Origin of the sequence: Methylobacterium sp. J-059 (assembly GCF_022829485.1) — a bacterium.
Lineage (GTDB): Bacteria > Pseudomonadota > Alphaproteobacteria > Rhizobiales > Beijerinckiaceae > Methylobacterium.
On record NZ_JAKSYA010000055.1, the window covers coordinates 55,342 to 113,012 of the forward strand.

Here is a 57,671-nt window from a genome sequence, read left to right on the forward strand (position 1 = left end):
CCGCATCGATGGTGCCGCGCGCCCGCCCCGCGGCGATGGCCAGGCACAGCAGCACCGTGAGCTGGCACGAGAACGCCTTGGTCGAGGCCACGCCGATCTCGGGGCCGGCGAGCGTCGGCAGCACCACGGAGGATTCCCGCGCGATGGTCGAGGTCGGCACGTTGACGACACAGACGCTGTGCTGGCCCTGGGACTTCGCGTAGCGCAAGGAGGCCAGGGTATCGGCGGTCTCGCCCGATTGCGAGATGACGAGGGTCAGCCCGTCCCGCTCCAGCGGCGCCTCGCGGTAGCGCGCCTCGGAGGCCACGTCGATCTCGACCGGCAGCCGCGCGATCTGCTCGAACCAGTAGCGGGCGACGAGCCCGGCATAGAAGGCGGTGCCGCAGGCGGTGATGTTGAGGCGGGACAGCTTGGAGAAGTCGAACGGCAGCGGCTCGGGCAGCGCGACGCGGCCCTGGGCGAGGTCGACGTAGTGGGAGAGCGTGCGGCCGACGACTTCCGGCTGCTCGTGAATCTCCTTGGCCATGAAGTGGCGATGGTTGCCCTTGTCGATCCGGTATGCCTGGGTCGCGATGGTCTGGCGCGGGCGCTGGACCACCGTGCCGTGGATGTCGCGGATCTCGGCGCCGGCGCGCGACAGGATCGCCCAGTCGCCCTCCTCCAGGTAGGTGAGCGCGTCGGTGAACGGCGCCAAAGCCAGCGCGTCCGAGCCGAGATAGGTCTCGCCCTGGCCGAAGCCGATGGCGAGCGGCGCGCCGTGGCGGGCGCCGATCAGCAGGTCGTCGTGGCCGGAGAACAGGAAGCCGAGCGCGAAGGCGCCGCGCAGGCGCGGCAGGCAGGCGGCGACCGCCTCGACCGGCCCGAGGCCCTGGTCCATGGCGTGGCTGACGAGCTGGGCCACCACCTCGGTGTCGGTCTCGCTCTCGAAGCGGACGCCCGTGGCCTCGAGCTCCTGCTTAAGCGCGCGGAAGTTCTCGATGATGCCGTTGTGCACGACCGCGAGCCGCGCGGTGGCGTGGGGGTGGGCGTTGGTCTCGTTCGGCCGCCCGTGCGTCGCCCAGCGGGTGTGGCCGATGCCGATCGCGCCCGCCAGCGGCTCCTCGCGCAGGCGCGCCTCGAGGTTGACGAGCTTGCCCGACGCCCGCCTGCGCGCCAGGCGGCCCTGCTCCAGCGTGGCGATGCCGGCCGAGTCGTAGCCGCGGTATTCCAGGCGCCGCAACGCCTCGATCAGCGGACCGGCCACTGCCCCGTTACCGACGATGCCGACGATGCCGCACATGCTGGTTTGTCTTTCGTATCGCCCGGTGGACCGGCAGCTTGTACCGGATCGACGCGGCGCGAGGCCAGCCCTTGGTCGCTACGCAGGGCGGGCATCAGGAATCGGGCCGGTGCCAGCCGAGAGATGAGGGACCGGCGCGGCGTTTTGAAGAGGATCAGGATTTTCCCGCGCGCGCCGCCTTCTCCGCCCGCAACGCCGCCCGCTTCGTCTCGGCCCAGCCCGGCTTCGTCGCCTGGCGCCCGCGGGCGACGGCGAGCGCCCCCTCGGGCACGTCGTCGGTGATCACCGAGCCGGAGGCGACGAAGGCGCCGGCCCCGACCGTGACGGGGGCGACGAGGGCCGAGTTCGATCCGATGAAGGCGCCCGCCCCAATCGTGGTGCGGTGCTTCGAGACCCCGTCGTAGTTGCAGGTGATGGTGCCGGCGCCGACGTTGGCGCGGGCACCGACCTCGGCGTCGCCGAGATAGGTCAGGTGCGCGGCCTTGGCGCCCGGCCCGAGGCGGGCGTTCTTCAGCTCCACGAAGTTGCCGATGGTGGCGCCGGCCTCCAGAACCGCGCCGCCGCGCAGGCGGGCGAACGGGCCGACGCTGGCGCCGGCCTCCAGGCGCACGTCCTTCAGGTGCGAGAAGGCGTGGATCACGCAAGCGTCGTCGACGCGGACGCCGGTGTCGAACACCACGTTGGGCTCGACCAGCACGTCGCGCCCGAGGATCGTGTCGTGGCTCAGGAACACCGTCTCGGGGGCGACGAGCGTCGCGCCGCCGAGCTGGGCGCTGCGGCGCAGGCGCGCCTGGATCGCGGCCTCGGCGACGCCGAGCTGCACCCGGTCGTTGACCCCTTGCGCCTCCGCCTCCGTCACCGGCACCACCGCGACGGAGAGACCGTCGCCGATCGCCAGCGCCACCGCGTCGGGCAGGTAGTACTCGCCGGCGGCGTTGTCGTTGCCGATCCGCTCGAGCAGCGCCAGCGCGTGGGCGCCCGACAGCGCCATCAGGCCGGCATTGCACAGGCGCACCGCGCGCTCCTCAGGCGTGGCGTCCTTCTCCTCGCGGATCGCGACCACGCGGGTGCCCTCGGTGAGCACCCGTCCGTAGCCGGCGGGCGCCTCGGTCTCGAAGGCCAGCACCGCCACCGCCGCGCCCTCGGCCAGGGGCGCCCGCAGCCGCGCCAGGGTCTCGCCGGTGATCAGCGGCGTGTCGCCGAACGCCACGATGACGTCGTCGCCCTCCCCGCCTTCGCCGTTGCTCAGGACCGCCCGCGCCGCGAGCACCGCATGCGCGGTGCCGAGGCGCTCGACCTGCGGGAAGACCTCGGAGCCCGGCGCCAGAGCCTCGATCTCGCGGGCGACGTCCGCGCGGCCGGGCTCGGCCACCACGGCGATGCGCGCGGCGCCGGCCGCCTGCACCGCGGCGAGCACGTGGCCGAGCATGCTCCGCCCGGCGAGGCGGTGGAGCACCTTCGGCAGGTTGGAGCGCATCCGCGTGCCCTTGCCCGCGGCGAGCACGATCGCGGTGAGGCTTCGCCGTACGGGGGCCGGTGTCGTCATCGCGTTCAGGTTCCCGGGGACGCTCGCTGGTGTCGACCGCCATGATCGGCGGCGACGGGATGAGGGGACCGGATTAGCCGATCGCGCCCGTCTGGCAAAACGGCGCGTCCCGCGCGCATCGTCCGGCCCGCAAGCGCGGCCTCGATCACACAGGGGACGGAATTCGCCATCGTCGGCCGACCTTAACCGAGGGTTCAGGTGCCGGGATGGTACGAGGGGCCGATTGTTGCGAACCGTTTCCAAGGTCTCGCTGTTTCCGATCCTATCGCCGACCCACCCGAACGAAGGGGCACGACGCTGCCGACCGATCCGCGCTCCGACGCCATCCGTGACCCCGTCTCGCGAGACCGTACCCGCCGCGACGTCGTGCGCCTGTCGGCCGTCGCTGCGGTGCTGGCCGGCGCCGGGTTCCGACCCGTTCCGGCCGCCGCGGAGGACGCCCCCGCCCTGCCCGGCGCCGGCGCACCCTTCGACGCGTCGACCGTGCCCGCCCTCGCCCGCGCGCTGGCCAAGGCCGCCTACGCCGCCCCCCGCACCGACGACCTCCCGGCCAGCCTCAAGGGGCTCAGCCGCGAGCAGTACGGCGCCATCCGCACCAAGCCCGCCGCCGCGATCTGGGCCGGCGACGATCTCGGCTTCACGATCGAGCCGCTGCATCGCGGCGCGATCTTCACCGGCCGCGTCGCCCTGTTCCTGGTCGAGGACGGCCGCATCCGGCCGATCGCCTACGATCCGGCGAGCTTCGACACCGGCGGCTTCGCGCTGCCGGAATTCCCGGAGGATCCGGGCTTCTCCGGCTTCCGCCTGCGCGCCCGCTTCCCCGACGGCCCCGACCTGTCGGACTTCGCGGTGTTCCAGGGCGCCTCGTTCTTCCGCCTCGTCGCCAAGGGCCAGGGCTTCGGCATCAACGCCCGCGCGCTGACGCTGCGCCCGGCCGACGCCCGCGGCGAGGAGTTCCCGGTCTTCCGCGCGGTGTTCATCGAGCGCCCGGCCGACGGCGCCCTCGTGCTCCACGCCCTGATCGATTCCGATTCCGCCTCCGGCGCCCTGCGGATGGTGCTGCGGCCCGGCACCGAGGCCTCGACCACCGAGGTCGAGACCACGATCTTCGCCCGCAAGGCGATCGATCACCTGGGCCTGGGCGGCATGCAGGCGAGCTACCTGTTCGGCTCCGAGGATCGCCGCCGCGTCGACGACGCGCGCGCCGCCGCCTTCTCGGCCGCCGGCCTGCAGATCTGCAACGGCGCCGGCGAGGCGATCTGGCGCCCGGTCCACAACCCCGACGCGCTGCAGATCTCGTCCTTCGTCGACGAGAACCCGAAGGGCTTCGGGCTGATGCAGCGGGCGCGGACCTACGAGGACTTCGAGGACGACGTGCAGCACTGGGAGTGGCGGCCCTCGCTCTGGCTGGAGCCGGCCGATGCCTGGGCGGGCGGCGCGGTGACGCTGATCGAGATCCCGAGCGATTCCGAGTTCAACGAGAACGTGCTGGCCTACTGGCGGCCGAAGGAGCCCGTCGTCGCCGGCTCCGAGACGACCTTCCGCTACCGCCAACACTGGTGCTGGCAGCCGCCCGCCGCGCCGCTGGCCACCGTGACCGGCACCCGCAGCGGGCGCGGAAGCGCGGGCGCGCGCCGCCTGTTCCTGGTCGACTTCACCGGGGACGGGCTGTTCTCCGAGGGCGGCCTCGACATCGCCCTGGCGGCGGCCCCGGGCAGCATCGCGCGCCAGCAGTTTTTCAGCTACCCGGAGCGCAGGACCGTCCGGGTCGCCTTCGAGCTCGATTCCGGCAGCGAGCGCGCGAGCGAGCTGCGCCTCGCCCTGGTGCGGGGCGGCCGGGCGGTGACCGAAACCTGGCTCTATCGCTGGACGCCGTAGAAGGCAGCGGCGTTCGAGGGACCGCCGGGCCGCATCGGCCGGCCCCGCGAGACTCCGAAGACGAGGATGGATCAAAGGCCGTGCGCATGGACGATTTCGCCGCCCTCCCCGCGACCGCACGGCGCGACGCCCCGTCGGGCCACCCGGGCGAGCGGTCGTTCCCCGACGCCCTGCCGCCGGAATCGCCCCTGGCGATGCCGGTGCAGAGCCTGTCCGCCTGGGACCCGGCGCTCGGGCATGCGCCGTCGCAGCACCCGGCCCGTCCTCACGCGTCCCGCCTCCTCGTCTTCGGCGGCGCGGTCGCGCTCACCGCCTATGGCGGCTGGCAGATGTACGAGACCGTGTCGGTCTCGGGCTCGCCGACGGCGCTGCAGTACGTGCTGGTCGCGCTGTTCCTCCTGACCTTCTCGTGGATCGCGCTGGCCTTCACGAGCGCGATCCTCGGCTTCGCCGTGCTGCTGCGCCGCCCGCGCCTGCCGCCGGTGCCGGCGGCCCTCGCCACCCGCACCGCCATCCTGATGCCGGTCTACAACGAGGGCACGGCCCGCACCTTCGCGGCGATCGAGGCGATGCGCGAGGCGGTCGACGCCACCGGCCTCGGCACGGCCTTCGACTGGTTCGTGCTGTCGGATTCGACGCAAGCCGACGCCTGGATCGCCGAGGAGCGCGCCTTCCTGGCCTTGCGCGAAGCGCTCGGCCCCGACGCCCGCCTGTACTACCGCCACCGCCGGAGGAACCATCACCGCAAGGCCGGCAACATCGGCGACTTCGTCACCCGCTGGGGCGGGGCCTACGACCACATGCTGGTGCTCGACGCCGACAGCCTGATGACCGGCGACAGCGTCGTCCGGCTCGCCGGCGCGATGGAGGCGGACGCGGATGCCGGCATCATCCAGACGCTGCCGCTCATCATCAACCGCAACACGCTGTTCGCCCGGGTGACCCAGTTCGCCGCCCGCATCTACGGCCCGGTGATCGCCACCGGCCTCGGCCACTGGTCGGGGCGCGACGGCAACTACTGGGGCCACAACGCGATCATCCGCACGAAGGCCTTCGCCGCTGCCTGCGGCCTGCCGGACCTTCCCGGGACGCCGCCCTTCGGCGGGCACGTGCTCAGCCACGACTTCGTGGAGGCCGCCCTGATCCGCCGCGCCGGCTGGGCGGTGTACATGCTGCCGACGCTGCCGGGCTCCTACGAGGAGAGCCCGCCCTCGCTGATCGACGTGGCGGTCCGCGACCGGCGCTGGGCGCAGGGCAACCTCCAGCACGCGCGGATCATCGGGGCGGCGGGGCTGAAGGCGGCCTCGCGCCAGCACTTCGCCACCGGCATCGCCGGCTACGCCGCCTCGCCGTTCTGGCTGTGCCAGCTCGTGGTCGGCATCGCGCTGGTGCTGCAGACGGCCTACGTGAAGCCCGAATACTTCACCACCGAGTTCGGCCTCTACCCGGTCTTCCCGCGCTTCGATCCGGTGCGCGCGCTGCAGCTCTTCGGGCTGACCATGGGCATCCTGCTGGCCCCGAAGTTTTTGGGCCTTCTCCTCGCGCTGATCGACGGCCCGGTGCGCCGGGCCTGCGGCGGCGCGGGCCGGCTGGTCGCGTCCTGCCTCATCGAGATCCTGCTCTCGGCGCTGATCGCGCCGATCGCGATGGTGATCCAGTCGGGCTCGGTGTTCAGCATCCTCGCCGGGCGCGACACCGGCTGGAACCCGCAACGGCGCGACGACGGCTCGATCCCGCTCGGCGACATCGTCCGCCGCCACCGCTGGCACACGGTGCTGGGGCTGGTCTCGGGGATCGCCGCCTTCGCCATCGCCACCTCGCTGTTCCTCTGGATGGCGCCGACCATCCTCGGCCTCGTCCTTGCGATCCCGATCTCCTGGGCGAGCGGGCAGCTGGCGCTCGGCCTCGCCCTGAAGCGGCGCGGCCTGCTGATGACGCCGGAGGAGCGCGACCCGCCGCCGATCGCCACCCGCGCCGGCGCGCTCGCCGCCCGCAACCAGGCCCGCGGCCTCGACGAGGCCGACGCGCTCGCGGCGCTCCACGCCGACCCGGCCCTGGCGGACGCCCACACCCGCATGCTGCCGAGCGCCGAGCCGCGCCCCCGCGGCCGGGTCGACGTCGACCACACCCTCGCTCAGGCCAAGGTCGTCGAGGCCGAGACCCTCGACGAGGCCCGCACCTGGCTCAGCCCCAAGGAGCGCATGGCCCTTCTCCACGACCGCGCCCTGCTCGACCGCCTCGTGCGCCTCGCCCCCTGACCCGATTTTCCCGATGTCCGACGGCCCCGAACTCCGCTACAACCCGATCCGCCGGAAGGGTGGCCGAGTGGTTTAAGGCAGCGGTCTTGAAAACCGCCGTGGGGGCAACTCCACCGTGGGTTCGAATCCCACCCCTTCCGCCAGATTTCTGATCCAGACGGTCATGTGTGGTTCTCTGGGCTGAACGTGACGCCACCCATTAGGTGCCGCTAGCCGAGGCGTTAAATGATCTGTTCGAAAAGCATGGGCTGAAGCGAGTGGCCGACGAACAGCAACGTCTGCGTGGCGGCGCCGCCAGTAGAGCCCGTCGTGGGGGGAACAGAAGCGCCGATCCCGTAACATAGAGTTTGCTACGACTTTCGCGCCACCTTCCGGTGAGCGTAGCCAAGGCTCAAGTTTGGTGTCGTGAAAACCCTCGTTTTCGCGGTCTGCCTACGTCTGCATCGGGGCGAACTGCTCATGTCGGCTTCTGGCGCTCTGCGGACATATCGCCGACTGTCACGGTCGGTGGAATACCGCGGCCACAGCGTTGACTGGAGGCCACTCCGATAGTCCATTTCCTAGGTCCGATGCCGGTTAAGATGGGTGATCAGGACCTAAACCCTTGATGTCGTACCCCTTCGGTTATGGCTGAGAATGCTGGCGCCCCCCTCTACCCATCCTCATTTCTACCCTCCGGTTATCCACCTGCGCGAACGAAAGCGTGAATACCCCATTTGGGCAAATGCTTGGGCACGCCCGATAAAATCGAGAAAAACGCAACAAAATCAAAGTCCGGTATCGGACACTTGTCCGACCGGCGTGCTAGATCGCGTCCACGCCGCCGCGGCGCTTGAGCATCGGCATCGCGCTTCGGCACGGCTACCCCTCAATCGAGGCTGGCGACAGCGCCGTATTGCTGGTGTTCTGCGAGTGCGGGCACTGCGGAGCGATGTCGTTCGACGGCCTGCCCGACGATCTGCCTGTTTCGGACGTCGCGCTGTGGCTGGTGTGCTCGGCTTGCGGGCGGAGGGACCGGGTGTCAGCACCCGGACGGACTTTTCGGGCGCACTCACCCCGGCGCCGGGCTGAAACTGCGGTCACTGGAGTAGCGCAGCCGGCGGCTGACAGCAGCGTTGCACCACTTGGTCTGTGTCTCTATCACCGCCGGCCGACATTCAGTGGGCCCAAAAATCGTCGATCATCAATGAGTCTCATAAGATTAACTTCCTGATTAGCTTAGGTTGATTGTGGCAGAATTTGGCCGCTCGTCATCTGTACTGACCGTCAACTGGAAGTTTATATCGTGCTTTTTTGGAACGGTTTTGAGTCCGCAGATATTACAAGCGAAATTTGTCTTGGGTCCCCAAGAAGGGAACGTGGGCGTACGATGCGCATCGCAAGAGATATCTGCCGTTCGTGTGGTATTGATATACTGATTTTTTTCGGCAGAGATTGCGCAATAACTCAAGTTAAACTGCAGGACCGTCAGCAGCATTGCAACTGCATGGCAGATGAGCACTGCCCTATGGTAACGTTGTCTATGGTGGCGCATGGTTGTGAGCCGATGCCGGCAAATGGTCGCCCTTACAAAAAAGCGTAAGACAGTAGCTCCAGAGCGAAAGGTATTGAAGAATGACCCAGACTGCTCAGCATGATCTGGGCCGCAGAATTCGGCGCCCTGGTATTCAACCCGCGTCGCGTCGAGGCGATCGTCGACTTCTGGATCCGATACGGGAACCAGACCTATTGGCGGGCCGGGCCGGCCCGGGGCGGCCTGTCTGAGTGGCTGTTTGGGATGTCAGGCGGTAAGCCGGAAAACCATCGCGCCGTCGCCAATGTGAGACCCCTCCCATCAGCAACGCCCTCCCCCGACGAGATTCGCCTACGACGCTCGGTGGGTGTGCTTCGTCATCGGCTCTTGGGCGCGCATCGTGGCCGAGGGGCCGTTTGCGTTGATCGTACGAAAAAGCCCGCCGTGGCCGGAGCCGGGCGGCCTCAAGTTTGGCTCGCGTGGAAAAACGTGGGGCGGAAGTGCCTCACACGAGGCGCCTACGCGATCCACGTGCCAACGAGACGACGCTCGTCGATAGCGATTGCATCCGGGTTGCCGGCTCGGTCCCCGTCGCCTTCTGCAGCTCGACGCGGCCCCTCGAGAAGCCGTCCAGCCAGGCAAACCGAAGGCCGAATGCCATATCCACAGGTTGAACCTTGCGAGCACTCAAGAGTTAATAGCCAAGCTGAAACTCGTCCATAATGGTCGGGATTCGCGTCGGGACGGCCATGATGGTGAAGCGAACTGCGACGTTCGGATTGGTTCTGCTCGCCATGGGCGGATGTTCAAGGCTGCCATTGGGATCCAACGCCTACAGCTCTTTGCCTCCGGCTGGAATACACACAGCGGAAACGCCATCCGTCACCGATTCAGCGGCTCCGCTCGGACGAGACGTTGCCCTCGCACCGGTGGTTATTCCCGGCACTCCCCTGACGCTTCGAGCGAACGATGGCCGGCGAGGTGTGAACCCGACTGCGGCGCTCGAAGCCCCTGGACGTGGCCACTTGCTGACCCAGCCGGTGCATTCTGGGGATCACTCACAGGCAGCGCTGGTCAACCGGCCTCGCAAGTTGATCGACGGAGACGTGAAAGCGACTGGATCGACAGTAGCGTCGGCGCCCAGCGAGCGAGATCGCCCGGTTATTAATACGCAGGATTACAACCGTGAGGTCGTGATGGATCGGTTGGTGAAGGGGGGCAGCGCTGCAGCAAAACCTATCTGCTCAGGCTGCTGACCCAACTGGGTCTCAAGCGTGTTTGGTGTCGGCATAGAAACCTGTCCCGGCCGAAGCTGGGCGCGCTGGTCTGCCGATCTCCCCGGTGCTGGTTACGCGCGTCCCTCGGCAAGGGTTAGCCGGATCACAGGCAAGAAAAAGCTCGGCGCAGGGGGGGGCGGCCAGGCCTCGGCTGACAGCCATTCTTAAAGTCTACGTGCTTTCCTGATCTCATCATCGTCTGCGGCGATAAACCCGGCAAGCACCCGAGCTGGCGTTGTGTAGACGATGCGAAATTTCTTCGGCATCGGTCCACATCCGACGCACACAGCATAGTCCCAGCGACGCCATACCCGCTCGTTGCGTGCGTCAGTCGCTTTCTGTCTCGCTTGTCCTTCCTGAATTGCGCGTCGGATTTCCGCAGTCTTTTCATCGCTACTCAAGCTCGAGCTCGGAGGTATGGCTGGCCGTGGCTGCAATTTACCTTGGCTGAAAGCTGGCGTGGATATGCCAAAAACGATGAGTGGAATCGCATGGGTGATACGCATTAAGAATCCTAGATATGTTGACTGATTTTCCTTGTTATAGAGGATACGACCTGAAGCGCTGGAAAGTTTCTCCCTCTAGAAAAATCTCTTTTGCTAATTGAGGAGCGATTTTTGGCTCTGATCAAAGGGCCTGCCACGGACTCCATGAACTGGTTCATATCTTCTGATCGGCAAATCGAGATCGGGGCATCATTTCCCGGATCAGGGATCGTGTGTTGCTGTCAGATCCCGCAGGATCATCGCCGCCACCAACATCAGGACCGCACCACCGAGGCCCGCCATCCAGAGGTAGCCGGCGGTGAACGCACCTTCGGGGCAGGTCTTCATGCTGGTGGCGCTCCCGGCACGACGAGATAGCCCGTGCTAGATCAGGCGCCGATGTAGGGGCGAGCCCGGTCGATGATCGGCCTGATGTCGGGGCGGATGGCGATCAGGAAGACCACCGCGGACACGCCGGATCCGGCGCCGATGCCGAGCGCGATTCGGTTCCGACGCGGCACCGTGCCGTCGACCGCACCTGGCGCCGCCGCGTGCAGCACGGACGCGACCATGGACGGCATCACGATCGGCGCCACCACCTTAGCCGTCAGCAGCCACTCCGGCGCCTTCGCGAGCCGGTAGGCAAGCGAGTAGAGGTTCTGGCACCAGTGCGAGAGTAAGCTGAACCAAAGCCCGACGATGGGGAAATCGGACCGGCGCGGGTCGGCCTTCCAAAGCGCCGACCCTGCGTCCCGCCAGTAGGCGTACAGGACCGGGCTGTTTCAGCGTCGCCGCCACCAGATCGTTCGTCTGCGCCGTGATGCGGCACATTCCCTGGCCACGGTCGCCGAACATCTAAGCTTCGGCGGCCATCCGCTCGACGAACACCAACTCCGCCGCTACCTCTCTCGTTGCGCCAAGCGCTCCGCAAAGAAAGGCCGACTCACCGAGAAGCGCCGGCCGTCCCAGTTCAGCGCAGGCTCGGAGCACCACGATCCGCGGTACCGCCCACGCGCGCGACCACAACCGATCCGTGCCCCATCATTCTGATGGACACTCGTGCAACCAGCGTGCTCAAGCCCGTCCACGTCGCCGACGGCGCCTGAGCATCGGCATCGGTGCTTCGGCACGGCTACCCCTCAGCTCGGGCCGGCGACGGCACCGCGTTCCCAATCCGATTCGTATTGATGGGCGCCGATCAGGCTTCGACATTCATGCAAACCATGAAATCGTGCGACGCCTCGACCAGCAGGTCGAACGGGAACTCGGAGGAGCGGTACACGCGCTATCGCTGTTCCGCCCCCCTTCGTGCGTGGTTCTCAAACCTGGGTTGCCGGTGCGGAACGCTTCGCTCACCCGGATCCCATCGACGCGCCTGAGCCGGGGAGATCAGCACGGCTGCTCACCGTAGATCCGCGCGAACCTCTTCAAGCTTCGCGTTGCCGACGCATCCGACTGCGGGCTCGAACGTCGTCCCGACAGACGAAGCGGTGACGAGAACGGAACGAATTCCGTTTGTCTACGGCGTGAGGGCCACAGGATGACCTTATGACCGGCATGTCACACGTGCCAAAGAATGTCCGTGGCCGTCGTATGGAAGGTCGCGTCGCCGTTCGAGTAGATGCCGGCGACGCCGTTGTTGTTCCATCCCGCCGTGTTGACCGCCGCGTCGCCGGAATAGGCGTGGCCGTCCAGGATCATCTCGTGAACGTAGAGGTTCCGGTCGGTTGCCGTCGTCCCCCCGGAGGCATCGTCGAGGAAGCGGATTGCGATCGCGTGCGCCCCGGGGCCGAAGTTGCCGGTCAGGGTCAGGTCCTCGGTCTGGCCCGCCGCGTGCGAAGCGTTCGTCGTCAGGGTACCACCGACCTGCTGCCCGTCGACGAGCACCGCGAAATGCGGCGTGCCGTTCCAGGCGTCGCCCGACACACGCAGAACAAGTGTGTCGGAGGGCGTCGGGGCATAGTTGATCGTGGTTCCGCCCGCGCCGTCGGACGAAGCCTGAAATGTCTGGCCCGCATAGTCGCCGGTTAGATGGAGGATTGCGAGCGACGCTCCGGTCGCGGCGTCCGTGACCGACAGGGTGCCGGTGGCTTGATCGAACGCCACGGCGGCGTTCTGCCCGACGCTGCGCAGATCGATGGTATCCCCCGCCCCGAAGTTCGCGATGGTGTTCGCCAACCGATGATCCGCATCGAGTGCGGCCCGGTCGACGATGAGGGTCTGGGCGCCGTCCGTGAAGGTGATCGCTCCGCTTCCCGCAGATCCGGCAACGGCCAGCTCGACCGCGCCGGCAAGGAGGATTGTGCCGCCCGAGTAGCTGTTAATATGTCCCAGGATCAACGTCCCGCCGCCGTCCTTCTCGACTTGGCCCGGCGCGGCGCTGGCTTGGTCAACAACGGCGCCCGATAGCGTGACGACGTGACCGCTCTCCACCGCGAAAGTCGGGTCTCCAGCTAACGTGATGGTGCTCTCGACGAGATGATCGCCGCTGAAATGGATCACGCTTCCCGCCGGATACGCCCACGTCGCCGACGGATCGCGGTAGTCCGTGTCGATGGTCAGGGGCGCGGCGCCGAAGGCGCTCAGGTAAGCCGCCGCCGCTCCGGGATGCTGGCCGGAATCGAGCTGCCCGGCGAAACCGGCATCGTTGGAATCCCAGTAATTTCCGTAGACCATGTGGTGGCTGGACATCCAGTCGGCCATCGCCTTGACGAAGGGCGCGGAATCGTCGGTTTGAACGCCCCATTCGGAGATGGCGGTCGGTTTGCCGTGCTCCGCGGCGAAGTCCTGCTGCCATTGAAGGCCGTAGGGTTCCACAACCTTGTCCTGAAAGGCCTTCGCGGGATCCGCCGAATTGTAGGCCTTGTTGTAGTAGGTATCCATGCCGACCACGTCGACGTAATGGTCGCCGGGGTAAGCCTTGGCCGGATCGATCGTGCTGCCGCCTTCGTTCACGTCCCAGACGAACTTGAACTTGTCCGATACGCTGCGGAAGACGTCGACGACGTCCTGGAACGTCTTGATGAACGCCGCCTCGTGCCCCTGCGCAGCCCAAGGCATCCAGGTGCCGTTGAACTCCCATCCGAGACGAACGTAGATGTTGCCGTCCTTGCTCGGGACCGCCTGTGCGAGCGCGTTCGCCGCAGCCTGGAAATAGTTGTCGTACGCTCCGGTCGCGACCTGCTCCAGCGAGGTGCCCCAGACCGTCAGCGGAACCGACCAAATGCTCGCTACGCCGGCGCCCTGCCAGCGCTGGACCTGCCACGGAACCGAACTCGCGAACCCCGACCAGCTGTCGTTGTTGATGTAATTCAGCACGTTGTCGGGCGGCTGTCCGGCCCATTGCGTATAGGTCCCAACCTTGCTCGGGTCCTGGCCCTCGTAGATTCCGATCTGTACCATCTGACCAACTCATGCCCTGCCTCTCAAGAGGTCGCATGAAGATCTGAATACGAAGTTTCCACTTCACGTTTTCTCGCTTGCTACCGCAAGTGTTACTCGGACGGAAAATGAAACGTTACTTGATTCGATTTGATGCGATGGATGTTTGACGGGACCGAGAGCGATCCGGCCCGTACCGCCACGTCGCCGGGACGAAGAGGGGGCCGGACGGATCATGGAACGGCATCCGCGCCGCGGGGCGCGCGGTCAGGCCGTCAGCGTTCGCGCCAAGCCCTCCTCACTTGATCGCTCAGCGGCCGGACGAGGTAGGACAACGCGGACCGGGCGCCGATGAGCAGATACGCCTCGACCGGCATGCCCGGAACGAGGCGCAGGCCGGCGAGGCGTCTGCCCTGGTCGCCGGCGATGGTGATCCGCGCGGTGAAGTAGTTCTGACCGTTGCTCCTGTCCTGACTCACGTCGGCGGAAACCCGCGTCACGATGCCGTCGAGCTCGGGGGTGGTCCGCTGATCGAAGGCCTGCAGTCGCACGCGCGCCGGCTGATTCCTGCGGACGCTGTCGATGTCCTGCGGGCGGATCCGCACTTCAATCACCAGCGCGTCGGCTTCCGGCACGACCAGCATCGCCGGTTCCGTCGCCGAGACCAGGCCGCCGACGGTGTGCAAGCTCATCTGATGGATCACGCCGTCCTGCGGCGCGCGCAGGACGACGCGCTTCATCTGGTCCTCGGCGGAGACGCGCTTCTCGACGAGTTCCGACCATTTCCCGCGTATCTCGGCGAGCTCCTTGCCGGCGTCGGCACGCATGTCGACCACCACCTGCAGAACCTGCAGCGACGTTTCGGCGATCTTGCCCCGTACGCTGGCTATGGAAGCCAGATACTGACCGCGCTCTCCCTCCAGGCGAGCGGCATCGCGATCGAGAGCCGTTACGCGAGAGAGGGGGACCAACCCCTTGTCGTAGAGCGCACGCAGTCCTCCGAGCTCCCTCTGGATCAGGGTCATCTCATGCGCTTTCGCCTGCGCCTGAATGGAAAGGCCGGCGATCTCCTCGCGCAACTGCGCGACGTGTTCGCCGAGCTGAGCCTGCTTGCCTTCGCGGCTAGCCATGCGTGCGGCAAAGAGTCGGCGCTCGCCCTCGAGCAGCGTGGCGATACGCTCGTCGCGGGTCTCACGGCCAAGAAGGTTGGACGGGAAGGTAATCGTGCGCGCGTCGTTGAGCTCGGCCTCGCCGCGCGCGCGACGCGCCTCCATCTCGTCCATCGTCTTCAGGGTGGTGTCGAGGACGGCTCGGGTCTGTGTCTCGTCCAGCCGCACGAGGGCGTCACCGGCACGAACGCGATCCCCGTCTCGCACGAGCAGTTCGGCCACCACGCCGCCTGTGGGATGCTGCACCTTCTTGACGTCCGACTCAACGACGAGTTGCCCTGGAGCGATCACGGCGCCATCGATGTCGGTGAGGCTCGCCCATCCACCAAGGCCGAGGACGACAGCCGCCGACAGCAGCCCTGCCGCCGCGAACTGACGGTGGATCGAGGCGCGCGTCAGCGCAGGTGCGTCCAATCTCGGGAGGCGGCGAGAGATCGCGAAGAGAGGCGCCATCATGCGGCTCCCCGCGACGCGAGGTCCGGCGTCATACGCCCGGCCACCGGCGCCGCATCCGGACGACGATCCGGGGGAACCGGACGGCCGGCGGCGACCAAGGCCGAACGCAGCATGTTCGTCGTCGGGCCGAAGGCCAGCATACGTCCCTCGCCCAGCATCAGCACGAGATCGACGGCTTCGAGGGCCGCCGGACGGTGCGCGACGACGACCACGACGCCGCCACGTGCCCGCACGCCGCGGATCGCGCCCGTCAGCGCTTGCTCTCCGTCCGCATCGAGGTTGGCGTTCGGTTCGTCGAGGACGACGAGGAACGGGTCCGCGTAGAGTGCCCGGGCAAGCCCGATCCTCTGGCGCTGGCCGGCCGAAAGCCCGGCCCCTCCTTCACCGAGCTTCGTGTCGTACCCTTCCGGGAGCCGTAGGATGTGTTCGTGCGCGCCCGCCGCCCGAGCGGCATGGATGATCTGCTCGGCGGTGGCTGCGGGGTCGAAGCGGGCGATGTTCTCGGACAAGGATCCCGGGAAGAGTTCGACCTCCTGGGGCATGTAGCCGATATGCCGGCCCAGAGCGTCCCTCGGCCACTGATCGATCGAGGCGTCGTCGAGCCGAATCCGCCCCCGTGCGGTCGGCCACACGCCGACGAGGGCGCGGACCAGGCACGATTTGCCGGATGCGGAGGCGCCGATCACGCCGAGCGCCTGGCCGGCTTCCAGCTGGAACGTGACCTGCTGGACGATAGCGCTCGTCGTTCCCGGCACGACGACAGCCAGATCTTCGACTTGAAGGATGCGCCGCGGCGGTGGGAGGGCGAGACGTGCCGAAGGGGCGATGTCCCGCGCGAGCGCTCCCGACAGCCGATGCCAACTCTGGCGCGCCTGAACGAAGCCGCGCCACTGTCCGATGACCAACTCGACGGGGGCCAACGCGCGCGAGACCAAGATCGAGGATGCGATCATGACGCCACCGGTCGCCTGGCCGTCGATGACGAGCCAGGCGCCGAGCGCGAGCGCTCCGGATTGGAGAAGCATGCGCGTGACCTTGGATACGGCCCCAAGACCTCCTCCGACATCGGCAACATGCTGTTGCGCAGCGAGGTAATCGCCGTTGATGGCATTCCACCGGGCGGACAGGTGCGGTGTGATGCCCATGGCCGCGACCGCCTCGGCGTTGCGCCGGATGGCTTCCGAGAGCGCGTGCCGACGCGCGGCATACGCGGTGGACCGACGGATGGGGCCCCGTGTCGCGAGTTCGCTCGCCACGGTCACGCAGGCAAGGGCGACCGCGCCGGCGACGGTGGCGAAGCCGATCAGCGGATGGAAGAGAAAGCAGATCGCGACGTAGATCGGCAGCCACGGCAGATCGAGCAGAGCCGCCGGCCCCCCGGCCGCCAGAAACGAGCGCACCACCTCGAGGTCGCGCAACGGCAGGCCGGCTTCTCCCGCCTGCACGCCACGGAGTGGAGCGCGTGCGCACACGGCAAACACGACAGGGTTCAGGGTCCCGTCCAGGATCGCACCGACCCGGACGAAGATCCGCGCCCGCAACGCCTCAAGTCCACCTTGTGCGATGTAGAGCGCCAGCGCGAGCGCCATCAGTCCGACCAACGTCGACAAGGATTGACTCGGCAGAACCCGATCGTAAACTTCGAGCATGAAGATAGAACCGGTCAAACAAAGAACGTTGATCAATCCGCTGATCGCAAAGATTCCGGCCAGCATGGGCCAGCTAACGATTTGAAACAGCTTCGGCATCCGAAGTATCCGATTCCGCAGCGAAGGCATTTTCGACCACGATACGGAAGCATTCCATCGTTAACAACGCATGAAAACATGCTGGCGATATATTATGCAGGCCGTGGCTCGACCCGTGATTGCTCGCCACATCGCCCCTCGGTCTAAAATCTTACTGCAGGATTTAGGACGCATCGCAGGTTTCGCGGCGATGACCGACCATCGCCGAACGATCCGACGATCCTGAGCCCGCCCGGGGGGACGGCACGCGTACGACGACGTTATGGACATCCCGCGACGTACCGATGCCTGCGAGCGTGTTGCGACGCGACGAGTTCGAGATCGACTTCGATCAACTCGCATCGTCGAATGCCGGGCAGCGTGTCGGCGTCAGTCGAACCGGCAGCCCAACATTCGCAACGCCGTCATCCGTAGGTGCCAGCCGTGCCGAGGGACCGGGAACACGCAGATTTCGGACGCGGAGCGGGACCCGATCGCCCGTCGGGTCGCTGCGTGATGGGCGACAGGGTGGCCGTCGAGCGAACGCGATTGGCGTTCCAACCACGACGACGCGTTGCTTCCGTCCGGCGGCGGTACGATCGAACGACAGATTGAAACCATACGGCGCGGCCGACTCGCCGTATGAGCGCAGCGCTGATCCCATCACGGCAAAGTCGCCGCCCGCCGGCTGTCAACGCTGGTCCGTGGATTCTCCCGAATCACGATTCGATTTCGCGCGTTCGGCAGCGATGCGTCGGTCGAGTTCCGAAACGACGCTCGCCCGCGAGGGAGCATTCCGTTGCCCTTGCGGCTTCACCCGTTTCGGAGACCCGACAACGAGGGAGAACGCGCGTCCGAACCAGCCAACCGCAAGCACGGTGGTCCGATACCCCGGATCGTCGATCCCGTTCCACGGGGAGCCGTCCGCTCTGCATCGGGGCTCATAGAAGGCCAGGAGCGGAAGCCACCCCCCGAAGAGGGGCCACTCGGGCAGCGCGCGACTCTGGTTCTCGGCCGCCGCCCGAACCGGATGGCCGATCCGCGGCAGGTCGGCTCGGCGGCTCCGCACCTTCTCGAGGATCCAGCCGGACAGGATATAGCTCAGTTGAAGGGCGACGAGGCCGACCGCCGCTTGACCCACTCCGCCTAGGAATGACGCCCCAGACCAGACCATGGCGCCGACATAGAGCGGCATGACCATGAGGCTCACGAGACTCAGAAAGATCCAGTTCAGGTACAGGCTCGCGATCGCCCCGCAGGCGATCATCAGGATCGGAAACAAACCCACAACCCCTGCCTCTCCCGACCGGTGAGTTTCGGCTCTAGGCCGACCGAGTCCCGCATGTCGCTCGCCGGGTCAGGACCCGATCCGCTACCTTGGCGACCCGATGATTAAGGCTTTCATAACACGAGCGTCGAGCGATTATAGATGTGTTTTTACGACGTCCGCTCGAGATTGTCACCCCGGTTGCAAATCCCATTTCGAACAGCAGCGTTTGAGATTCTAGCGAACGATAAAAATTCACGGACTTACCGTTATGGATATGATCTTGCGGAAAACGACCTCATAGAGATTGTTCACCCGGGTAATATGGTCTTTGTTGTCATCTATAGATCTAGCAAATTCGGATTAAGGTCGACATACACGGAACGCAAGTTAAAACCCCGCCGGCCCGGTCGATGAACGTATGCGGATCACCGCGCCGCCTATGTTCCACCGTTCATCGGTGACGACGCTCGGCTCGATGTCAGTCGTTATCGTTCGGCGTGATCGGGATGCTGGTTCCAAGCAGCGGTACCCAGATTCACAGATCCTCCCCGCAGGTACGGGGAGCGATCCCCGCACCTGCGACAGTGAGCCGAGGCTGGCATACGCAGGCGTTACCGAAGGCCTCCAAAGCCACCCCGACCGCGGGTGCCATGCCGGTTCGGCGGCGCGCAGACCCACAACGCTCCGCAGGCGGCGTGCCTCGACCGGCCCCTGCCCGATCCGGACCGTTCCTGATTTGCTCCGGAGCCAGCGCGCATCGGCGTGGTCGATGGCTCCGTTCTGTATGCAAGATCGGGATCGCGATCAGCAAGGCAGGCCGGTGTCTCTGCGCAGACTCTGATCGAAGCGCAACGCCGGGATGAATGTCTCCCCTGGGCAGCCGCATCGCGGCGGGACGCCGTCAGACTGGATTGCCGCCTTCGCTTGAAGTTTCTGCCGCCCGGATCATGCAGCGGACATCAGTCATCGAACCGTCGCAGGTGGGCCGCTGACCGCCGGTCGACGACGTGCGAGCCGGCGAGCGATCAAGCCGAACCCGATCTGCGCGATGGCCCGCCACAGGCGCAGCCGGGACGCTTCCCTCGCGGTACGTCGCCAATCGCGCCCGCGCAGCGCTGAGCGGAATTCGAGATACGCGAGACCGTCGAGGAGCGAGCGTCGGTACGCGGCAACGGCGGACCGGATCGAGGTCGTCATCGTGACCGACCCCAACGCGGCGTCCTGGGACGCCAACATCGCGTCGACATCCGTACGGGTCAGACGTCGTGACAAAGAGCCGGCGACCATCCGGTACCGGTAGAGCGGCGCGGGAAGCACTGCCAGATCGGTGCCGGCCGCCAGGCAGCGCAGACACAGATCGAAATCTTCGCCGATCCGAAGACGTTCGTCGTATCGGATGCCGCGATCCAACAGGAACGTGCGTCGGAAGATCGGCTTGAGATAGCCGAGGTTGGTGTCGCCTCCCGTCAGGAGGTTTCGCCGCAGATAAGCCGCAACCGCGACGCGGAACGAAGGTCCAAGGGGGAGCATCGGCCAAGCCGTCTGGGGATCCGCATCGAGGAAACGCAAGAGATTGTCGGCGACGACGGCGCAGCCGCTTTGCTCCGCGAAGTCGATCAGAAGGCGGCTACGGTCCGGCTCGATGAGGTCGTCGGCGTCGAGAATGCCGACCCACGTCCCGGCCGCGTGGGCAAGCGCAAGATTGCGAGCGGTCGCCGGCCCGCCGCTCACGCTCCGACGGAGCAGCGTCACCCGCGGATCGCGGAGCGCGAAGGCGGCGACCCGGGCGGCAGTGTCGTCCCGCGACGCGTCGTCAACGACGACGACCTCGACCGCAACGTCCTCTTGCGCAAGCGCGGAGGTCAGAGCCGCTTCGATCCACGCTCCCGCATCGTGTGCGGCCATTAGGTAGGATATCGACCGTATCCCGTGGGCGCCGACACGCATGGCAGTCACGTCATCCTCCGGCACGCGCGCGATACATCATTGCGGCGGCCTCCGGTTTCAGCAGCCGACGAAACGCCCGAAAGATCGACGGGAAGTGCCAGCGCAGACGCGTCTTCACGGCATCGAGACGTTCTTTCGCGCCGCGAGCGGGCGGAGCGTCCAGGAGCGAACCGAGCCCGGCGGTGCGGGCCGCGGCGAAGAAGTCGCGACTGTAATGGACGCGATGCGCGGCGTTCCAAGGCTTCTGAGACGTCGTGTAGTGGATGAGATAGGGGTCCGCGCGCAGGGCGGCGTAGGCCGCCGAGGTGAGCCCCAGGAAGCCGGCCGGAACGTCGGCGCAACGTGGCTGGAAATTCCAGCCGAGGTCGAGGAATCGGACGCGACCGCGCAACACGACGTTGAGCGCGTCCTGGTCCATCCAGGGCAGGTCACGGCCAGTCTCGCCGAGGTAGGCCAGGACGCGCCCCTCGCATGCCTCCGCGCGCCAAGCGTGCATGTTGATGAGGAGCACCCCGGAATTGAAATAAGGCTCGTCGGCCGCGAAACCGATGGCTTCGGAATCGAGGCGAAAATGGTCCTGCACCGCTGCCAGGACATACCCTTCGAGGGGCGTCGTCCAGAGGCCGTGCAAGTCGGAACGAACGACGGTGTCGGCGTCGAGATACAGGACGCGCCCATGTCGACGATCGATGAAACGATCCAGCACGATGCGCGTATAGATGCTGGCGCTGAACTGCCGCGTGACGGGTAAATCCGCGAACAGGCCTTCCTCTAGGTCGGCGTAGCGGATCGTGCACGATCCGTGGCGGGCGGCCAGCCGAGCAAATATCGCCTCGGAGGCGGCCGGATCACGGTCGAAGCCCGCGACATACACCTCGAACGCCGTAGTCGGATTGTGTTCCAGGATCGAGCCCAGCGTCACGCCGGCTTGGCGCAGGTAGGCCCTATCGATGCAGAACAGGATGCAGATCGGATCACCTGCGGCCGTCGCCTTCCGGATCGTCATGCCGTGCCTCGAGCGGGGGCGAGGTCGCGCTTGGCTCCGAAGGCGCGGGCCCCGTCGGCGAGTGCCTGCCGGTAGCCGGCCAGGCTCATCTTGCCGCTGGCGGTGAAATACAGGCCGACGAAGATTTTGCGGAAGCATTCGAGGGTGAGGGCGGGACTGCTGCGGGCGTGATAGGCCAGCACGATCAGCGCGCCGCGGAAGTAGCGCGCGGCGGAGATGCGATCGGGAACCGGGTGCCCGACCAGCGGCCGGTCGATCAATCCCGCCTCTCGCGCACGCAGGTAGGCCCGGATGACGTAGTCGGTATCCTCGCCGCCTCCGGACGCGGTCCCGAGGCCGAGCTCCGGATCGAACCTTCCGATCGCGGCGGTCAGAGCTCCTCGGAAAAACATGTTGTTCGAAGTGGCCAGCCGGACGGCTTGGTGGGCGGCCAAAGGCGTGACCGACCCAGCATCGAAGCCGTTCGGATCGGGATCGAGGGAGACGCGGCAGACGAGCACGCCGAGGCGGGCGTTCTCGTCGAACAGATCGGCCAGGCACTGCAGAAAGCCGTCCGCGAACCAGCAGTCGTCGTCAGGAAATCCGACGACGTCACCGTCCTGAGGCGTAGCCTCCGCGACCGCATCGGCCATCATCCGGTTGCGAGCGGCCGAGATGGACATGCGTCCCGGCACCGCGTCGATGCGGCAGCAGGCTGGCGCGGCCGCACGCCAATGCATGCGGTCGGCCTCCGTCGCGTTCTGCAACAGGACGTAGTGGCGGATCTCCAGGTTATCGGCCTGCCGCACCGAGGCCAGCAGCCGCTCGAAGTCCAGGCGCCTCGGCCCGCGAACGTCGGTCGTCGTGAAAAGGATCACGGCCATCAGATTGTCTGAGCTCCCGGTTGTGGCGCCTGTTCACGCATGACGAAGGGCCCCCGGACCGATGCCGAACCGCGGCACCATGGCGCCGTAGATCGCCGCCGACAGGAGAAGCGCCGCGGAGCACGCGGCCAGCCAGCGCCCGAAACTCAGCTCCGGCACCAAGATCGTCAGGGTTGCCAAAGCCGCGAGAAGCAGGAGCGGAGTGCCGATCGCGAGCCACCCTGCCGACCGTGTGAACGCCTGTTCGCGGATCGCGATGCGCCCGAAGACGAGAAGGGCCACGAACTCCGCCGCCGTGAGGCCCGCGAGGAACAACTCGACGTCGTGGCGCCAGACGAGCAGTGCGGCACCGGGGATGACCGAGAGGGCCGAGAGGATCGAGCCGAACGCGACGAGGCGGGTGTTTCCCACGGCGTAAGCCGCCGGGACGGGGAGCAGCATGAGGAACTTCACGCACAGGCTGAGACCCGCGAGGCACATGAAGAGGCGCGACGGGCGGTAGGTCTCTCCGAAGACGAAGGCTAGGACATGGTCCCCGAGCAGGCTGAGTCCGAGCCCGTAAGCGAAGGCGAGACAGGAGAGGCACCAGGCCCAGGTGTCGTAGAGCGCGGACGTATCGGCGTCGCCCTCGCGATGCCGTACGAAAAGCGGCAGAAAGGCGCTCGTGAGGAATTTGGCCAGAACCGTCCGCGGAAGCTGCGCGGTGCCGTAGGCGACGTTGTAGAGGGCGAGGAGACCAGGGCCGAGAACGCTGCCCACGAGCAGCCGATCCGACAGATTGAGTGAAACGGCGACGCCGTTCACAAGAAGCGGCCGCCCGAACACACTCGCCTCGCGCGCGGCCTCCCGGTTCCAGTGGAGGCGGTATGGCTGCGGCGACAACGCGTGCGACAGCGCCACCGTCGTGACCGCCGTGGCCAGCATACCCCAGAGCATGCAGGAGAACCCACCGCTCAGCGCGGCGACCGCGACCGTGACCGCCAGCCCGGCGACCTGAGCCGCCGTGACGACGATGGCCTCTCGCCAGAAGACGAAGGCACGCATCGCAGCCTTCACCCCGAAGTTCTCGAACCCGCGGACGAAAACGATCAAGCCGAGAAGCGCGTAGACCGGCGCGGAATCCGAAGCGTGGAACGCTGCAGCGATCCAAGGGGACGCCGCCATCAGAACGACCGCGAGGAGCGAGGCGCGAAACAGCGCGAGGCCCTGCAGCGTGCCCATCATCGCCGTCTCCGCGTCCCGCCCCGCGGACTTGGCCAAAGGATCCACCCCCGCATCCTTGCGGACGGCGAAGATGGGAAGGCCGAAATCTGTCAGGACCTCCAGCATGCCGATGACGATGGAAAGCGAGATCGCGAGGCCGAACTCCGCTGGCGCGATCAGATGCGCGAGCGCGACGTTGCGGGCGAACGGTAGTACCGCCTCCAGCATGTTCGCGGCCAGGAGCGGCGCGCTCCGTCCCAGACCGCCCATTTGCAGCCGTAGCTTTTTCACGACGCGCCGACTCCCAGGGCATCGAGCATCGCGGCATCGATCGCGCCGCGACCCGCACCCGGACTACGGAAACCGAACGAATCGGAATCGTCCCACAGCGCCCAGCCCCAGCCGCGCTGTTCGTAGGCACGCCGCGAGGCCCGCACCCACGCGATCCGTGCCGCGACAGGCGCTGTCTTGGCGTAGACGCCGAACTCTCCGACATAGATCGGAACGTCACCGTGCGACCGGGCCCAATGCGAAAGCCGATCGTACTGCACCTCCAGCGCAGCTGCGGTGAAGCTGCCGTCGGCGATCTGGTCGTGCAGGAATCCGCGGGCGCGCGGGTCGGACGTTGCTGCGGAGGCCGCTTCCGCCTGGCCTCGATCCAACGGCCAGCCCAGGCCGGCAATCGAACGCGCGACGTCCCAGGTCCAGGTCGCCCCCTGATGCGTGAACAGAAGCGGCGCGTAGCAGTGCACGGTGTAGACGACTGCGCCATCGTCATAGGGCGTATGGGCAACCAGATCGTCGATCCCGCTCCAGCCGCCGCCGTTGGCGATCACAGGCCCTTTCGCTCCCGCGCTCCGGATTGCCTCCAGCGCCCGCGCTTGAAGCGTCCACCACGCTGGGCCGGCAAGCGGCTCGGGCTCGTTGAGAATTTCCAGAACCGCACCGATCGGATGCGCAGCGACCGCACTCGCGAGCTTCGACCAGCGCGCGACGAAGGTCGCGGCTCCGGCGGGCGTCTGGAGCGGATTCTTCGAAACGCCCACGGGATGCATGTCGACGACGACCGCGAGGCCGGCCCGCGCGATCATGTCCAGAGCCCTCCCAAGCGCTTCGAGCACCGGCTCGACGAACTGAGGTTCGCCGTCGCCGGATTGAAACAGGGCATCCGGTTCGACGCCGAGGCGGACATGGGTGAATCCGGCTTCGGAGAGAAGGCGGAGATCGTCCGAGGTGACGAAGGTCTTGAGATGGCCCGCGCCGTAGCCCTCGAAGCTTTGGGCGAACCAGTGCGAGAGATTGACGCCCCGTGCGAGCTTCCCGAGGCCGTCCGGCGCTGAGGCCGACACCGCGCCGGAGAAGCCGATGCCGGCCACGGCCGCGAACCCGCCGATCGTCCGGACGACGCTGCGTCGGCTCGGCATGCCCGCGCCCGGCGCGGATCGCACCGTCACTGCGTGATCTCCGGGACCTCTGTGTGAAGAGCGACGTCGACGGTGTCGCCGGGAGCCACCGGGGTGTCCTCGCTGGCCGCCTCGGTGCCGCCGCCGTTCGCCGCAGCGTGGACGATTCGGATCGCCGGTGTCGCGCCGCCACCCCGACTGAGCTGCGAGCGGATGACGCCGGTGTACGTGATCTTCTCGCTCACGCTCTGGAGCTTGGAACGGACCTCACCCAGTTCGACCGTCGCCTGCTCGGTCTGAGCAAGGATTTCGGAGCGGGACGTCTCGTCGAGACGCGCCACCTTGCGCCGGGCGTCGTCCCGCTCGCGGATGGTGTTCACGAGCTGGACGCCGGTCTGGAGCGATTGGGTCGCTGAGAACAGGAACAGGCGCCGCGCCTCGGACAGGCGGGTCATGGGAAGGTTGCCGCGCTCCGAGAATTCCTTGAGCTTGTTGTAATCTGCGGTATCGACCTGGACGTTCTCATCGTCCTTCACCTGCCGAGCCCGAAGCATCGCGATCTGATCGTCGGCGGTTTTCACGGCACCCGTGAGGAACGCGGACTCCGCGATGAAGCGCTCGTTCGCGACCGCGAGCTGGGTCCGCGCGTTTGCCCGCAGTGACTCGAGAACGGCCTTCGGCAGCGGCGCCTGCGTCTGTGCGTCCAGAGCCGCATCCTGCTCCTTGTCGCGCGGAGCGTTCTGATTCTTGAGCCGCCAGATCTTCGCTTGCAGCTTCACGTACTGCATCCAGAGAACCTGATAGTCGTTCCGCAGGTCGGCGGATTCAAGAAACGGGTTGTTCATGCGAAAGCGCATGATCTCGTACCCTCCCGCCAGCGCCACAGCCTGCCGAACGGTCATCCCCGGCCGAAACACCTGCTCACCAGGTTTGGTTACGTCACCGTTCACGTAAACCGGTCGATATTCGGCGATCGTCACCATCACCATGTCCGGCCCAATAGCCGTGATGCTGTCGCGTCCATCGGACATGCGCTGCTGGTAGAGCTTGCGCGACAATTGATCTTTGATCAGCGTCTGCGCCGCGGAAAGGCCAAGCCCGGCGACCTTGACCGGACGCGTCATGGGCACGGCCACCGCGCCGTCCGGGTTCACTACGCTGCGCTGCTTCAAGTCGGGAAGACCCGCAACCGCGATCTCGACGGTGTCGCCCGGCTGGATGAGATACTCCGCATGGGCGCACACGGTCAGGCCACCCGACACGATCGCCGCCGCGAGGCCGAGAGCCGACATCCGACCGAAGATTGCTATCGGAGCTGCGTTAGAATTCATGGCGTGGTCCTGTTTCCGAAGCTTGCAACGTCGAAGTCGACGACGAACCCGTGCGACATCTGACAAGGGAACCGGAAGGTCGGACGGGCCCGGCGGTTCCTGGTCCTGCGCGACCGCTCCGTATCGGGCGATGACCGCAGGTCGAAGATGGAGGTGGGCTCCGGTCCGATGAAGGAGCACATTCGCAATCCGGGACGAACCGCCGCCCGTTTCCGCGGCGGGTATCAATAGGCGCTGGAGCTGAACATCATCTCGCGGACCGTCGCGGCGATGACCTTGATATCTTGCCGTAGATTAGCGGTCTGGATGTAGTTCAGGTCGAACTCGATCCGCCGCGCCATATCCGAAATCTGCGGAGTCTCGCCGCGGGCGCCGCTGACTTGGGCCAGCCCGGACAAACCCGGCTTCGTGAAGAACCGCTCGTTGTAGCGGGGGATGCGTGATGCATAGTACGCATCGTGAGAGGTGGCGTGCGGACGCGGTCCGATCAGCGACATGTCGCCCTGGAGGACATTCACGAGCTGCGGCAGCTCATCGATACTGGTGCGACGGATGAAGCGCCCGATCGTGGTGATACGTGCGTCGTCGCGGGTCGCCTGGACCACGAGGGTGTCCGACGCTTCGACCGCCTTCATCGAGCGAAACTTATAGATGACGAACGGCTTCCCTCCCGCACCGCACCGGGTCTGGCGAAACAGGATTGGCCCCTTCGAGGTCGCACGGATGATCAAGGCAACCATCAATAGTAGCGGAAGCAACCCCAGCAGCAAGGCACCCGCCAGCGACACGTCGAGCAAGCGCTTGCGGCGAGAAAGTAGATAGCCGCTCGGTTCGTCCGTGCGGATGGCCGGAGCCGTTGGATCGGTCGAACGGACCGATGAGGGAAAGCCGAGCGGCCGAACGACGGTGAGGACAGCGCGCCGGCTCGTCACCGTCGACTCACGTGACGTCTGACTTGTAAACGCACGATCGACCATTGGCGAACCCACTTAAAAATTTGTTAACGCCCTTAAACTGCGAGTTTATGAACGCTCGTCAAGGAGGCTCCGCTAGTAAAGATGGCTGCACTTAGCTTCTGTTGATGAAATTTTAACCAAAAAAAAGGGGAACGGTCTCGCCGCTAGGAAAGAGATCTGAGCGTTGGGCGCCTACAAGGACCTCTGCGAGAAATATATTTCTTCAAGGATTGATCTCATCTGTAATGATTTTGGTTTCTGCGTGCCCTACGAGACGCAGCGAGCCATCTGTCCAGCGGGCCGCATGCGTAGGGATCGCCTTCGCACCGCACCAATTGTGCGCCCGAGTACGCCACGAAATCGTAGAGCACGATCGGTCGTGCCTGATCCCCGTCCGAAGGGTACTTCAGATCGTCCGAACTGGGTGTAGACACCACCACAGTGCAAACTCAAGCGGTGAGCATTGGTGTGAGCAGACAATGAGATAGGACGATTTAGAGATATAATTCTTTGATTTGTATCGGTGATTGAAGTTGGGCGTCATCACGAAACCGTGAGTGGCGCCGTTTGCGCCATCCGAGACGGCCGATGTCGAAATATCTTTTTTGATGCACAAATTTTTTGCGTGCGCTGCAACATAAGCCGCGATAGCCTAAGTTGTCGCCGTAATACCGGAGTCGCTCAGGTTATATCCTTACTCATCATGTTTACCTTTCAGCATAGCGAACGACCTCGTTGCAGGACGGCTGTCGGTCGACTGATGGAGTGCAGGATCACCGTGCGATCACGGGACTGCGGATCGATGAGCGTCGGTCCTCGACCGTTTGGAAGGGCATTTGACGTTATGCCAGGGAGTAGATGACGATGGGTTACTATTCCCGGCAGGATGCCGTGGTCCGAACCTTCGGCCCCGACCCGGCTCCAGCGCGCCCTCAGCCGGAGGGCCCGGATTTTCTAGCGGCACTGCTAAACATTCGGCGGAACTGGCGCTCGCTTGTGTTGCCGGCAGCGGTGACCGTGCTGATCGCGATTGCTTACCTAGTCTTGGCGACGCCGCAGTTCACGTCGACGGGCTTGATCCTGATCGATACAAAGAACAGCGCTGCTATGCGATCGAACGTGCCGCCGGCGATCGATGCGAACGTCGAATCCGCCAATATCGAAAGTCAGGTCGAACTCCTGAAATCGGAGCGGATCCTGCGCCGGGTGGTCGAGAGCGAGAAGCTCGTCGGCGATCCTGCACTGCGGGACGGGCCCGTGTCCCGTGCCGTGGGTGCCATCACCGGGACCATCGCCTTCTGGAAGCACCCCGTTGCCAAGCAGCCGGACGATGAGATCACCGCCGCGGCGCGTACCCTGCAGAAACTGACCTCGGTCCGCCGGATTGGCCTTACATATGCGGTCGAGGTGGCGGCAACGATGCCCGATCCGGCCCAGGCCGCGCGCGTCGCGAATGCCTACGCCGCAGCCTTCATTGCCGACCAGATGGAGTTGCGTGAGGAGATGGCGCGGCGCTCCAGCAAGCTGCTGCAGGCCCGCACCGACGAGTTGCAAGCGAAGGCACAGCTCGCCGAGCGGGCCGTGGAGGAGTTGAAGTTCTCCGGCTCGCTTGAAGGCGAGAACTCGGCTTCGGCGCGCGTGACGCTGAAGAAGTTTGAGAGTTCCGCGCAGGCCTATCGCGTTCTTCACGACAAGTTCCTCGAGCGGTACGCCGAGACCTGGCAGCAGCAGTTCCTGTCGCTCCCGGACGCTCAAGTCGCGAGCGCGGCCTACCCGCCGCAATCGAAGAGCGCTCCTAGGAGTGCGGTGGTCCTCGCGATCGCCTTGTTCATCGGCCTCGCCCTTGGACTGCTGCGCATCTTCGTGACCGGCCGCGGCGATTTTTCCCTCCGCCGAGTCGGAGCGTGATCGTCGACGCTCCGCAATTTCTCACCGCAGGATCACCCCAATGCTGACCGTGACGGACATCCTCGGCGTTCGCGTGCAATCCGGAAAGGTGCGCGATGTCGTCGCCCATATCGACAATCGCGTGATGCATCGTTCGACGACGCGGGTAGCTTTCCTGAACGCCAACCTGTCCAACGAATGTTCCCGACGCCCCACCATGCGTGAGCGCCTCGGCGACTTCCTGGTTCTCAACGACGGCGTCGGGGTCGATATCGCACGCCGCGTCCTGCATGGGACGGTGTTCGAGGAGAACTTGAACGGCACCGACTTCGTGACGTCCTATCTCGACAGCACGGATCACGACCTGCGGATCTTCCTCCTCGGAGCGCGCGGCGACGTGATCGAGCGGACCGCAGAGAAAATGGGACAGCGTTGGCCCCGGCACACCGTCGTCGGACGGCATCACGGCTATCTTAGGGAATCCGACGAGCCTTCGATCCTCGCAACCATCGCGTCGGCACGGGCCGATCTCATCTTGGTCGGAATGGGCAACCCTCGCCAGGAAAGCTGGATCGCCGCGCATGTTCCCGAGGTCTGCCCCTGCGGGATAGCGGTCGGCGCGTGGTTCGACTTCTTCGCAGAGGCGGTGCCGCGGGCACCGGCGTGGATCCGCAGCGCACGCCTCGAATGGGTCTACCGCCTCTGTCTCGAACCGCGCCGCCTGGCCCGCCGCTACCTTATCGGCAACGTCGTCTTCCTGTCCCGCCTTGCGGCCGCCAAGGTCCGCGGCGACCTCAAGACGACGTGAGGCCGGACCGATGCAGCCCAGGTGGGAGGGGACCAAGTCGATCGCGGCCGCATGGTCGGTCTTCGACGAAAGTCAGGCCGGATACGTAAGTCCCGGACCAACGGAAAACACTCCGATGACCGCGATATCTGCGTAATGGATGCCGCACCGACATACGCCAGTCGCTTCGCCAGTGCGGCGGCGACCGTCGCGCTGGCGTTTTGCGTCGCCGCCGTTGTCGCAACGCTCGTCTTCGCATGGAGCGACAAGGACCCAGTCCCCCTCGGCTTGCTCATTGCGGCCGGAATGTTGCCGCTCCTGCTGTTTGCCGGGGTGCGTACGCTGGTGTGGGACTGGCGCTACGCGTTCGCCGCGGGGATTCTGATCGTCGTCCTGCAATCGGCGACCCTGCGCACCCGAGAGATCGACGACAAGTCCATCGACTTCCAGATCCTGATCAAGCTCGGTTGCCTGGGATTGATGGGCGCATTGACCCTGTCGGCCTTGTTCGTGCGCCGCCTTCCGCTGGTCACTGCAGAAGTCGTGCCGTGGACCGTGTTCCTCGGCTTCACCGTCTTGAACAGCGTCCATGCGGTTCAACCCGCCATGTCGATGGTCGAAACCCTGTCGAACCTCGTGGCGTTCTTGTTCCTCTACGCCTTCGTCCGCATCGCGGGTCCGCAACGCTTGGTCGACGCCCTGATCGTCGCTTGCTTCCTGCTGTGCTGCCTTTCCATCGCCGCATACGTCTTGGACCCGCAACTCGGTAGAATGAGCGACTGGACGAACGGCGCGTTCGAGCCGACGGGGCGCCTGCAGGGGGTCTTTGGAACGGCCAATTCGGCCGGCGCGTCGGCCGGCATCGGCATCCTCCTGATGGTGCTCGCGTCGAAGATCTCGTTCCGCCGGCCGATGTTCTTCGTCCTCGTGGCGCCGATGGCGTTCTGCCTGCTGGCCAGCAACAACCGCATGTCTCTGATCGCCGTGGCGATCGGACTGTTCTATGTTTATCTCTCGCGCGGAAACGTCGGTCTGAAGCTGACCGTCGCTGCGATCATCGGCGGCTTCTTCTTGCTGGTCATGACCGGTTTCAGCGACCAGATCCTCTCCAGCGTCGCACGATCGGGATCGGCGGACGAGATCACGAGCGGCACCGGACGAAGCCGGATCTGGGCGGTGGTTCTCGATCTATGGACCGAACAACCGCTGTTCGGCTACGGAGGCGGCTCGGCGAAATTCATCCTTCCCGTTCATCCGCTGCTGTTCAAGGCGGCCGCCCACGCGCACGACCTGTACCTGAACGTCCTCTTCGCCGACGGGGCCGTCGGTTTCCTGATGTTCGGCACAGCCCTGGTCTCGACCCTGCGACGCAGCGCAGGCGACCGGGCGCACATCCTCCTCGCCATGCTCATCTTTTATCTCGTCTACGGGATCACCGAGCCCATGATCGGCGGTCTTGTCGCCTTCATCCCGCTCACGTTCTATGCCGTGTTGGTCCTAGTGGCGGTCGCCCCCGACCAGTTTCGGCACCGATCGACGATCCGCGCGTACACGCCATTCAAGCTTTGAGTGCCGCGCAAAGGACCCACGCGTGCGGTCCGGCCCCCTTGCGGGCCGGGTCGGACCGTCTTTCTCGGGGCAAGCAGCACACCGAGCGAGCTTCCCTGCGCAGGGCCCTCGGACGGTCCGCCCGCCAGGTCCGCCCGCCTTCGACATCCCCGGGAAGGAGGATGTGGTCCTCTTGGCCGGGTCGGGATAACCGGCGAACGCATTCAGTGCATCCGAGCTCGCTTATCGATCAGGTTTTCCGCCGGGCTTCCAGCGTTTCGCCAGCGCACCGTCATGGCCGAAGGCATTGGGAACCCGGCGCAGGACGTCGACCGTCGATCAGCGTCAGGGCGGTCGAACGCAGGGCTCTGGCGTTCGAGCGGCAGGGCCGTCGCAACGCACGCAGCGCCGCCGCCGCTCGGTGTCTCCGTGGATCCGGCGGCCAATTGAAGGGCCGACCGCCGTTTCCTCTGCCGTTCCGCCAAAGCGACCGGATTTCCTCCCATGACCACAGCTTCGCGCATCCTCGGATGGTCACTCCTGGTGGGCGTGATCGTCGCGACCCTCGCGCCAATCGGCCTTCGCCCCGTAACCGACGCCCCGGCGGCCCTCGAACGCTTCGGGGCCTACGCCGCGGTCAGCTTCCTGTTCGCCTTCGGATATCCCCATCGCCGCTGGCAGATTCTCGTGATCCTATCGGTCGTCGCCGGCGCCATGGAGGCGCTCCAGATGGTCGAGGCGACGCGCCACGGCCGTTTCGAAGACGTCGCGGTGAAGATCGCCGGATGCTGGGTCGGAGTCACGGCCGCCTTCGCCCTCGCGTTGGCCCCCGGGAGGATGGTGAAGGACGAGATGCCTCGATAGGGGCGGCGTGCGTGAGCGCGTTTCCCGACCCTTCGGCGGTCGAACGCTCAGCCCCGCTGCGATTTGTGCCATGGCTGCGCACCGTGCGGGTATCCCCCGTTGGGCGGCCCGCAGGGTCGCGATCACCGCTCGTCCGGTGTCACCACGATTCCGGGAGGACGACCGGATCGATCGTCCATCGCACACCTTGGCAGTACGGAACCATGCCCATGCTCCGGCTTCTTCGATTCCTTCGCAGTTGGTTGCTGATGTCCGTTCCGTTGGGCATCGCCGTCGGAAAAATCCTTCAAGCGAACAGGCGAGCGTCGTTCCCATCTCCGGGCCGTGCACCGGACCCGCATGCCGGACCAGCCCCGCCGGAGCTGCCGTCACCGCCCCCGCGCTTACCCTGATCCGGCGATGACTTCCCGCCGGGGCGGACGAAGAGCAGACATCACGTCTTGCCGAGCCTTCTCTATCCCGCTCTGTGCCGCGCAATGCACCCACCTCGCGCTGCACCGACGATCGTTCGCGCCTCCCTCCGAACAGCGCGGAGCGCTCTGCGCTGGTCCGCAACCAGTACTACCGTGGTGCGATGACGTCCGCTCAAACGGCGACGATCGACCGTGATCGTGTGCAACGCGTGGGCAACTCGATCCGCGACGAGCATCCGTCCGCGTCGATGCTTGCCGAGCGGCCCCTCTGGACGGTGTCCTATGCGTCCACATACTGGCCGTACCTTTGTCGTGGAGCGATCGATCGTGATCTATTTACAGACTTGGACTGATAGTTGCATGTTGCATCGCACCCTATCCACTGTGCAATGCGGGGCGTGACATCATGCTCGGACTGGTGAGGCAGATAGCCTTCAGCATAGCGGAACTCGAGGCTATGGCGGATCAGCAAGCAGCGCTCGCCGACGATCTGGATACCGACAGCGCGGCGGATGCCATACGCCAAGTCGCACAGCATCATCGACGGCGGGCCGATGAACTCCGTTCCGAGCTGGCATCCCTGGGCTCGGAATTCGCAGCCGAGAGCACGCCAACGCCGGCAGCCAGCCTCGGTGCGTGTGCGCGATGAGGGTGCGCGTCGCCTCCCAACGATCCGATCGGCGGAATTTGAACTCGCGGATCGCCAATTTAGGATCGGCTTCGAAGCATGCCCCTCCTTCAACTCTGTTAAATCACCGCGATGGTGGCCAAAATACTTTGAGAGATGGGCTCACGCCCGGCGCCGATCGCGACCCCACTGGAAACTCGGATTTTCTCACTGCGTCATAAAGTTAGGCACGGATCGGCCAAGGTCATGTTTCCACGCCGATCCACATGCAGTGAAACGCGACGTGCGAGAGGTCATCGCTGAGCGCTTCCAGCCGCCCTTGGCATTGTACGCATGATCGTGTCCATTCGGTGTGCGCGTGAAGCTGAAGCGCATGCGCTGACAATGGCTTAGCTGTTCTATCGGGTTGAGAATTTGCTGGGTCATAACCCTGGCGTTACAGTTCCACCTATCTCCACTCCTAACCTCCAGTTAACCACCCCCCGAACAAAAGCGTGACCACTCCGCTTTGGCAAATGCTTGGGCACGCCCGATAAAATCGAAAAAACCCAATAAAAAAATCAAAGTCCGGTATCGGCCCCCCCTTCCGCCACTTCAGTCCCAAGCTGGGCATGCCGATCTCCCGCTAGAAACGGCGGTGAGCGTGCGAAGCGACTCTCCCTTCGATCTCATGATGCGAGCTTCGGCCTCTCGGACCTCCACCCGCTGGGCGAAGGCGCGCAGGTGATCCCGCCGATAGCCGCCGCCGAGGCGGATACGCTGCCGCACCAACGTCGGCGAACCGGCGCGCGGTGGCAGGCGTCACCGCCCGATTGCCGGAGCTTTCGAGCATGGCCTGCGCCCGCTCGGCATCGACTGCGCTTGGTCGCGAAGCGCCTTCGATCCGGTGATGCGGTCTCACCCGCCCGACTTCGTCAGAGCGCCGACGACCTTGGCCGCCGCGCCATGGCCCTGCGCGGCCTCACGCCCTGAGAGGCCATCTGCGAGCGTGGTCCGCCGAGCCCGGCCCCTTCAGGTCGAACCCGCTCCACCGAATGCCGGGACAAGATACGCCATCGGTTTCATCCTGCGCCGGCGCGATCATCATGCTTCAGGGCGGACCACTCGCAAGGGCCCCGATTATGTCACCTTCGGGTCTTGCACGATATTGCAATGTGCATTTATCCCTTTCCGGAGCGGCGATTCGAGGACGCCGTGAAATTCTAAGAAAAAATACGTAGGGACCGATGACCGCAAGCGCAAAGATCTCTGGGATCGCTTTTGCCGATCCGAACGCCAACGGCATCAAGGATACAGGCGAAGCTGCCGTCTCAGGCCTTGTCGTTGATCTCCTCGACAGCACCGGGAATCGGATCGCCACGCAAACGACGTCGGCGAGCGGAGCTTACGTCTTCGACGGTCTCGACGATGGGATTTACAGCCTCCACTTCAAACCTTTGATCGCTCAGGTGACATCCGGTCCGTTCCTCAGGGGAACTGTCGGTGATTTTGAGTTGCGAACAGGATATACGTCGGTTGATAATATATACGCATATCAGAATGCGACGACCATCTTTAACGAAGGCATGAATTCCACCGCTGCTTTCCGTGGCGTCGTTTTCGTCGATGCAAATGGAAATGGGAAATATGATGCGGGGGAGGCGTCGCTCAGCGGTGCTATCGTCACTCTGCGTGATAGCAATGGATCCGTGGTCGACACGACAACGAGCAGTCATCACGACTACAGCAACGCGACGCTCGATGGCGTTTTCAGCTTTGCGGGCCTGAAGCCGGGAACCTACTCATACTCCGTGGCGCCGACTGGCGGCACCGCGACGAATGCCTTCTCCTCGCAGTCCATTGTCTTGGCTGCAGGTGCCAATACGGGGTCGAGAAATCTAGCACTTTCGGGAAGCCCGGACCATATCATCATCGGCGGAACTATCTACAGCGACAGCAATGGCGACGGGCTTCTGAGCGCCGGAGAGACGGGAATTCGCCAAGCAAGCGTGGCGCTTTTCGACTCGAGCGGCCACGCTTTGCTCACCACGACTTCGGACTCGAGCGGCCATTATAGTTTTAGCAGCGTAACCGCCGGTTCATACACTGTCGTCGTCGCATCGCCGGATGGGCTCGCGAGTTCTTCTCCTCGACCTCTCACAACGAGCATGACCACGGATGGGTTGAACAAGGGTTTTGTTCCCGATGCCGATGTGGCCAAGACCGGCGATGTGCCTGCATCGTCGACTATCAACGTTGTCATACGGGGGCAATCTAACGCGCGCTATATCACAACAAATGGTCTGATGCCGGTCATCAAAGAGGACATCGAACATCTGCTAGGATTTGACGGCATTAGTCACAAGGTCAATATCGTCGGGGATTGGAACAACTCCGATGGATCCAACACGGAATGGGGCGGGACCGGTCTAACGACCAACTGGCTGACGGCGAACGGCGGGGATTATACGAAAGGGTGGACTGCCAACGTCCAGGAGCTCGGGCTGCTGAGCGCTCTCGGAAAGTTGAGCGCTGCAGACCGCGCCAATCCCACCGCAATAGTCTGGTTGCATAACGAGAATGACAGCCTAAATTCAGGTCTTACGACCGACCTGTGGGAAAGTGCTGTCCGTTACGAAGCGGGTCTCGTCCGCGCCACGCTCGGGCAGGATGCGGGTACGACGCCCTATCTCTTCGTCAACGCGATCCCTTTTCAAGGAGCTATAAAGAACCAGGATATCCGCGTCGGCCAAACACGGCTCACCGAAGACTCGAAATTCAATGCGGCGTTTGCGGTAAGTCAATCCAGCGACGTCGATATGGACGTCAATCTGGATGTGACAAAGCCTGTATTGCCTGGAAGCCTTCACGGCAATCAGGCTGATAGTGCACAGTGGGCTCATCGCATCGCGCTCGGCGTCGCCGAAGAATTTCGAGCGTCTGCGCTGTCGGGCTCGCCGCTCGCTCTGGCCGGTGGAAACATTGACGATGCCGGGCCACAGGTTGTTTTTGCGAATGCCGTTTTCGGACATTCTCGGCAAGTCGTGCTGACGTTCCAATTCGACGCTGCATCCGGTTTGCTTCCGCTGAGTTCCAGCGCGCGCCTCGGTGCCGGCTGGAGCCTGCGCGCCGATTACACCGATGCTTCCCCCGATGCGGTTGCGGTTCGGGCGGATCTATTGGGGAACAACAAGCTTTTATTGACCTTCGATCATGAGGTGGTGGCTGGAGAAAAGCTGTTTTATGGCTGGGGCGGCGATCGTATCGCTCTGACGAATCTTCCAGGCATCGGTGCGGCTGTCTACGACGACCAAAACATGCCCGCTTGGGTCGACGCCCGTGGCCTCTCTGTCGTCTCCGATTTCACATCCCCAATCCTGACCCTCGGCGCGCGGCCGCCCGCTCAGGTCGAGGCGACATCCGCGGCCGGTGCGCCGGTCGTCTTCGCGGCCGCGTCCACCGATGCGGTCGACGGAGCCGATCCGGTGGTGTTCAAGGAAGGCCAAGCCGTCGTCGTGTCCGGCCAGACCTTCGGCCTCGGTGCGCACACGGTCGTCGCGTCCGCGACCGATCGTGCCGGCAACGCCGCGGTGCCGATCGCGTTCGACTTCACCGTGGCCGATACCACGCGCCCCAACCTGACCCTCAGCGCGCGGCCGTCCGCCCAGGTCGAGGCGACCTCCGCGGCCGGTGCGCCGGTCGTCTTCACGGCCGCGTCCAACGATGCCGTCGATGGAGCCGATCCGGTGGTGTTCAGGGAGGGCCAAGCTGTCGTCGTGTCCGGCCAGACCTTCGGCCTCGGTGCGCACACGGTCACGGCATCCGCGACCGATTGTGCCGGCAACGCCGCGGTGCCGGTCTCGTTCGACTTCACCGTGGCCAGCACGCCGATTGCGAAGGCTGACGCCCTTACGCTCAGCGCGCACACCATCGCGACAGGGAACCTGCTCGCCAACGACATCAGTTTAGGCGGCAATGCTTTGCATGTCACGACCGTGCGTACGAACGCCGGAACGACTTATTACGTTGCGAACACAGGTGAAGTCACGATCGCAAGCCAGCATGGTATCCTCACGATCGGATCGGACGGTCATTACAGCTACCTATCTCAGGCTGCAGGTGCCGAGTTCTTTACGTATATCGCAGGTGATGGTCATGGCGGCGCAGCCTCGAGCACCCTTACTGTTACCGCCGCCGCGCCTGCGCCAGCGTCCGACGCGACCTTCGCTTTCGCGTTCACGCAGGCAAATGTCGGTTATCGCAATGGTGATGCCCTGCTGACGGGACCGGATGGCATGGTGCACGATGTCACCGGCATCGGCCACCTTCATTTCACCGACGGCACGATAGACGAGGCTCGTGGATCGGCTCTCGTCGACGACCTCTACTACGACGCGCACAACCTCGACGTCTGGCGCGCCCACGTCGATCCCGAACAGCACTACGCACAGTACGGCTGGCACGAGGGCCGCGATCCGAACGCATTCTTCTCGACCGCGGCCTACCTTGCCGCCAACCCCGACGTCGCTGCCGCTGGCGTCAACCCGCTGACCCATTACGACATGTTCGGTTGGCGCGAGGGCCGCAGCCCCGGCCCGGGCTTCTCGGGCGAGGCCTACCTCGCGGCGAACCCGGACGTCGCTGCCGCGAAGGTCGACCCGCTGGCGCACTACCTCGGCTACGGCCAGGCGGAAGGCCGCGCCGCGTTTCCCGGGCTGACGATCGCCCAAGGCGGCGGCCACCACCTCTACGGCGACTTCGACGCGACCTATTACCTCGCCACGAACGCGGATGTGGCCACCGCCGCCCGTACGCAGACCGCGACCGCCGATTCGTTTGCCTTCACGCACTACCTCACATACGGCGCCCGGGAGGGCCGCGACCCGGACGCCTACTTCTCGACGACCGGCTACCTTGCCGCCAACCCGGACGTGGCGGCATCCGGCACCAACCCGCTGTTGCACTACGAGCAGTCGGGATGGTTCCAGGGCCGAGACCCGAGCGCGGCGTTCCACACGGCCGCATACCTGGCCGCCAACCCGGACGTGGCGGCGGCCGGCATGGATCCGCTGCACCATTATCTCCAGTTCGGCTTGGCGGAAGGGCGCCATCTCGCCTGAACCGCGAAGGGTCGTGCGCCGAGGAATCCCGATACGAGCCGGTCGTCCCGCTGCATGGGCGCTGGTTCGCCCCAGGCGAGCTCGTGACGAGGACCGGGTGCCGGGCGCGACAACGACCGAGCGTAGCCGGCCAAGCGGTGATGGCCGGCACGAACACCTCCAGTGCCGGCGGCCGATATCCCGGTGACGCGTCCTGGCGCAGGGTGTCTCAGACACCCCTTCCGCCTGTCTTCCCGCCTTCCTGGCGCGGCGCAGACCGCCGCCGCGAGACCGCGCGCCGGCTCGGCCTCCCGGGCAGGGTCGAACGTTCGGCTACGCCGGAAGGACGACCACCTTGGTCTTCACCGGCGTCCGGGCGTAGAGGTGGATCATGTCCTGGCTGAGCAGGCCGACGCAGCCGCTCGTGATGCCGGTGCCGATCGTGTCGGGCTCGCTCGAGGCGTAGATCGTGTAGAGCGTGTAGGCGCCGTTCTGGTAGAGATGCAGGGTGCGGGCGCCCAGCGGGTTGTCGAGGCCGCCCGGCATGCCGCGGGCGTATTGGGCCGCCTCCGGCTGGCGCCGGATCATCTCCTTGGGTGGCGTCCAGGTCGCCCACTCCGACTTGCGGCCGACATAGGCGTCGCCGTGCCAGAGGAACCCGTCGCGCCCGACATTGGCGCCGTAGCGGGTCGCGGCTCCGTCGCCCTCGATGCGGTAGACGTAGTAGTTGGCGGGATCGACGACGATCGTGCCGGGCGCTTCCTTGGTCTCGTAGCGTACCGTCCGGCGATAGTATTTCGGGTCGACCTTGCTGATGTCGACCGCTGGGATCGGGAACTTCTCGTCCGGCATCGGCCCGTAGGTCTTGGCTGCCTCGGCCAGCAGGATGCCGTCGGTGGTCGCGCAGCTGCCGAGGCCGAGGGCGCCGAGGCCGACCGCCGAGCCGGCCAGGAACGACCTGCGGCTCAGAAGCGCCGTCCGAAGCCGAGCGGTCCGGTCCATCGCGCCGGCATCGGCACGCCCACCATCCATGATCATGATCCCGAGCGTCCCATGTCCTGCGGCCCGATCGAAGCACGCTCCGACCGACGCTGCGCCAATGTACTGCCAAGCCAAGACCGGTGACAGCCGACGGGACTTGCAAGCTCGGCTTTTGCGTCGGGAGTGTGGCAAAAGTCACTCGGCGGCTCTGATCGTCCGCCGATGGCGACTTCGGGACGTCGGTCGAATGCACTTGCCGCGAAGTCGCGCGTGCGTTCGGAGCTGTCCGACACTGGGCGATCGCGGTGATGATCGCTGCGCGTCGCCGCGCTCGCCTACAGTGGCCGGCGCGAGAGGATCGATGCCGTAGGTGATCGATGCCGAGGTCCCTCGAGCGAGCCCGGAGCCGGATCCGATCGGATCGCCGCGCGATCCGCGCATCGACGGCTCCGGGATCAGCCGTGCGACCGGCTTGCGATGCGGTCGAGGAGGACGTGCGGCACGGTCAGGGCGGACAGCATCTGGAGCGTCAGGGTCAGGAGGTTGGCCGGCGCATCCGCGGCGCCGGCGGCGTAGAGCGGCCACAGCCCCGCGCCGAGCAGCAGCGTCAACGCGAAGACCGGCAGCGCGGCGCGGACGGCGCGCGGCATCGTGTCGACGCCGGGCGCCTTCGCCGGGTCCCGCACCAGCGCCCGCATGTGCCGGGGGCCATGGAGGACGACGAAGTACAGGGTGAACGCGGTGAGCGGCGGCAGCAGCCAGAAGGCGGCGGCCAGGACGGATATCTCGGCCAGCACCGCCGGCCGCACGCGACGGCCGAGGAGCCAGGCCGCCGCGAGGGCGAGCCAGAGCCAGGCGGCGGCCGTCCACCAGGCGGGAAGTGACGGCATCGGCACCCGTGCGACCGCCGAGAAGATCTCCGCCGTCTCGGGCGGATGCAGGAGCGCCGGCAGGGCGATCGGGAGGCCACCGCGCACGAGCGCCTCGAACGGTCGGCCCGGGCCCGAATCCTCCTCGCCGAAATGCAGGACCGACAACCCGAGGAAGCCCGCAAGCGTCGCCAGCGGGGCGATCTGCCAGGCCAGGAGGACGAGGGCCGAGAGGCCGAGATAGGGAACGGCGAAGACCCCGAACCACGCTCGGCCGTAGCGCGGGCGCAGCAGCGGGGCCGCCACCGCGCCGTCGAGCGCACCGTGCGGAACGCCGAGGACGATGACGACCGTCAGGGCGACGAGCCAGGAGGCTTCGCGCGGGAGGAACGCGGAGGCGACCAGCCCGAGCGCGACGAGCGCGGCGGCGAGCTGCGGCAGGCCGGTCACCCCCGCATGGATGCGGTGGCGGCTCGCGCCGTCGGGCCCCGCGAGGCGGGAGAGGGACGATCGAGCCGCCAAGAGCATCAGGCCGCCCGGCGCAGCGGCGTCGTGGCCGTCCGCCCCCCCGCCAGGTCGCGGTCGACGGCGCGGGTCGTCTCCAGCGTCGCCATGATGCCGTAGACGACCTTGGCGGTGAGATCGAGGATCGCGATCACCGCCAGCGCGAGGCTCGGCGACAGGATGCCGAGGCCGTCCTGGCCGACGAGCAGCACCACCGGGTAGGCGCACCACACCCCGGTGAGGAACACGGCATTGCGCAGGAAGGCCTTGCGCACGTCGGCCCGCTCGCCGGCGTTCTCCTCGCGCAGCTGCACGAAGATCCCGTAGAACACGGCCAGGAACGCGCCGCAGGAGATGGCGAACCACGTCCACTTCACGGCGGCGACGTCGGACAGGCCGAAGGCCAGGGCCGTCACGATCATGAGCAGGTCGGAGCCGATCAGCCCCCAGACGACGGCCGGCCGGCGCATGCCGGAATGCATCGCGGTGCGCGAGAGTCCGACGAGCAGGAGCGGCGTGGTGAAGGTCCAGTCGATGTAGCGTGCGAAGTAGAACTGCCGCGCAGCCTCCGCCGCATCGGGACCGGCCGGAAGGGTGATGCTACCCTGGCCCGTCGCCATGGCGAAGTAGGAGCAGGCCGCGATGATCGGCACGATTCCGTGGATGATCCCGTCGGCTTCTTCGGCGGGCGTGCGCCGCTTCGCGATGAACAGGATCACGGCGGCGCCTGCCGCCATTCCTGCAAAGCCCAGCCACAGCCAGAATTGAGGCGTCATAAATCTCTCGTCGGTATGGGGATGAAAGGGGCGCCCGGGACCGTGGCGCCCCTGCCCAATCACCCTCGCCCCCGATTGTTGCCAAGCCGCCGCGTCACAGGCGCGTGAGCCCCTGCGGCGCGTCGCCGCCTCGGCGAACGCGGGGTTCCCTTGTCCTGCGAGAACTCGGCCTCGGCCGGCGTGCCGGGGCAGCATCGCAGGCTCCGCCTGAGAATGCCGACGCTGCGACGCGCCGTCAGGGCGCGGCAGACGGGGCGACCGCCTGCGGCCGCCCGCGCTGCCAGACCTCGACGATCCGGGTGCTGGCGGCGATGTCCTCGGACGGATCGGCGGCGAGCATGACGAAATCGGCGCGGCGACCCGCTTCCAGGCGGCCGCGGTCGGCGAGGCCGAGGAGGTCGGCCGCCCGCGCCGTCGCGATGGTCAGGGCTTCCATCGGCGTGAACCCGGCCTGCACCATCAGCGCCAGCTCGCGGTGCTCGGCCACGCCGGGGACGCGCTCGGGAGCCGCGCCGCTGTCGGTCCCGAACCCGATCCGGACGCCGGCGGTCTGGAGCGCCTTGAGGTTCGCGAGGTTCGTGGCCAGCGAGTCGCGCGCGGCCTGCGCCTTGGCGCTCGCGCGGGTGTCGCGCTGCCAGGCGGGGTCGTCGAACCGCGCCTTGAGGTCGGGCGCGAGCGCCGTCCGGACGAAGGGCGTTTGCGCCCAGGCCGGCGCGTCGGCGTAGGCGAAGGTCGCCTCGTCGAGGGCCAGGGTCGCGATGTACCAGGTGTCGTGCGCCTTCAGCAGCGCGACGAAGTCCGGGTCGACCGGCTTGTCGCGGACGCCGTGCGCCAGCACGTCGGCTCCGGCCCGGACCACGGCCCGCGCGTCCTCGAGATCGTGGACGTGGGCCGCGACCCGCAGGCCGAGGCGATGGGCCTCGTCGATCACCGCCGCGTAGACGGAAGGCTGCATCTTGGCCGGCACGGAGCCGCCGAAATCGTCGAGCCAGAGCTTCACCATGTCGGTGCCGCGCGCCTTCATCGCGCGGACCGCGTCGCGGCCCTCGTCGGCGTTCGCCGGGCGGAAGAGCTGATCCGGGCTGACGCGCACCATCGCCTGCGGCGGGCCGCCGTCGGGCACCCCGATGCCGCGGTCGACGCCGAACAGGTCGGCGCCGGGGATGAGACCCGCATGCGCCTCGGCACGGATCTCGGGCATGATCGCACCGTTGAGCCCGAGCGCCATGATCGTGGTGACGCCCCGGGCGGTGTAGGCTTCGAGCTGGGCGAGGATGGTCTCGCGCGTGTAGTTCCGGGCGCCGACGTCGACGCCCCTTACGATGCCGACGTGAGAGTGATCGGAGATCAGTCCCGGCATGATCGTGTGCCCGGGCCGTTCGCGGATCTCGGCGTCGGACGGCACCGCGACCGCCATGCGCGGCCCCGCCGCGACGATGCGGTCGCCGTCGACGACCAGCACCGCATCCGCGACCGGCTCGGCCGACAGGCCGTCGATCAGCCGGATGCCGGTGAAGGCGAGCGGCTTGGCGGCGGCCCCGCCGACGCAGGACAGGCTCGTGGCGACGGCCAGGGCCGACAGCAGCGCGTTCCGACGCATCGCACTCTCCTCCCCGGATCGCCGATGGGACGTCGCCGGTCGCTCCTTCTGGCGTGCGACCTGGGACCCCGCGCGGTTCTCGAGCTGCGATCTGACGGCGTTTCGTCCGGTTTGTCGAGGCGATCCGGGCGTGCGGTGCCGCCCGGCGCTTCGATCCGCCTCGGACCTGCGCACGGGCGTGCCGGGATGGATCGTCTGCCGGGGGCGCCCTCAGGCGAAGAAGCGGTTGCCCGGGCGCGGCAGGCCGAGATGGTCGCGCAGGGTCGTGCCCTCGTAGTCCCGGCGGAACAGGCCGCGGCGCTGCAGTTCCGGCACCAGCCGGTCGACCACGTCGTCGAGGCCTTCCGGCACGAAGGGGAACATCACGTTGAAGCCGTCGCAGGCCCGGCCGTCGAGCCACTCCTCCATCCGGTCGGCGACCTGTGCCGCGGTCCCGACCATCTGAAGGCCGCCGTAGCCGCCGACCTTGCGCGCCAGCTCCCGCACCGTCGCGCCGGTCCTGCGGGCGTAGTCGACGATCTGTGCCTGCCCGCTCTTGCTCGCGTTGGTCTCGGGGATCTCGGGCAGCGGCGCGTCGAGGGCGAAGCCCGAGGCGTCGACGCCGAGGCGCACCGAGAGGTTGGCGAGCCCGCTGTCGGGATGGACGAGCTCGTCGAGCCGCGCCTTCTTGGCCCTGGCCTCGTCCTCGGTCCCGCCCAGCACCACGAAGGCGCCGGGCAGGATCTTGAGGTGGTCCGGGTCTCGGCCGAGCGCCGGCATGCGTCCCTTCACGTCGGCGTAGAACGACTGGCCCGCCTCCAGGGTTGAGCTCGACCCGAACACGACCTCGGCGGTCTCGGCGGCGATCTGCCGTCCGGCTTCGGAGGCGCCGGCCTGCACGATCACCGGCCAGCCCTGCACCGGCCGGGCGACGTTGAGGGGGCCCTTCACCTTCAGGAACGCGCCGCGGTGATCGAGGACGTGCATCCTGTCGGGGTCGAAGAACAGCCCGCCCTCGGGGTCCATGCGGAAGGCGTCGTCGGCGAACGAGTCCCAGAGGCCGGTCACCACGTCGAAGAACTCGCGGGCGCGGGCGTAGCGGGTGGCGTGCTCGACATGCGCGTCGCGGCCGAAGTTGTGCGCCTCGTCGGGATTGCCCGAGGTGACGAGGTTCCAGCCGGCGCGGCCCTTCGAGATGTGGTCGAGCGAGGCGAACTTGCGGGCGACGTGGTAGGGCTCGTTGTAGGTCGTCGAGGCGGTGGCGATCAGCCCGATGCGCTCGGTGACCATGGCGAGCGCCGGCAGCAGGGTCAGCGGATCGAACGAGGTCACGGTGGCCGAGCGGCGCAAGGCCGCCGGCGGCATGTTCATCACCGCGAGATGGTCGGCCATGAAGAAGGCGTCGAACTTCGCCGCCTCCAGCCGGCGGGCGAAGTGGACGAGATGCTCGAGGTTGAAGTTGGCGTCCGGGTACCCGCCGGGATAGCGCCACCAGGCGGTATGGATGCCGAGCGGGCGCATGAACGCCCCGAGATGCAGGCGTCGGTCCCGGCTCATCGTCCCTCCTTCGTGCCGCTGCCCGAGCCGGACGGCGCCGCCGGGCCGAAGCCCGCGGGCGGACGCGTGCCGAGATGCGCGCGCAGCGTGCGGCCCTCGTACTCCGTCCGGACGAGGCCGCGCCGGCGCAGCTCCGGCAGGACCAGCTCGATGAAGTCGTCGAGGCCGCCGGGCAGGGTCGCGGGCATGATGTTGAAGCCGTCGGCGCCGCCGGCGCGGAAGCGGGCCTCCATCTCGTCGGCGACCTGCATGGGCGTGCCGACGATCTGCGAGTGGCCCCGCGCCCCGGCGATCCGCAGGTAGAGCTGGCGCAGGGTCAGCCCCTCCCGGCGGGCGAGGTCGAACATCAGCTGCTGGCGCGACTTGGCGCCCTCGGCCTCCGGCAGCTCCGGCACCGGGCCGTCGGGATCGAACCCGGAGAGGTCGAAGCCGCCGACCATCCGCTCGAGCAGGGCGAGGCCCACCACCGGGTCGATCAGGTCCTGCAGCGCCTCGAACTTGGCCCGCGCCTCCGCCTCGCTGCGCCCGACGACGGGAAACAGGCCCGGCATGACCTTGAGGTCGCCGGGCTCGCGGCCGAACCGCGGCAGGCGCGCCTTGAGGTCGCCGGCGAACTCGACCGCTTCCGCGAGCGTCTGGTTGGCAGTGAACACGACCTCGGCGGTGCGGGCCGCCAGATCCTTGCCCGGCCCCGACGAGCCCGCCTGCACCACCACCGGCTGGCCCTGCGGCGTGCGCGCGATGTTGAGCGGTCCGCGCACCTCGAAATGCGTGCCGCGATGGTTCAGCGGGCGGAAGCCGTCCGGCTTCGAGAACTGGCCGCTGGCGCGATCGATGACGACGGCGCCGTCGTCCCAGGTGTTCCACAGGCCCAGCACCACGTCGACGAACTCCTCGGCCCGGGCGTAGCGGTCGCCGTGGCGGGCGATGCCGGCCTCGCCGAAATTGGCGGCCTCGGCGTCGGTCGTGGAGGTCACGAGGTTCCAGCCGGCCCGGCCGCCGCTGAGGTGGTCGAGCGAGGCGAAGCGCCGGGCGACGTTGTAGGGCTCGTTGAAGCTGGTCGAGGTGGTCGCGACGAGCCCGATCCGGCTGGTGACGGCGGCCAGCGCCGACAGCAGCGTCACCGGCTCGAAATGCGCCGAGCGCGCGGTCCGCTCGCTCGAGCGCAGGTTCGAGTCGCGGATGCCGGAGCCGTCCTCGAGGAAGACGAGGTCGAACTTCGCCGCCTCGGCCCGCTGCGCCCAGCCGACATAGCGCTCGAGGTTGAGGCCGCCGTCGGCCTCGCTCGACGGGTGGCGCCAGCCCGCCACGTGGTGGCCGGTGGCGTAGAAGAACGCGCCGAGGCGCATCGTGTCCTGTCTCAAGGTGTCCCGCCCCGCCGGCCGATGGTGAATGTCGCGCTGGGCCTCTCGGGTGCCCGCATTGCAGAACGCGCCGCGACCTGCGCCGTTTCAGCGCTCGCGGCGCCGGGCCTCAAGGATGCTTGTGGATCGGATCGATCCAGTGGACGGTCTCGGGCCGCTCCACCGGCTCGACCTCCGGGATGTTGACCACCACCGCCTCGTTGTCGGAGCGCACGAGCACGCATTGCAGCGTCTCGTCGGGCGAGGCGTTGATCTCCTGATGCGGCACGTAGGGCGGCACGAAGATGAAGTCGCCGGGGCCCGCTTCGGCGACGTATTCGAGCCGGTCGCCCCAGCGCATCCGGGCGCGCCCCGACAGCACGAAGATCACGCTCTCCAGCGCGCCGTGATGGTGCACCCCGGTCTTGGCGTCGGGCTCGATCGCCACGGTGCCGGCCCAGATCTTCTGCGCGCCGACGCGGGCATGGTTGATCGCCGCCTGCCGGAACATGCCCGGCGTCTGCGCCGTGTTGGCGTCGAGCCTGTCGCCGGGGATCACCCGGACGCCGTCGTGCTTCCAGCGCTCGGCGCCCGGACCCGGCTCGGCCTGGGCGTGCGGGTGGTCGTGCGGGTCGTCGTGGTGATCGTGCATCGCTCGAATCCTGCTCGTCGGCCGATCAGCGTAACGCAGCCGGTTGCGGGAATCCCGTGTCGAAGATCGCCTCGGCCCGCGGCGCGCGCGCCTTCGGGATCAGGCCTGCGCGCACGTAGAGGTCGATGTTGGCCTGCTCGTCGGCGATCACGGCCTCGTCGATCGGGACGTTGCGGTACTGCGCCCGGCCGAACCAGCGCAGCGGCACCGCCTCCGGCAGGCCGATGAGCTTCGACCAGACCTTCGCGTAGGGGGCGGGGTCGGCGAGCGCCCAGGCCCGGGCCCGCGCGAGCCGCTCCCCGAAATCGGCGAGCAGCGCGCGCTTGTCCTTCAGCGCGGCGTCGCTCGCCACGGCGAAGCTGAGGCCTGGCGTGATGCCGTTGCCGTCGCGCACGACACGGACCAGGCCCGCGAGCTCGGCGGTGGAAGTGTAGGGCTCCCAGGTCGCCCAGGCGTCGACGCTGCCCGAGGCCAGGGCGATCTTGGCGTCGGCCGGCGGCAGGAAGCTCAGGGTGACGGCATCGGCCGGCAGCCCGGCCTCCTCCAGGGCCGCGAGCACCACCTGATGTCCGATCGAGCCGCGGTTCGTCGCGATGCGCCTGCCCTTGAGGTCGGCGACCGTGCGGATCGGCGAATCCGCCGCCGCCAGGATCGCGAGCCCGTCCTGGCGGTTCCGGAAGGCGAGGAAGGCCTTGACCGGAACGCCCGCGGCGGCGGCGAAGGTGAAGGGCGCGTCGCCGACGCCGCCGGCATCGATCGCGCCGGCGTTCAGGGCCTCGAGCAACGGGGCGGCGGCCGGGAACTCGCTCCAGGCCAGCCGGTAGGGCAGCCCGTCGAGGACGCCGGCGGCCTCCATCAGCGCGCGTGCGTTGCCGCGCTGGTCGCCGACCCGGAGGACGTCCTCGGCCCGGGCGGGGATCAGGGCAACGAGGAGCGCGAGAACCGTCAGAAGCGCGCGCATCAGGCGGCGTCCGCGGTGGTGGAGCGGTTGGCGAGCTGCGCGCGGAAGGCCGGCAGCAGGTCGCGACCGTAGCCGATCGCATCCTCCAGCGGATCGAAGCCGCGGATCAGGAAGGTGCGCACGCCGAGGTCGTGATAGTCGAGCAGCGCCTCGGCGACCTGATCGGGCGTGCCGACGAGCGCGGTGGAATTGCCGGCCGCGCCGGTCTCGGCGGCGATCGCCGTGTAGAGGCGCTTGTCCAGGCGGGTGCCGCTCGCGGCCGCCGCGAGGAGCCTTCGCGCGCCCTCGTTCTGCGGGGTCGCCGCGGGGCCGAGGCCCCTGGCCGCGCGCACGGCCCTGGTCCTGGCGAGGATCGCCTCGGCCCGCGCCGAGGCCGCCGCCTCCGTGTCGGCGAGGATCGGCCGGAACGACAGGCTGAAGCGCGGATTCCGGCCGTAGGGGGCCGCCGCGGCGCGGACGCGGGCGATGAGGTCGCGGACCTGATCCAGCGTCTCGCCCCAGAGGGCGTAGGTGTCGGCATGGCGCCCGGCCACGTCGAGCGCCGCCGGCGAGGCGCCGCCGAAGAACACCGGGATGCCGTCGGCCCGCACCGGCTTCACCTCCGAGAACCCCTGCTCGACCTGGTAGAAGCTGCCGGAATAGTCGAACGGCGTTTCCGCGGTCCAGGACAGGCGCGCGACGTCGAGGAATTCCCGCGTCCTGGCGTAGCGCTCGTCCTTGCTCAGGTGATCGCCGTCGCGTGCCAGGTCCCGATCGTCGCCGCCGCTGATCGCGTGGATGGCGATGCGGCCGCCGGTGAGCTGGTCGAGCGTCGCGAATTGCCGGGCGGCCACCGTCGGCGCGGTGAAGCCGGTGCGATGGGCGATCATCAGCCCGATCCGTCGCGTCACCGCCGCGATCCGGGACGCGATCAGCAGGGCGTCCGGCGCCGTCGAGTAGGCGGCGACGAGGATGCGGTCGAAGCCGCCGGCCTCGTGCGCCTGAGCGAGGCGGTCGAGGTAGTCCCGGTCGATCGCCGGACCCTCCGCCGGATGGATCTCGGAGGTCAGGCGAGGAGCCGCGAAGCCGATGAACTCGACGGCATCGGGCGGGAGATGGCTCATGGGACTCTCCTGATCGCTCGGGCGTTCGAAGGCCGGGGTGCCGCGCGCCGCGATGGCGCGTGCAGCCGCCCGAAGCGGTCGACCCGAGCGAGGACGCGCGTCCGACGCCTGCCTGACGGGACCGGGAAGGGCTGCGAAAAATCCGCCCGGCCTCGCCCGAAGTCAACGAGAGGGAATTTTTAATGCAGACGGCGAGCCAGAAAGACGATCTCCGATCTGGGGCCGCTGGCGAACTATATTCTACTCTTCAAAAGGCTCCTGACCTTCTGCCCTTCGTCCGATCCCGCGACATCATCGGCGACATCGGGAGCGGCACCGAACCCTCGCCGTCTTGCGAACGGATGCGTGAACTCGATGCCGTCATCGATCGACTCGCGCCTTCTTCCTGGAAAGCGCCGAGGGCAACCCCTACGCCAACGTGCGGGCGACGACGCAGGCGCTCGCGCACGACCCGCACATCGAGCGCCTCTCGGTGCCGCTGCAATCGGAGGCGGTCGCCGGCTTCATCCGCGAGCGCGACCGCGGCTCGGTGATCCCGGGTCCGCCAGCATCGTCCGCATCGGCCGGCGTGCAAATCATCCGGTAGGGCGCCACGGACCATCGCGGCGCATGGTGCGCAACGGCGTCGTCCGCTCGATGCCGGGGGCATGCACGGCAGTACCGGTCAGCGCCGTCACCGCCGCCTGGTCCGCAGGGCCAAACCCAGCGCGCCCGGCCAGAACACGAGGCTCAGGGCGATGACGGGCCAGAGGTTGCGCCCCTTCCAGGCCGCGATCCCAGCCGGCAGGAGCAGGATGGGGATGGCGACCGCGAGGAAGAGCCAGAACTGGAGGTCGCTCATGGCTTCTTCAGGCAGGTCGCGACCGGTCGGGCGTTCTTGGCGGGCTTGGACTGCAGGTCCATGCATCCGACGGTGGCGATGCCGTCGGTGATCGTGACCGAGGGAAGCACCGCGTAGCCTTGGCAATAGGCGCCGATCAGGATCTCGTCGCGCCGGCAGAGCACGTCCTGCCGCACCAGGCCGTCGAGGGCGGGGCCGACGGGACCGGGCTCGCCGCGCTCGCCCCTGTCGCCGGTCGCGCCGCGCTGCCCGGTCGCGCCGGTGAGGCCCGCGTCCCCTCGGGGGCCGGGCGGGCCGGCATCGCCCTTCGGCCCGGCCGGGCCGGCGGGGCCGGGCTTCGGATCCTGGCAGCCGCCGAGGGCGAGCAGGATGCAGGCACCGAGGAGGGACAGCCGCATCCGGCCGACCTCATCACCGATGGGCAAACGTCGCGGACGCACGGTCGGCGAGAGCGGGATCAAGGTGGCGCGCCGGACGACCGGATCAGGATCGGCCGTGCTTGCACGAATTCCGGAAGGCCTTGCGCGCCTTGCCGTGCAGGCCCTGCTTGTCGGCCTGCATCGAGCATTCCTTCGATCGCGCGGTGCGATCCGCCTTCGGCGCCGCGGGCTTGCTCTTCGGTGCCGTGGGATTGGCCGCCGGTGCGGTGGCCGCCGACCCCGGCACCGCGCCGGGCGCGTTCGCCGTGCCCTGCGCACGTGCGGGGGCGACGAGGAGAAGGCTGCTGGCGACCAGAGAGGCGGCGAGACCGAGCTTCATGATGGTAGGCTCCCGTGAGGCGGCTGAAACGGATCCGCCCAGCCCGGCGTTCCGCCCCACACGGATCGTTGATCGACGCGTTTGCGCAGGTTCTGCGACTCCGGTCCGATTCGAACGCCGTTCGGTCATTCTTCGGCAACCTGTCTGCCGCACCATGCCTTCACTGCCTCGGCAGCCAGCAGATCTGCCCGATCCGCTGCGGCGGCCCTGCCTGCCCTCTCGGGCAGGGTCGCCTCCCCGGGCCTGGCGCGACGCTCCCCCAGCCCTTCCGTCCCGATCGTCTGTCACGGCTCCGAGACTTCGGGGGCGGCGCCTTCGCCGTCCTCCGTGCCGTCGCGGCCGACCTCGGGCGGGGCTTCCTCCATCTCGGTGGTCTGCAGCCAGGTCATCAGGCGCTGCAGGCTGTCGAGGGACGGTTCCTCGGGGCGAGCGGTGGCGAGCGCCGCGCGGACTTCGCGCAGAAACGCCTCGGCATCGTCATCGGACATTGCGGCTCAACACGGTTGATGCCATTCCCGGTCGCTCATCGGAGTCGATGACGGAGCCCGGCAGCGGTTGGCCGGGGGCTCGTCGCCCGTTGCGCCGAACGCCGTGGACACCGCGTTCGGGCCTGTGCGGGGACGGAACGCGACGCCCAGGCGCCGCGGATCCCATGGGGTCAGGACGTCGACCACTCGCGCTTGACCTCCTCGGCCGGCCGGTCGAGGCGGACGGTGTCGCCCTCCACCGCCTGGACGAAGTCGACCGGGATGTAGTGGTGCAGGCCCCCGGCGGCCGCGTCCTTCTTCGTCAGCTTGATCTCGCCCTTGTCGACGTGATCGACCGTGCCGACGTGGGCTCCGTCCGAGCCGACGACCTCGGCGTGTTCCTTGATCTGCGCGACGTCGACCATGCGTTTTCTCCCATAATACGGCTGTCTCAACGGGATGCGCCGCGTCGATGTTCCTCGTTCACGCTCCCGGCACAGGCCGTCGATCGGGCATGAGCTGTCGATCGGGCCGTCCTGACGCGGGCTGGCTCCGGCGGAACTGTCCCGGGCGGATGCGGTTGCGCTCATCACAGGCCTACGGACGGGGTGAGGTTCATCGTGCGCGACTGCAAGCGACCGTCACGCCGGAGCCTGCTGCGATCCGGGGGCGGCGTCGTCGCCGGCACGCTGCTCGGGATGACGGCCGCCGCGGGTGCGGAGAGCGAGGCGGGAGGGCCGGCTGTGACGGAGACGGGCCGGCGCGCGAAGTCCCTCGACACCGACTACTTCAAGGGCATGTACGCCACCGAGGCCGATCCCTGGCAGTTCGCCTCGAGCGCCTACGAGCGTGCCAAGTACCAGGCGACGCTCGCCGCCCTGCCCCGGCCCCGCTACGCGTCCGCTCTCGATGTCGGCTGCTCGATCGGGGTGTTCACGCACCAGCTCTGCCAGCGCTGCGATGCCGTGGTCGGGCTCGACGTGGTTCCCTCCGTGATCGAGGCGGCCCGCGCCCGCTGCGCCGATTGCGCGAATGCGCGCTTCCAGCTCGCCGCCGTTCCGGGGCAATGGCCCGACGGGCGGTTCGACCTGATCGTGATCTCGGAGGTGGCCTACTACCTCGACCGGGCCGATCTCGCGCGTCTCGTCGCACGGGTGGAGAACGCGGTGCTGCCCGAGGCCGACATCGTGCTGGTGCACTGGCTCGGCGTCACCCACTACCCGCTTTCCGGCGACGACGCGGCCGAAGGCTTCATCGCCGGCGCGAAGGGCTTCGCGCGGGTGCTGGCGCAGTCGCGAACCGCCGAGTACCGGCTCGACGTGCTGCGCGCGACCAAGCCGGGCGCCCCCTCGACGCCGTGATCGCGCTTCGGGAACGGTGCGCGCCAGCGGTCTCGGCCGGCCTCGCGTCGCACGCATCGGCTTCGGGATCGAGCGGCCTCATCGCATCGGCGTCCGGTCCCTGCGCCGGGCCAGCCCGTCCGCGACGACGAAGAGCAGCAGGCCGGCCAGCATCAGGAGGAAGCCCGCGAGCGACTGGAGCGGTCGCGAGGCGACCAGGTGGACCAGCATGAACAGCGTGACGCCGAGGAAGATCAGCGGCGTGACCGGATAGCCCCAGGCGCGGACCGGCCGCGGCAGGTCGGGCCGGGTGATGCGCAGCCTGATCACGCCGAGGACGGTGAGGAACGAGCACAGGATCAGGCTGAACTGGATGAATTCCAGCACCGCCTCGAAGCTGCGGGTGAGGAGCAGCAGGCTCGCGACGACGGCCTGCAGCAGGGTCGCGGCCACGGGCACGCCGGTGCGGGCGCGCCGCGCGAACACGCGCAGCAAGGGCGCGTCCTCGCCCATCGCCACGGTGACGCTCGGCCCGATCCACATCATGGCGCTGATCGTCGGGATCAGGCCGAGGCAGATCAGGATGCCGACGAGCCGCCCGCCCGCCTCGCCGAACACGTGGCGCCCGCTGATCAGGGCGACCTCGATCTGCCCGGCGAGCTCCGCGGTCGGCGTCGTGTAGAGGAACACGGCGTTCAGCGCGACGTATAGCACGAGCACGACGCCCGTCCCGACGAACAGCGCCCGCGGCAGGCTGCGCGGCGGATCGGCCAGATCCCCGACGATGTAGGTCGCCGCGTTCCAGCCCGTGTAGGCGTACATCACGAAGACGAGGCTCACCGCGAAGCTCGCGCTGAAGATCTGGCCCGGGTCGGCGGCGCTCGGCGCGAAGTCGGTCGACCCGCCCCCGCCGCCGGCGAAGCCCGCGACGATGAAGAGCACGATCAGCGCGAGCTTCAGCAGCGTGAAGCCGACCTGGATCGCATCGCCGTGGCGGCCCCCGACCAGGCGGATGGCGGTCACCCCCCAGACGACCGCGAGGCCGAGGGGCAGGGGCGGGGTCCCCGGCAGGATCGCCTGCGCATACTGGCCGAACGCCATCGCCGCGAGCGCCACCGGCGCGGCGAACCCGACCGTCGCCGAGAGCCAGCCGGCCATGAAGCCGAAGGCGGGGCCGTAGGCGCGGGTGAGGAAGTTGTACTCGCCGCTGGAGCGGGGAAACATCGCCGCCAGCTCGGCATAGCTGAACGCCCCGCACAGGGCGACGACGCCGCCGACGAACCACAGCAGCAGCAGCGTGAAGCCGGACGTGATGTCCGTGACCTGGAAGCCGAGGCTGGTGAAGACGCCGGTCCCGACCATGTCGGCGATCACGATCGACGTCGCCGCCCGGGTCGAGACGAGCGGCGCCGTTCGCGTCGCGGGCGGATCACCGATGTCGGACATGGCCGCGATCATCGCCGCGCCGACCCGCGCGATCAAGCGCGAGGGCTCGGGCACCGGATACGGCGCGGTTCCGCCCGGAGAGGGGCAGGCACCGGCCTCGGCGGATGCGGCGGCCGATCGGCGGGCACCCGCCGCGCGACATCGGGACACGGGCGGTCCGCAACCTCACGGTGACGATCCGGTAGCGCCGAGCCGTCGATCCGTGTTGAAAGGTTGCGGAAACGCGGGGGCGGAAGCGTCGGCATGAGCCTTCGGACGTGAGCACGATCCCCGATCGCGCCGACGCCGCCGGATGCGGGGATGCGCCGCGCCGGCGGTTGCCGCTCGGCGAGCTCGGGCGGACGATTCAGGGTCTGCGGGCGGGCGAGCGGCTCGTCCTCGTCGGCATCGGGTGCGACGGCGTCGGCGCCGCCCTCGACGCGGCGGGCGCGGCGGAGCGGGGCGTGCTGTTCCTCGAAGCCGATGCGGCGCGGACGGCCGAGGCCGTGCTCGATCGCCTGCTCGACGACTTCGCCGACCTCGCCCTTTCCCGGTGGCCCGACTGGCACGGCCTCGACGCGGCTGCCGATGCCGCGCCCGACGACCTGCGCGTGTCCCGCCCCTGGCTCAGGGCGGCGGCCAAGCGCGCGGGCGCCGGCGCCCCGCCGCGGTTCCGGCATCTCGATCGGGGTTTCGAGCTCGCCCAGCTGCTTCGGACGATCGATCCGGCGGGCGTCGCGCTCGTCGCGGAGGTCGATCCGTCGAGCCCGGTCCGCGCGGCCGCGCTGATCGAGGCGCTGGAGCGGTGCGCCGCCTGCGGCGCCGCCTTGGTCGTCGCGCTGCCGGCGGCCCCGCCCCCGATGCCGCCCTTCGACCGGGTTCTCTACGGTGCGTACGAGGTTCTGCGCGAGCCGGTCGCCGCCGCGGTGCGCTTCATCCCGGCCCGCTCCCGCGCCCACCCTGCCAGTGCCGTGGAGCGGCGGATGGAGGACGCGCTGGCGCGCGACGCCGACCTTGCCGGCCTGTTCGAGGGCAACGCCCGCGTGCTGCTCGGCGGCGGCCGGTTCGTGCCCCGGGTCGACCTGCTGTGGGAGGCGGGCGGCGTCGTGGTCGAGCTCGACGGACCCGAGCACCGCGCCGCGGCGGCTTTCGACGCCGACCGCCACCGGGACTACGAACTCCTGGTCGCCGGCTATCTCGTGCTGCGCCTCACCAACGCGCAGGTGGAGGCCGATCCGGGCCTGGCGATCGAGAAGATCCGCGCCGTCGTGCGGCGCGCGCGAGCGCTGAAGGGGTTTCGATGAGCGAGCCGACGCCGACGCAGAGCCTGGTTCTCTGGTGCCTCCTGGGGCGCTGCGGCCGTGCCGCGCAAGGCACGCTGGTGCCGGCGGTGAGGAAGCCGGACCGGGAGGCCCTGGCCGCCGCGGGCCTGATCGCCGTCGAGAAGGCCGGCCGGTCGTTCGTCCTCTCGGTGACGGATCGGGGCTGGCACTGGGCCGGGCGGAACCTGCAGGCGCCGCTGCCGCCGAACCTGCGCGTCCTTCGGGATTGGCTCGGGCGCATCGATCGCCACCTCGCCGCGACCGGGCAGACGCTGGCAGACCTGGTCGGCTCCCCGCCGGAAACTGCGCCCGAACCCGCTCCCGAGACCAAGGCGGCTCCGAAGCGCCGGGCGGCGGCCCCGCGAAAGGCCGCGCCGAAGGCGGGAAGGCCCCTCGGCCCGCGCCAGCTGCGCGCGCGCATCGAGGCCGCCTATCTCGACCTCACCGGTGGCGCCCGCGCCGAGGCCGTTCGGCTCAGCGACCTGCGCGCAGCGCTCGCCGACCTCGACCGCGCCACGGTGGATTCGGGCCTTGCCGCCATCCTCCGGAAGGACGCGACCGCCCGCCTCAGCCAGTTCAGCGACCCGAAGGCCCTCACGCCGGCCGAGCACGCCGCCGCCTACAGCCCGGCCGGCGAACCCTTCCACATCCTCTGGATCCGGTGACCGCCCGATGAGCGACGCCCTCGACGCCCTGCGCCGTGTCGATTTCGACTGGGTCCGCACCCTCGACAGCATCTGGATCGACGCGCCGCCGACCGGCGCCCCCAACGAGGCCCTGGTGCCGGCGCTGGTCGCGGACCTCCGCGCCGAGGCGCGCACCCCCGACCAGCGGGCCAAGGGACGCGCCCTCGTCGGCCAGCCCGGCATCGGCAAGACCCATCTCGTCGGGCAGCTGCGCCGCGAGGTCTGGCGGCAGGGCGGCTGGTTCGTCCCCCTCGACGTGCTCGGCCTGACCGATTTCTGGCGCAGCGCGGCGCTCAGCTTCGTCACGGCCCTGCTCCAGGCGATGCCGGACGGGCGCCGCCAGTCGGACGCCGTGCTGGCGGGCGTCGCCCGCCGGTTCAAGGTCGAGGCCCAGGTCGAGGCCGCGTTCAACACTCCCAACATGGACGCGCGCCGCATCGTCGACGTGCTGGTCAGGGCCCTGATGAGCGTCGACGCGGCGCGGGCGCTGAAGCACCTCGATGTCTTCCGCGCCCTGTGCCTGCTGCGCTCCCAGGATTTCAGCGCCGTCGGCCTCGCGCATGCGTGGCTTCAGGGCTACGACGCCGACCCGGGCGAGCGGGCCGCGCTGGGCTTCAAGACGCCGCCGCCGGCCCCGATCGACCTCGTGCGCGGCATGTGCTGGATCATGGCGCTGAGCGGGCCGACGCTCATCGCCATCGACCAGATCGACGGCGTGATCGAGGCGAGCCGGCTCGCGGCCACGGACGACCTCGACGGGGCGGCGGGCCTCGCCGAGGTGCTCGGCGCCGGCCTTCTCGAGCTCCACACCGTCTGCGACCGCAGCATGACCGTGGTGACCTGCCTCCCGGAATCCTGGGCCCGCCTCGGCGAGCGGACCACGGGGGCGACGCGGCACCGCTTCACGGACGACATCTACCTCCGCGGGATGAGCGATCGCACGGCCGCCGCCGCGCTGATCGTCGGGCGCATGCGCCCGGCCTGCCTCGAGGCCGGCTTCACGCCGCCCTTCCCGTCCTGGCCCTACAGCGAGGCCGCGATCGCGGCGGCCGCCGAGGCCGGGATGATGCCGCGCACGATCCTGATGCGGTGCGACGCCTTCCGCCGCGCCTGCCTGGCGGAGGGGCGGGTCTCCCTCTGCGACGACCTTACGGGGCGGATCGAGAAAGTGGATCGGGACACGTCCGAGACGCTCTTCAACCTCGCCGGCGCGAAGGCGAGAGCCGAGATCGGCGACCTCCTCGACGGGGAGGACGACGCCCTCGCCGAGGTGCTGCGCGCGGCCTTCGACCTCTACGCGCTGGAGGACGACCCGGACGACGCCCTCGACGTGGCGAGCAAGGGCGAGCCGGAGCAGAGGATCCCGCCGCTGCACGGCCGCCTCACGCTGACCCACCGGGACGAGAACGACCGCGAGCGGCACGTCTGCTACCGCGCGCTGCTGCACCAGAACGCCATCGCCTTCCAGGCTCGGCTGCGGGCGGCGCTCACCGCCTCGGGCATCTCGGCCCGCATGCCCGGGCGGGAGTTGCTGATCGTCCGGCGCGGGCCGGTGCCGGGCGGCGCCAAGACCAAGCAGCTGGTCGACCTGTTCACCGCGGCCAACGGCGTGCTGATCGACCCGGACGAGGACGACCTGCGCACCTTCGTCGCGTTGCGCGACCTGCGGGATGCGGCGTCGGCGGAGGGGCGGCTCGACCGCTTCGAGGCCTGGCTCCGGGCCGGGCGCTTCGTGCGCGCGACCGCCCTCTTCCAGCGGGCCGGCCTCGGCGAGCCGGATGCCGGCCCGCGCCGCTCCCCGGCGTCCGCGGTGGAGGCCCCCCCCGTCATGCCGCGCGAGACCGCATCGGCGGGGGCGGGTCACGCGCCGCTGAGGCTACGCCCCGACCGCGGCGAGGACCGCCCGCGTCCGAACGGGGAGGCGAATGCGGCGCCGTCCGAGATCCCGATCGGTCATCGCATGAGCGCGGGCGGCGAGCCCGTGACCCTGCCGATCCGGCTGCTGCCGCGCCACACCGCGATCATCGCCGGCTCGGGCTCGGGCAAGACCGTGCTGCTGCGCCGCCTCGTCGAGGAGGCGGCGCTGGCCGGCATTCCGGCCATCGTGATCGATCCCAACAACGACCTGTCGCGCCTCGGCGAAGCCTGGCCCGAGCGGCCGGGCCGGTTCACCGCAGACGACGACGCCAAGGCCCGCGTCTACCGGGCCCGGGTCGAGGTCGTGGTCTGGACGCCGGGGGTGCATGCCGGTAACCCGGTGTTCCTGTCGGCGATGCCGGATTTTCGCGGCCTCGGCGACGACCGCGACGAGCGCCAGCAGGCCGTCGAGATGGCCGCCGAGACGCTGGGGCCG

At 67.8% G+C, this 57,671-nt stretch carries 43 protein-coding genes and 1 tRNA gene (2 of these 44 only partly in view); 14 read left to right on the forward strand and 30 right to left on the reverse strand.

Annotated elements, in window-relative coordinates:
• Together glmS and glmU are read right to left on the reverse strand one after the other, a co-directional pair.
• Positions 1-1,279, reverse strand: partial view of a glutamine--fructose-6-phosphate transaminase (isomerizing) gene (gene glmS / locus MKK55_RS06195; RefSeq protein ID WP_243932404.1) — the 5' portion only. It extends 548 nt beyond the left edge of the window; only the first 1,279 of its 1,827 coding nucleotides appear in the window; its start codon is at positions 1,277-1,279; the stop codon falls past the left edge of the window.
• A 154-nt stretch (positions 1,280-1,433) separates the two neighbouring features.
• Positions 1,434-2,825, reverse strand: coding sequence for a bifunctional UDP-N-acetylglucosamine diphosphorylase/glucosamine-1-phosphate N-acetyltransferase GlmU (gene glmU, locus MKK55_RS06200; protein WP_243933786.1), 1,392 nt, complete (start codon positions 2,823-2,825; stop codon positions 1,434-1,436).
• Positions 2,826-3,122: 297 nt separating this feature from the next.
• Here glmU and MKK55_RS06205 point away from each other — a divergent pair, with 297 nt between their 5' ends.
• The 3 genes from MKK55_RS06205 (at position 3,123) to MKK55_RS06215 (ending at position 7,104) form a co-directional block, all read left to right on the forward strand.
• On the forward strand, positions 3,123-4,703 hold the full coding sequence (locus MKK55_RS06205; RefSeq protein WP_409566027.1) for a glucan biosynthesis protein: 1,581 nt from the start codon (positions 3,123-3,125) through the stop codon (positions 4,701-4,703).
• A gap of 86 nt (positions 4,704-4,789) precedes the next feature.
• A complete protein-coding gene (mdoH, locus tag MKK55_RS06210) occupies positions 4,790-6,961 on the forward strand; it encodes a glucans biosynthesis glucosyltransferase MdoH (RefSeq protein WP_243933844.1) in 2,172 nt (723 codons plus the stop codon).
• 53 nt (positions 6,962-7,014) lie between these two features.
• Positions 7,015-7,104, forward strand: a tRNA-Ser gene (locus MKK55_RS06215).
• Between the two features lie 3,354 nt (positions 7,105-10,458).
• Here the strand turns inward: MKK55_RS06215 and MKK55_RS29005 are convergent.
• The 13 genes from MKK55_RS29005 to MKK55_RS06275 form a co-directional block, all read right to left on the reverse strand.
• Positions 10,459-10,584 carry a hypothetical protein gene (locus MKK55_RS29005; protein ID WP_279593036.1) on the reverse strand — a complete coding sequence of 42 codons (126 nt, stop codon included), beginning with the start codon at positions 10,582-10,584 and terminating at the stop codon, positions 10,459-10,461.
• Positions 10,585-10,625: 41 nt separating this feature from the next.
• Positions 10,626-10,832 carry a hypothetical protein gene (locus tag MKK55_RS06220; protein WP_243933788.1) on the reverse strand — a complete coding sequence of 69 codons (207 nt, stop codon included), beginning with the start codon at positions 10,830-10,832 and terminating at the stop codon, positions 10,626-10,628.
• 964 nt (positions 10,833-11,796) lie between these two features.
• Positions 11,797-13,638: a carbohydrate-binding domain-containing protein gene (locus tag MKK55_RS06225; protein ID WP_243933790.1), complete on the reverse strand. Its 1,842-nt coding sequence runs from the start codon at positions 13,636-13,638 to the stop codon at positions 11,797-11,799.
• A gap of 254 nt (positions 13,639-13,892) precedes the next feature.
• Positions 13,893-15,239, reverse strand: coding sequence for an HlyD family type I secretion periplasmic adaptor subunit (locus tag MKK55_RS06230; protein WP_409566024.1), 1,347 nt, complete (start codon positions 15,237-15,239; stop codon positions 13,893-13,895).
• The gene (locus MKK55_RS06235) at positions 15,239-16,990 is read right to left on the reverse strand and encodes a type I secretion system permease/ATPase (RefSeq protein WP_243933793.1); all 1,752 of its coding nucleotides are present in this window, start codon (positions 16,988-16,990) and stop codon (positions 15,239-15,241) included. Before MKK55_RS06235 ends, MKK55_RS06230 begins: the two co-directional genes overlap by 1 nt.
• A 670-nt stretch (positions 16,991-17,660) precedes the next feature.
• Positions 17,661-18,257, reverse strand: a complete 597-nt coding sequence (locus MKK55_RS06240) for a hypothetical protein (protein WP_243933794.1) — start codon at positions 18,255-18,257, stop codon at positions 17,661-17,663.
• A 945-nt stretch (positions 18,258-19,202) separates the two neighbouring features.
• Entirely contained in the window at positions 19,203-20,144 is a 942-nt protein-coding gene (locus MKK55_RS06245; protein ID WP_243933795.1) for a glycosyltransferase family 2 protein, read from the reverse strand.
• Between the two features lie 52 nt (positions 20,145-20,196).
• Complete coding sequence (locus MKK55_RS06250; RefSeq protein ID WP_243933796.1) at positions 20,197-21,192, reverse strand: glycosyltransferase family 8 protein; 996 nt, start codon at positions 21,190-21,192, stop codon at positions 20,197-20,199.
• Complete coding sequence (locus tag MKK55_RS06255) at positions 21,189-22,055, reverse strand: glycosyltransferase (protein ID WP_243933797.1); 867 nt, start codon at positions 22,053-22,055, stop codon at positions 21,189-21,191. Before MKK55_RS06255 ends, MKK55_RS06250 begins: the two co-directional genes overlap by 4 nt.
• 33 nt (positions 22,056-22,088) lie before the next feature.
• Positions 22,089-23,528 (reverse strand): oligosaccharide flippase family protein, encoded by a 1,440-nt coding sequence (locus tag MKK55_RS06260; RefSeq protein ID WP_279596017.1) that lies wholly within the window; start codon positions 23,526-23,528, stop codon positions 22,089-22,091.
• 17 nt (positions 23,529-23,545) lie between these two features.
• Positions 23,546-24,712, reverse strand: coding sequence for a glycoside hydrolase family 5 protein (locus MKK55_RS06265; protein WP_243933799.1), 1,167 nt, complete (start codon positions 24,710-24,712; stop codon positions 23,546-23,548).
• Positions 24,709-25,953: a polysaccharide biosynthesis/export family protein gene (locus MKK55_RS06270; protein WP_243933800.1), complete on the reverse strand. Its 1,245-nt coding sequence runs from the start codon at positions 25,951-25,953 to the stop codon at positions 24,709-24,711. Before MKK55_RS06270 ends, MKK55_RS06265 begins: the two co-directional genes overlap by 4 nt.
• Positions 25,954-26,216: 263 nt before the next feature.
• Positions 26,217-26,924 carry a sugar transferase gene (locus MKK55_RS06275; RefSeq protein WP_243933801.1) on the reverse strand — a complete coding sequence of 236 codons (708 nt, stop codon included), beginning with the start codon at positions 26,922-26,924 and terminating at the stop codon, positions 26,217-26,219.
• 888 nt (positions 26,925-27,812) lie between these two features.
• Between MKK55_RS06275 and MKK55_RS06280 the strand changes: the two genes are divergently transcribed.
• The 5 genes from MKK55_RS06280 to MKK55_RS06300 all read left to right on the forward strand — a co-directional run bounded on the left by MKK55_RS06280 (position 27,813) and on the right by MKK55_RS06300 (position 38,174).
• A complete protein-coding gene (locus MKK55_RS06280) occupies positions 27,813-28,856 on the forward strand; it encodes a Wzz/FepE/Etk N-terminal domain-containing protein (protein ID WP_243933802.1) in 1,044 nt (347 codons plus the stop codon).
• A 40-nt stretch (positions 28,857-28,896) separates the two neighbouring features.
• Entirely contained in the window at positions 28,897-29,643 is a 747-nt protein-coding gene (locus MKK55_RS06285; protein ID WP_147841585.1) for a WecB/TagA/CpsF family glycosyltransferase, read from the forward strand.
• A 135-nt stretch (positions 29,644-29,778) separates the two neighbouring features.
• Positions 29,779-31,191: an O-antigen ligase family protein gene (locus MKK55_RS06290; RefSeq protein ID WP_243933803.1), complete on the forward strand. Its 1,413-nt coding sequence runs from the start codon at positions 29,779-29,781 to the stop codon at positions 31,189-31,191.
• Between the two features lie 483 nt (positions 31,192-31,674).
• Complete coding sequence (locus MKK55_RS06295) at positions 31,675-32,034, forward strand: VanZ family protein (RefSeq protein ID WP_147841583.1); 360 nt, start codon at positions 31,675-31,677, stop codon at positions 32,032-32,034.
• 2,267 nt (positions 32,035-34,301) lie between these two features.
• Positions 34,302-38,174 (forward strand): SdrD B-like domain-containing protein, encoded by a 3,873-nt coding sequence (locus MKK55_RS06300; protein ID WP_243933805.1) that lies wholly within the window; start codon positions 34,302-34,304, stop codon positions 38,172-38,174.
• 312 nt (positions 38,175-38,486) lie between these two features.
• Here MKK55_RS06300 and MKK55_RS06305 read toward each other — a convergent pair whose 3' ends face one another.
• The 9 genes from MKK55_RS06305 to MKK55_RS06345 all read right to left on the reverse strand — a co-directional run bounded on the left by MKK55_RS06305 (position 38,487) and on the right by MKK55_RS06345 (position 48,478).
• Positions 38,487-39,191: a L,D-transpeptidase gene (locus tag MKK55_RS06305; RefSeq protein WP_147841580.1), complete on the reverse strand. Its 705-nt coding sequence runs from the start codon at positions 39,189-39,191 to the stop codon at positions 38,487-38,489.
• A gap of 398 nt (positions 39,192-39,589) precedes the next feature.
• Positions 39,590-40,531 (reverse strand): Brp/Blh family beta-carotene 15,15'-dioxygenase, encoded by a 942-nt coding sequence (locus MKK55_RS06310; RefSeq protein WP_243933807.1) that lies wholly within the window; start codon positions 40,529-40,531, stop codon positions 39,590-39,592.
• The gene (locus tag MKK55_RS06315; protein WP_243933808.1) at positions 40,531-41,283 is read right to left on the reverse strand and encodes a bacteriorhodopsin; all 753 of its coding nucleotides are present in this window, start codon (positions 41,281-41,283) and stop codon (positions 40,531-40,533) included. Before MKK55_RS06315 ends, MKK55_RS06310 begins: the two co-directional genes overlap by 1 nt.
• Before the next feature lie 235 nt (positions 41,284-41,518).
• On the reverse strand, positions 41,519-42,883 hold the full coding sequence (locus MKK55_RS06320; protein ID WP_243933809.1) for an amidohydrolase family protein: 1,365 nt from the start codon (positions 42,881-42,883) through the stop codon (positions 41,519-41,521).
• A gap of 210 nt (positions 42,884-43,093) precedes the next feature.
• Entirely contained in the window at positions 43,094-44,419 is a 1,326-nt protein-coding gene (locus MKK55_RS06325) for an LLM class flavin-dependent oxidoreductase (protein WP_243933810.1), read from the reverse strand.
• Entirely contained in the window at positions 44,416-45,783 is a 1,368-nt protein-coding gene (locus MKK55_RS06330; RefSeq protein WP_147841575.1) for an LLM class flavin-dependent oxidoreductase, read from the reverse strand. Before MKK55_RS06330 ends, MKK55_RS06325 begins: the two co-directional genes overlap by 4 nt.
• A gap of 109 nt (positions 45,784-45,892) precedes the next feature.
• On the reverse strand, positions 45,893-46,414 hold the full coding sequence (locus MKK55_RS06335) for a cupin domain-containing protein (RefSeq protein WP_147726206.1): 522 nt from the start codon (positions 46,412-46,414) through the stop codon (positions 45,893-45,895).
• Between the two features lie 25 nt (positions 46,415-46,439).
• Positions 46,440-47,375, reverse strand: coding sequence for an ABC transporter substrate-binding protein (locus MKK55_RS06340; protein WP_243933811.1), 936 nt, complete (start codon positions 47,373-47,375; stop codon positions 46,440-46,442).
• Entirely contained in the window at positions 47,375-48,478 is a 1,104-nt protein-coding gene (locus MKK55_RS06345) for an LLM class flavin-dependent oxidoreductase (RefSeq protein WP_243933812.1), read from the reverse strand. The genes MKK55_RS06340 and MKK55_RS06345 overlap by 1 nt, the downstream gene beginning before the upstream one ends.
• A 418-nt stretch (positions 48,479-48,896) precedes the next feature.
• On the opposite strand from MKK55_RS06345, the gene MKK55_RS06350 reads away from it, so the two are divergent.
• The gene (locus tag MKK55_RS06350; protein ID WP_243933813.1) at positions 48,897-49,064 is read left to right on the forward strand and encodes a hypothetical protein; all 168 of its coding nucleotides are present in this window, start codon (positions 48,897-48,899) and stop codon (positions 49,062-49,064) included.
• 87 nt (positions 49,065-49,151) lie between these two features.
• Here the strand turns inward: MKK55_RS06350 and MKK55_RS06355 are convergent, their stop codons facing one another.
• From MKK55_RS06355 to MKK55_RS06375, 5 genes are all read right to left on the reverse strand, one after another.
• Complete coding sequence (locus MKK55_RS06355; RefSeq protein ID WP_187275395.1) at positions 49,152-49,319, reverse strand: hypothetical protein; 168 nt, start codon at positions 49,317-49,319, stop codon at positions 49,152-49,154.
• Complete coding sequence (locus MKK55_RS29010) at positions 49,316-49,717, reverse strand: hypothetical protein (protein ID WP_279596018.1); 402 nt, start codon at positions 49,715-49,717, stop codon at positions 49,316-49,318. Before MKK55_RS29010 ends, MKK55_RS06355 begins: the two co-directional genes overlap by 4 nt.
• 85 nt (positions 49,718-49,802) lie before the next feature.
• The gene (locus MKK55_RS06365) at positions 49,803-50,078 is read right to left on the reverse strand and encodes a PsiF family protein (protein ID WP_243933814.1); all 276 of its coding nucleotides are present in this window, start codon (positions 50,076-50,078) and stop codon (positions 49,803-49,805) included.
• 284 nt (positions 50,079-50,362) lie between these two features.
• Positions 50,363-50,566 (reverse strand): hypothetical protein, encoded by a 204-nt coding sequence (locus MKK55_RS06370; protein ID WP_147844186.1) that lies wholly within the window; start codon positions 50,564-50,566, stop codon positions 50,363-50,365.
• 170 nt (positions 50,567-50,736) lie between these two features.
• Entirely contained in the window at positions 50,737-50,970 is a 234-nt protein-coding gene (locus tag MKK55_RS06375) for a DUF2171 domain-containing protein (protein ID WP_243933815.1), read from the reverse strand.
• A 273-nt stretch (positions 50,971-51,243) separates the two neighbouring features.
• Here MKK55_RS06375 and MKK55_RS06380 point away from each other — a divergent pair, with 273 nt between their 5' ends.
• Positions 51,244-51,906 carry an SAM-dependent methyltransferase gene (locus MKK55_RS06380; RefSeq protein WP_243933845.1) on the forward strand — a complete coding sequence of 221 codons (663 nt, stop codon included), beginning with the start codon at positions 51,244-51,246 and terminating at the stop codon, positions 51,904-51,906.
• Positions 51,907-51,984: 78 nt separating this feature from the next.
• Here MKK55_RS06380 and MKK55_RS06385 read toward each other — a convergent pair whose 3' ends face one another.
• On the reverse strand, positions 51,985-53,331 hold the full coding sequence (locus MKK55_RS06385; protein WP_243933816.1) for an APC family permease: 1,347 nt from the start codon (positions 53,329-53,331) through the stop codon (positions 51,985-51,987).
• Between MKK55_RS06385 and MKK55_RS06390 the strand changes: the two genes are divergently transcribed.
• The 4 genes in view from MKK55_RS06390 to MKK55_RS06405 are tightly spaced (at most 10 nt apart) and all read left to right on the forward strand, a layout consistent with a single transcriptional unit that may run on beyond the window.
• Positions 53,330-53,578: a hypothetical protein gene (locus tag MKK55_RS06390; protein ID WP_243933817.1), complete on the forward strand. Its 249-nt coding sequence runs from the start codon at positions 53,330-53,332 to the stop codon at positions 53,576-53,578. The two genes, MKK55_RS06385 and MKK55_RS06390, sit on opposite strands and share 2 nt — an antisense overlap.
• A 10-nt stretch (positions 53,579-53,588) precedes the next feature.
• Positions 53,589-54,614: a DUF559 domain-containing protein gene (locus tag MKK55_RS06395; protein ID WP_243933818.1), complete on the forward strand. Its 1,026-nt coding sequence runs from the start codon at positions 53,589-53,591 to the stop codon at positions 54,612-54,614.
• Positions 54,611-55,297 (forward strand): hypothetical protein, encoded by a 687-nt coding sequence (locus MKK55_RS06400; protein WP_147729365.1) that lies wholly within the window; start codon positions 54,611-54,613, stop codon positions 55,295-55,297. Before MKK55_RS06395 ends, MKK55_RS06400 begins: the two co-directional genes overlap by 4 nt.
• 7 nt (positions 55,298-55,304) lie before the next feature.
• Positions 55,305-57,671, forward strand: partial view of an ATP-binding protein gene (locus MKK55_RS06405; RefSeq protein WP_243933819.1) — the 5' portion only. Its footprint extends 810 nt past the window's final position; the window shows 2,367 of its 3,177 coding nt (coding positions 1-2,367); its start codon is at positions 55,305-55,307; its stop codon lies off the right edge, out of view.

What these genes read in the sequence shown, in the direction of transcription:
- glmU (WP_243933786.1), bottom strand. Translation starts at nt 2,825, where the DNA reads ATGACGACACCGGCCCCCGTACGGCGAAGCCTCACCGCGATCGTGCTC.
- mdoH (WP_243933844.1), top strand. Translation starts at nt 4,790, where the DNA reads ATGGACGATTTCGCCGCCCTCCCCGCGACCGCACGGCGCGACGCCCCG.
- MKK55_RS29005 (WP_279593036.1), bottom strand. Translation starts at nt 10,584, where the DNA reads ATGAAGACCTGCCCCGAAGGTGCGTTCACCGCCGGCTACCTCTGGATG.
- MKK55_RS06225 (WP_243933790.1), bottom strand. Translation starts at nt 13,638, where the DNA reads ATGGTACAGATCGGAATCTACGAGGGCCAGGACCCGAGCAAGGTTGGG.
- MKK55_RS06230 (WP_409566024.1), bottom strand. Translation starts at nt 15,239, where the DNA reads ATGGCGCCTCTCTTCGCGATCTCTCGCCGCCTCCCGAGATTGGACGCA.
- MKK55_RS06235 (WP_243933793.1), bottom strand. Translation starts at nt 16,990, where the DNA reads ATGCCGAAGCTGTTTCAAATCGTTAGCTGGCCCATGCTGGCCGGAATC.
- MKK55_RS06245 (WP_243933795.1), bottom strand. Translation starts at nt 20,144, where the DNA reads ATGGCCGCACACGATGCGGGAGCGTGGATCGAAGCGGCTCTGACCTCC.
- MKK55_RS06250 (WP_243933796.1), bottom strand. Translation starts at nt 21,192, where the DNA reads ATGACGATCCGGAAGGCGACGGCCGCAGGTGATCCGATCTGCATCCTG.
- MKK55_RS06255 (WP_243933797.1), bottom strand. Translation starts at nt 22,055, where the DNA reads ATGGCCGTGATCCTTTTCACGACGACCGACGTTCGCGGGCCGAGGCGC.
- MKK55_RS06260 (WP_279596017.1), bottom strand. Translation starts at nt 23,528, where the DNA reads ATGGGCGGTCTGGGACGGAGCGCGCCGCTCCTGGCCGCGAACATGCTG.
- MKK55_RS06270 (WP_243933800.1), bottom strand. Translation starts at nt 25,953, where the DNA reads ATGTCGGCTCTCGGCCTCGCGGCGGCGATCGTGTCGGGTGGCCTGACC.
- MKK55_RS06280 (WP_243933802.1), top strand. Translation starts at nt 27,813, where the DNA reads ATGGGTTACTATTCCCGGCAGGATGCCGTGGTCCGAACCTTCGGCCCC.
- MKK55_RS06285 (WP_147841585.1), top strand. Translation starts at nt 28,897, where the DNA reads ATGCTGACCGTGACGGACATCCTCGGCGTTCGCGTGCAATCCGGAAAG.
- MKK55_RS06290 (WP_243933803.1), top strand. Translation starts at nt 29,779, where the DNA reads ATGGATGCCGCACCGACATACGCCAGTCGCTTCGCCAGTGCGGCGGCG.
- MKK55_RS06295 (WP_147841583.1), top strand. Translation starts at nt 31,675, where the DNA reads ATGACCACAGCTTCGCGCATCCTCGGATGGTCACTCCTGGTGGGCGTG.
- MKK55_RS06300 (WP_243933805.1), top strand. Translation starts at nt 34,302, where the DNA reads ATGACCGCAAGCGCAAAGATCTCTGGGATCGCTTTTGCCGATCCGAAC.
- MKK55_RS06305 (WP_147841580.1), bottom strand. Translation starts at nt 39,191, where the DNA reads ATGATCATGGATGGTGGGCGTGCCGATGCCGGCGCGATGGACCGGACC.
- MKK55_RS06310 (WP_243933807.1), bottom strand. Translation starts at nt 40,531, where the DNA reads ATGCTCTTGGCGGCTCGATCGTCCCTCTCCCGCCTCGCGGGGCCCGAC.
- MKK55_RS06315 (WP_243933808.1), bottom strand. Translation starts at nt 41,283, where the DNA reads ATGACGCCTCAATTCTGGCTGTGGCTGGGCTTTGCAGGAATGGCGGCA.
- MKK55_RS06320 (WP_243933809.1), bottom strand. Translation starts at nt 42,883, where the DNA reads ATGCGTCGGAACGCGCTGCTGTCGGCCCTGGCCGTCGCCACGAGCCTG.
- MKK55_RS06325 (WP_243933810.1), bottom strand. Translation starts at nt 44,419, where the DNA reads ATGAGCCGGGACCGACGCCTGCATCTCGGGGCGTTCATGCGCCCGCTC.
- MKK55_RS06335 (WP_147726206.1), bottom strand. Translation starts at nt 46,414, where the DNA reads ATGCACGATCACCACGACGACCCGCACGACCACCCGCACGCCCAGGCC.
- MKK55_RS06340 (WP_243933811.1), bottom strand. Translation starts at nt 47,375, where the DNA reads ATGCGCGCGCTTCTGACGGTTCTCGCGCTCCTCGTTGCCCTGATCCCC.
- MKK55_RS06345 (WP_243933812.1), bottom strand. Translation starts at nt 48,478, where the DNA reads ATGAGCCATCTCCCGCCCGATGCCGTCGAGTTCATCGGCTTCGCGGCT.
- MKK55_RS06355 (WP_187275395.1), bottom strand. Translation starts at nt 49,319, where the DNA reads ATGAGCGACCTCCAGTTCTGGCTCTTCCTCGCGGTCGCCATCCCCATC.
- MKK55_RS29010 (WP_279596018.1), bottom strand. Translation starts at nt 49,717, where the DNA reads ATGCGGCTGTCCCTCCTCGGTGCCTGCATCCTGCTCGCCCTCGGCGGC.
- MKK55_RS06365 (WP_243933814.1), bottom strand. Translation starts at nt 50,078, where the DNA reads ATGAAGCTCGGTCTCGCCGCCTCTCTGGTCGCCAGCAGCCTTCTCCTC.
- MKK55_RS06370 (WP_147844186.1), bottom strand. Translation starts at nt 50,566, where the DNA reads ATGTCCGATGACGATGCCGAGGCGTTTCTGCGCGAAGTCCGCGCGGCG.
- MKK55_RS06375 (WP_243933815.1), bottom strand. Translation starts at nt 50,970, where the DNA reads ATGGTCGACGTCGCGCAGATCAAGGAACACGCCGAGGTCGTCGGCTCG.
- MKK55_RS06380 (WP_243933845.1), top strand. Translation starts at nt 51,244, where the DNA reads ATGACGGCCGCCGCGGGTGCGGAGAGCGAGGCGGGAGGGCCGGCTGTG.
- MKK55_RS06390 (WP_243933817.1), top strand. Translation starts at nt 53,330, where the DNA reads ATGGCCGCGATCATCGCCGCGCCGACCCGCGCGATCAAGCGCGAGGGC.
- MKK55_RS06385 (WP_243933816.1), bottom strand. Translation starts at nt 53,331, where the DNA reads ATGTCCGACATCGGTGATCCGCCCGCGACGCGAACGGCGCCGCTCGTC.
- MKK55_RS06400 (WP_147729365.1), top strand. Translation starts at nt 54,611, where the DNA reads ATGAGCGAGCCGACGCCGACGCAGAGCCTGGTTCTCTGGTGCCTCCTG.